This is a genomic window from Streptomyces sp. CRN 30 (genome assembly GCF_034105845.1).
Genome location: NZ_JAVRHI010000495.1, coordinates 1 through 43,734, shown reverse-complemented (window position 1 = coordinate 43,734; position 43,734 = coordinate 1). Strand labels below are relative to the sequence as shown.

Annotated in this window: 43 protein-coding genes; 13 read left to right on the top strand and 30 right to left on the bottom strand. The window is 72.6% G+C overall.

Annotated elements, in window-relative coordinates; all coding sequences use genetic code 11:
- The 6 genes from cbiE to UW392_RS56660 form a co-directional block, all read right to left on the bottom strand.
- The coding region (gene cbiE / locus UW392_RS56685) for a precorrin-6y C5,15-methyltransferase (decarboxylating) subunit CbiE (RefSeq protein ID WP_320783324.1) at nt 1-725 on the bottom strand (725 nt) is incomplete at its 3' end.
- A 70-nt stretch (nt 726-795) separates the two neighbouring features.
- The gene (locus UW392_RS56680) at nt 796-1,434 is read right to left on the bottom strand and encodes a GNAT family N-acetyltransferase (protein ID WP_320783323.1); all 639 of its coding nucleotides are present in this window, start codon (nt 1,432-1,434) and stop codon (nt 796-798) included.
- A gap of 157 nt (nt 1,435-1,591) precedes the next feature.
- A complete protein-coding gene (locus UW392_RS56675; protein WP_320783322.1) occupies nt 1,592-2,419 on the bottom strand; it encodes a MetQ/NlpA family ABC transporter substrate-binding protein in 828 nt (275 codons plus the stop codon).
- Between the two features lie 76 nt (nt 2,420-2,495).
- Entirely contained in the window at nt 2,496-3,233 is a 738-nt protein-coding gene (locus tag UW392_RS56670) for a methionine ABC transporter permease (protein ID WP_320783321.1), read from the bottom strand.
- Entirely contained in the window at nt 3,230-4,267 is a 1,038-nt protein-coding gene (locus UW392_RS56665; RefSeq protein ID WP_320783320.1) for a methionine ABC transporter ATP-binding protein, read from the bottom strand. Before UW392_RS56665 ends, UW392_RS56670 begins: the two co-directional genes overlap by 4 nt.
- 374 nt (nt 4,268-4,641) lie before the next feature.
- On the bottom strand, nt 4,642-5,292 hold the full coding sequence (locus UW392_RS56660) for an HAD family hydrolase (protein ID WP_320783319.1): 651 nt from the start codon (nt 5,290-5,292) through the stop codon (nt 4,642-4,644).
- Between the two features lie 70 nt (nt 5,293-5,362).
- Here UW392_RS56660 and UW392_RS56655 point away from each other — a divergent pair, with 70 nt between their 5' ends.
- Together UW392_RS56655 and UW392_RS56650 are read left to right on the top strand one after the other, a co-directional pair.
- The gene (locus UW392_RS56655) at nt 5,363-5,722 is read left to right on the top strand and encodes a hypothetical protein (protein ID WP_320783318.1); all 360 of its coding nucleotides are present in this window, start codon (nt 5,363-5,365) and stop codon (nt 5,720-5,722) included.
- Nucleotides 5,703-6,149: a hypothetical protein gene (locus UW392_RS56650; RefSeq protein WP_320783317.1), complete on the top strand. Its 447-nt coding sequence runs from the start codon at nt 5,703-5,705 to the stop codon at nt 6,147-6,149. The genes UW392_RS56655 and UW392_RS56650 overlap by 20 nt, the downstream gene beginning before the upstream one ends.
- A gap of 61 nt (nt 6,150-6,210) precedes the next feature.
- On the opposite strand, the gene UW392_RS56645 is transcribed toward UW392_RS56650, so the two are convergent.
- The 3 genes from UW392_RS56645 to UW392_RS56635 form a co-directional block, all read right to left on the bottom strand.
- Entirely contained in the window at nt 6,211-6,708 is a 498-nt protein-coding gene (locus UW392_RS56645) for a GNAT family N-acetyltransferase (RefSeq protein WP_320783316.1), read from the bottom strand.
- Between the two features lie 57 nt (nt 6,709-6,765).
- The gene (locus tag UW392_RS56640) at nt 6,766-7,260 is read right to left on the bottom strand and encodes a sigma-70 family RNA polymerase sigma factor (RefSeq protein ID WP_320783315.1); all 495 of its coding nucleotides are present in this window, start codon (nt 7,258-7,260) and stop codon (nt 6,766-6,768) included.
- Between the two features lie 74 nt (nt 7,261-7,334).
- Nucleotides 7,335-8,525, bottom strand: a complete 1,191-nt coding sequence (locus UW392_RS56635) for a glycerophosphodiester phosphodiesterase (protein WP_320783314.1) — start codon at nt 8,523-8,525, stop codon at nt 7,335-7,337.
- A 406-nt stretch (nt 8,526-8,931) separates the two neighbouring features.
- Between UW392_RS56635 and UW392_RS56630 the strand changes: the two genes are divergently transcribed.
- Nucleotides 8,932-9,624, top strand: a complete 693-nt coding sequence (locus UW392_RS56630) for a lysophospholipid acyltransferase family protein (protein WP_414497578.1) — start codon at nt 8,932-8,934, stop codon at nt 9,622-9,624.
- Between the two features lie 83 nt (nt 9,625-9,707).
- On the opposite strand, the gene UW392_RS56625 is transcribed toward UW392_RS56630, so the two are convergent.
- The 4 genes from UW392_RS56625 to argH form a co-directional block, all read right to left on the bottom strand.
- Complete coding sequence (locus tag UW392_RS56625; RefSeq protein WP_320783313.1) at nt 9,708-11,240, bottom strand: MFS transporter; 1,533 nt, start codon at nt 11,238-11,240, stop codon at nt 9,708-9,710.
- Complete coding sequence (locus tag UW392_RS56620; protein ID WP_320783312.1) at nt 11,237-11,788, bottom strand: helix-turn-helix domain-containing protein; 552 nt, start codon at nt 11,786-11,788, stop codon at nt 11,237-11,239. The genes UW392_RS56625 and UW392_RS56620 overlap by 4 nt, the downstream gene beginning before the upstream one ends.
- 90 nt (nt 11,789-11,878) lie before the next feature.
- Nucleotides 11,879-12,829, bottom strand: coding sequence for an aldo/keto reductase (locus UW392_RS56615; RefSeq protein ID WP_320783311.1), 951 nt, complete (start codon nt 12,827-12,829; stop codon nt 11,879-11,881).
- A gap of 98 nt (nt 12,830-12,927) precedes the next feature.
- Entirely contained in the window at nt 12,928-14,355 is a 1,428-nt protein-coding gene (gene argH, locus UW392_RS56610; protein ID WP_320783310.1) for an argininosuccinate lyase, read from the bottom strand.
- Nucleotides 14,356-14,587: 232 nt separating this feature from the next.
- On the opposite strand from argH, the gene UW392_RS56605 reads away from it, so the two are divergent.
- From UW392_RS56605 to UW392_RS56585, 5 genes are all read left to right on the top strand, one after another.
- A complete protein-coding gene (locus UW392_RS56605) occupies nt 14,588-15,175 on the top strand; it encodes a pyridoxamine 5'-phosphate oxidase family protein (RefSeq protein ID WP_320783309.1) in 588 nt (195 codons plus the stop codon).
- 3 nt (nt 15,176-15,178) lie between these two features.
- The gene (locus UW392_RS56600) at nt 15,179-15,886 is read left to right on the top strand and encodes a L,D-transpeptidase family protein (protein ID WP_320783308.1); all 708 of its coding nucleotides are present in this window, start codon (nt 15,179-15,181) and stop codon (nt 15,884-15,886) included.
- Between the two features lie 69 nt (nt 15,887-15,955).
- Nucleotides 15,956-17,338: a ferredoxin reductase family protein gene (locus UW392_RS56595; RefSeq protein ID WP_320783307.1), complete on the top strand. Its 1,383-nt coding sequence runs from the start codon at nt 15,956-15,958 to the stop codon at nt 17,336-17,338.
- Nucleotides 17,339-17,364: 26 nt separating this feature from the next.
- Nucleotides 17,365-18,126: an FMN-binding protein gene (locus tag UW392_RS56590; protein ID WP_320783306.1), complete on the top strand. Its 762-nt coding sequence runs from the start codon at nt 17,365-17,367 to the stop codon at nt 18,124-18,126.
- Between the two features lie 55 nt (nt 18,127-18,181).
- Nucleotides 18,182-18,919, top strand: coding sequence for an FAD:protein FMN transferase (locus UW392_RS56585; protein WP_414497577.1), 738 nt, complete (start codon nt 18,182-18,184; stop codon nt 18,917-18,919).
- Nucleotides 18,920-19,117: 198 nt separating this feature from the next.
- Here UW392_RS56585 and UW392_RS56580 read toward each other — a convergent pair whose 3' ends face one another.
- From UW392_RS56580 to UW392_RS56555, 6 genes are all read right to left on the bottom strand, one after another.
- The gene (locus tag UW392_RS56580; RefSeq protein WP_320783304.1) at nt 19,118-19,669 is read right to left on the bottom strand and encodes an arginine repressor; all 552 of its coding nucleotides are present in this window, start codon (nt 19,667-19,669) and stop codon (nt 19,118-19,120) included.
- Between the two features lie 7 nt (nt 19,670-19,676).
- Nucleotides 19,677-20,876 carry an acetylornithine transaminase gene (locus UW392_RS56575; RefSeq protein ID WP_320783303.1) on the bottom strand — a complete coding sequence of 400 codons (1,200 nt, stop codon included), beginning with the start codon at nt 20,874-20,876 and terminating at the stop codon, nt 19,677-19,679.
- A complete protein-coding gene (gene argB, locus UW392_RS56570) occupies nt 20,873-21,793 on the bottom strand; it encodes an acetylglutamate kinase (RefSeq protein WP_320783302.1) in 921 nt (306 codons plus the stop codon). Before argB ends, UW392_RS56575 begins: the two co-directional genes overlap by 4 nt.
- Nucleotides 21,790-22,947 carry a bifunctional glutamate N-acetyltransferase/amino-acid acetyltransferase ArgJ gene (gene argJ, locus UW392_RS56565; RefSeq protein WP_320783301.1) on the bottom strand — a complete coding sequence of 386 codons (1,158 nt, stop codon included), beginning with the start codon at nt 22,945-22,947 and terminating at the stop codon, nt 21,790-21,792. Before argJ ends, argB begins: the two co-directional genes overlap by 4 nt.
- Nucleotides 22,944-23,972, bottom strand: a complete 1,029-nt coding sequence (argC, locus tag UW392_RS56560; RefSeq protein WP_320783300.1) for an N-acetyl-gamma-glutamyl-phosphate reductase — start codon at nt 23,970-23,972, stop codon at nt 22,944-22,946. Before argC ends, argJ begins: the two co-directional genes overlap by 4 nt.
- Before the next feature lie 235 nt (nt 23,973-24,207).
- The gene (locus UW392_RS56555) at nt 24,208-26,688 is read right to left on the bottom strand and encodes an alpha-L-arabinofuranosidase C-terminal domain-containing protein (RefSeq protein WP_320783299.1); all 2,481 of its coding nucleotides are present in this window, start codon (nt 26,686-26,688) and stop codon (nt 24,208-24,210) included.
- 131 nt (nt 26,689-26,819) lie between these two features.
- Between UW392_RS56555 and UW392_RS56550 the strand changes: the two genes are divergently transcribed.
- Nucleotides 26,820-27,263: a DUF6314 family protein gene (locus tag UW392_RS56550; RefSeq protein WP_320783326.1), complete on the top strand. Its 444-nt coding sequence runs from the start codon at nt 26,820-26,822 to the stop codon at nt 27,261-27,263.
- Nucleotides 27,264-27,269: 6 nt separating this feature from the next.
- On the opposite strand, the gene UW392_RS56545 is transcribed toward UW392_RS56550, so the two are convergent.
- Nucleotides 27,270-27,839, bottom strand: coding sequence for a histidine phosphatase family protein (locus UW392_RS56545; RefSeq protein WP_320783298.1), 570 nt, complete (start codon nt 27,837-27,839; stop codon nt 27,270-27,272).
- 434 nt (nt 27,840-28,273) lie between these two features.
- Nucleotides 28,274-29,734: a PLP-dependent aminotransferase family protein gene (locus tag UW392_RS56540; RefSeq protein WP_320783297.1), complete on the bottom strand. Its 1,461-nt coding sequence runs from the start codon at nt 29,732-29,734 to the stop codon at nt 28,274-28,276.
- On the opposite strand from UW392_RS56540, the gene UW392_RS56535 reads away from it, so the two are divergent.
- Nucleotides 29,733-30,659: a DMT family transporter gene (locus UW392_RS56535; protein WP_320783296.1), complete on the top strand. Its 927-nt coding sequence runs from the start codon at nt 29,733-29,735 to the stop codon at nt 30,657-30,659. The genes UW392_RS56540 and UW392_RS56535 overlap by 2 nt on opposite strands.
- A 95-nt stretch (nt 30,660-30,754) precedes the next feature.
- Nucleotides 30,755-30,949 carry a DUF1918 domain-containing protein gene (locus UW392_RS56530; RefSeq protein ID WP_320783295.1) on the top strand — a complete coding sequence of 65 codons (195 nt, stop codon included), beginning with the start codon at nt 30,755-30,757 and terminating at the stop codon, nt 30,947-30,949.
- A 12-nt stretch (nt 30,950-30,961) separates the two neighbouring features.
- On the opposite strand, the gene UW392_RS56525 is transcribed toward UW392_RS56530, so the two are convergent.
- A complete protein-coding gene (locus tag UW392_RS56525; RefSeq protein ID WP_320783325.1) occupies nt 30,962-32,224 on the bottom strand; it encodes a glycoside hydrolase family 10 protein in 1,263 nt (420 codons plus the stop codon).
- A gap of 180 nt (nt 32,225-32,404) precedes the next feature.
- Between UW392_RS56525 and UW392_RS56520 the strand changes: the two genes are divergently transcribed.
- Entirely contained in the window at nt 32,405-33,277 is an 873-nt protein-coding gene (locus tag UW392_RS56520; protein WP_320783294.1) for a 3-hydroxybutyryl-CoA dehydrogenase, read from the top strand.
- 196 nt (nt 33,278-33,473) lie between these two features.
- Nucleotides 33,474-33,731, top strand: coding sequence for a hypothetical protein (locus tag UW392_RS56515; RefSeq protein WP_320783293.1), 258 nt, complete (start codon nt 33,474-33,476; stop codon nt 33,729-33,731).
- A 26-nt stretch (nt 33,732-33,757) separates the two neighbouring features.
- Here UW392_RS56515 and UW392_RS56510 read toward each other — a convergent pair whose 3' ends face one another.
- The 8 genes from UW392_RS56510 to rplT all read right to left on the bottom strand — a co-directional run.
- Nucleotides 33,758-34,303 carry an NUDIX hydrolase gene (locus UW392_RS56510; protein WP_320783292.1) on the bottom strand — a complete coding sequence of 182 codons (546 nt, stop codon included), beginning with the start codon at nt 34,301-34,303 and terminating at the stop codon, nt 33,758-33,760.
- Between the two features lie 144 nt (nt 34,304-34,447).
- Nucleotides 34,448-35,788, bottom strand: a complete 1,341-nt coding sequence (locus tag UW392_RS56505; protein WP_320783291.1) for a transcriptional regulator — start codon at nt 35,786-35,788, stop codon at nt 34,448-34,450.
- A 265-nt stretch (nt 35,789-36,053) separates the two neighbouring features.
- On the bottom strand, nt 36,054-37,151 hold the full coding sequence (locus tag UW392_RS56500) for a PP2C family protein-serine/threonine phosphatase (RefSeq protein WP_320783290.1): 1,098 nt from the start codon (nt 37,149-37,151) through the stop codon (nt 36,054-36,056).
- 211 nt (nt 37,152-37,362) lie between these two features.
- A complete protein-coding gene (gene pheT / locus UW392_RS56495; RefSeq protein ID WP_320783289.1) occupies nt 37,363-39,885 on the bottom strand; it encodes a phenylalanine--tRNA ligase subunit beta in 2,523 nt (840 codons plus the stop codon).
- The gene (pheS, locus tag UW392_RS56490; RefSeq protein WP_320783288.1) at nt 39,885-41,006 is read right to left on the bottom strand and encodes a phenylalanine--tRNA ligase subunit alpha; all 1,122 of its coding nucleotides are present in this window, start codon (nt 41,004-41,006) and stop codon (nt 39,885-39,887) included. The genes pheT and pheS overlap by 1 nt, the downstream gene beginning before the upstream one ends.
- Nucleotides 41,007-41,168: 162 nt before the next feature.
- Nucleotides 41,169-42,317: an ATP-binding protein gene (locus UW392_RS56485; protein ID WP_320783287.1), complete on the bottom strand. Its 1,149-nt coding sequence runs from the start codon at nt 42,315-42,317 to the stop codon at nt 41,169-41,171.
- A 50-nt stretch (nt 42,318-42,367) separates the two neighbouring features.
- Nucleotides 42,368-43,213 (bottom strand): RNA methyltransferase, encoded by an 846-nt coding sequence (locus UW392_RS56480; protein WP_320783286.1) that lies wholly within the window; start codon nt 43,211-43,213, stop codon nt 42,368-42,370.
- A gap of 160 nt (nt 43,214-43,373) precedes the next feature.
- On the bottom strand, nt 43,374-43,734 hold a 361-nt coding region (gene rplT, locus UW392_RS56475; protein WP_320783285.1), incomplete at its 5' end, for a 50S ribosomal protein L20.

Genomic DNA, 43,734 nt, shown 5'->3' with positions numbered 1-43,734 from the left:
AGCAGGTCGGTCTCCCCTTCGCCGAGCGGGCCGCCGTACGCCTCGCCCGGCAGCGACCAGCCGCGGGGGCCGGCGGCCGGGTCGCGGCCGGCGATCCAGCCCGCGCCCTCCCCGGCGGCGGACGGGCCGCCGACGACGATGACGACGTTGGGGTCGCGCCAGGTGTGGTCGGCGGCCTTGTCGGAGGTGACGACGGTGACGCGTTCGCGGTCGGTGCCGAGTTCCTCGCAGATGACGAAGGTGCGGTGCACGCCCTCCAGCAGCAGGCCGAGTTCGGCGGGTCCGGCGCCGGGCGAGGTGAGGACGGCGACCTTGGCGTGGGCGCGGCACACGTTGACCGCGCGCCGCAGGGTGCGGGGGTGGGCGACGACCACCTGGGCGTCGTCCCAGGGCATTCCGGCGCGGGCGAAGGCGGAGGCGACGGAGGAGACCGCGGGGACGACCTCGACCTCCAGGCCGAACTCGGGGTCGCGCAGGGTGCGTACGACGCCGAAGAAGCCGGGGTCGCCGTCGGCGAGGACGACCGCCGTGCCGCGGTGGGCGGCGATACGGCGGGCGGCGAGGGCGACGCTGCCGAGGCGGACGCGCTCGGCGCCGGCGGGTACCTCGTCGAGCGCCAGGTGGTGGGCGGCGCCGGCCACGAGGGTGGCGGCGCCGAGGGCGGAGCGTGCCGCGGCGGTCAGCGGCGAACCGTCCCAGCCGATCACGGTGACGCGGTCGGCCATCGTCCTCAGTCTCCAGGTTTTCGCAGGTCGTGCGGTGGTCAGCGGATGAGCGTACCCGGTGTGCCGGGGCTCAGCTCCAGTCGGTGAAGGAGGCGAAGCCGCCGGTGTCGGCGAGGTGCTCGGCGGCGCCGTCGAGGTCCTCGGGGAGCAGGCTCCACACGATGAAGTCGGTGCGGGTGTCGGTCCAGGTGCCGTCGTCGGCCCTGACGTGCGCTATGCAGGCGTTGCGCAGGACGCCCTCGCTGATGCTGCCGATCTTCTGGGCGACCTGCTGGGAGGCGGTGTTGTCGGCGGCGGTGCGCAGTTCGACGCGTTCGAGCTTCTGGTCGCCGAAGAGCCACTGGGCGGTGGCCAGCGCGGCCTCGGAGGCGTAGCCCTCGCCGCGGGCCCAGGGCGCGACTATGTAGGACAGCTCGGTGGAGCGGACCCGCCAGTTGGTCTTGGTGAGCTGGATGACGCCGACCAGGCGCTGGGTGAGGAACTCGGTGACGGCGAGGTCGAGTCCGCGGCCGGCCGCGCGTTCGGCGGGGGCGTGCTCGGTGATCCAGGTGCGGGCGGCGTCCTCGTCGAAGGGCTGGGGGACGTCGGTCCAGGCGGCGACCTGTTCGTCGTTCATCATGGCGGCGAGGGCGGGGACGTCGTCCTCGTCGAGGGGACGCAGCACCAACCGCTCCGTGCTGATGGAGATGTTGGGGAAGGTGCTCGTCATGCGCCGCTCCGTAACCTTCGTGGACGTCGATCCCTGCTGAACTGCCCAGCATGCAGCATGCGGGCACCGGACCGCACCACGGGGTCCGCTCCCAGCGTCATGGAGCGGACCCCGTGCGTGACGGACGGCCGGATCAGCGCCCGGACGGACGGCCGGATCAGAACGAGGCGAGCACGGAGCCGTCGTACTTGTCCTCGATGAACTTCTTGACCTCGTCGGAGGTGAGGAGCTTCGCGAGCTTCTTCACCCGCGGGTCGTCCTCGTTGCCCTCCTTCACGGCGAGGAGGTTGCTGTTCGGGTTGGACTTGGCGGACTCCAGGACCAGCGCGTCCTCGGCGGGCTTGAGGTCGGCCTCGATGGCGTAGTTGCCGTTGACCACGGCGGCGTCCACGTCGTCCAGGGAGCGCGGGGTCTGGGCCGCCTCCAGCTCCTTGAACTTCAGCTTCTTGGGGTTCTCGGTGATGTCCGAGGGGGTCGCCGAGGTTCCGACGCCGTCCTTGAGCGTGATGATGTCGTGGGCGGCGAGCAGCTGGAGGGCGCGGCCTTCGTTGACCGTGTCGTTCGGCACGGCGACCGTCGCGCCGCTCTTCAGCTCCTCTGCCTTGTCGACCTTGTTGGAGTACAGGCCGAGCGGCTCCAGGTGCACGTCGACGACGGACACGATGTGCGTGCCGTTCTTCTTGTTGAAGTCGTCGAGGTAGGGCTGGGTCTGGAAGTAGTTGGCGCCGACCGAGCCGTCCTCGGTCGCCGTGTTCGGCGTGACGTAGTCGGTGAACTCCTTGACCTCCAGGTCCAGGCCCGCCTTCTCAGCCAGGTTGTCCTTGACGTAGTCGAGGATCTCGGCGTGCGGGGTGGGGCTGGCTGCGACGATCAGCGGACCGTCGGTGTCGGAGGCGGAGTCGTCACCGGAGCCGCAGGCGCTGAGCCCGAGGGTGAGGGCTCCGGCGGCGAGGACGGCGGTGGTGATCCTGGCGGTGTTACGCACGAAAAGTGCCTTTCCATCTGGGTGTAGCGACCCCGTGCGGGTGGTACGGGGGGCGTCGGTGGGCGTGTGCCCGGGTTCAGGCGACCTTGCTGACGTCGGCCGAGGCGGGCTCCTTGGCCTTGAGCAGCCTGAGCCTCGGTCCGGGTCCGGAGCGGCCGCCGCGCCGGTGCAGGGCGCGGGCGGCGTAGTCGCCGGCGAACTGGATGACGGAGATGGCCACGGCGAGCACCGCGACGGTGATCCACATCAGGCCGGTCTCGAAGCGCTGGTAGCCGTAGCGGACGGCGAGGTCGCCGAGGCCGCCGCCGCCGACGGTGCCGGCCATGGCGGAGTAGCCGATGAGCGCGATGACCGTCGTGGTGGTGGAGGCGATGAGGGACGGCAGGGCCTCGGGGACGAGTACCTTGCGGACGATCGTCCAGGTGTTGCCGCCCATCGACTGGACGGCCTCGACCAGTCCGCCGTCGACCTCGCGGACGGCCGTCTCGACCAGGCGCGCGAAGAACGGGATGCCGCCGATGGCCAGCGGCACGATGGCGGCCTCGGAGCCGATGGTGGTGCCGGTGATCCAGCGGGTGAAGCTCATCAGGGCGACCATCAGGATGATGAACGGCATCGAGCGGGCGATGTTCACGACCTGCCCGAGGACCTTGTTCACCAGGGTGTTCTGGAGCAGGCCGCCCCGGTCGGTGAGGACGAGGAGGACACCGATCGGCAGTCCGGCGACGACGGCGATCACCGTCGACCAGCCGACCATGACCAGTGTCTCCTGACACGCCTGCTCCAGCAGGGGCTGCATCTCGGACCAGGTCACAGGGCACCTTCCTTCACCAGCGGGGGCTGGTCGTCGCCGACCACGTCGATCTGGAGGCCCTGTTCGCGCAGGAAGCCGACGGGCACCACGTTGTCCTCGTAGCGGCCGGGCAGTTCGATGCGCATCCGGCCGACCTGGAGGCCGCCGACGGTGTCGATGGCGGCGCCCAGGATCGAGATGTCGATGTTGTAGGTGCGCGACAGCTGGGAGATGACGGGCTGGGTGGCGGCCTCGCCGTGGAAGGTGACGTCGACCACGGTGCGGTCCTCGGCGGAGCGCTCGCCGCCGACGGGGAAGAGCGCGGCGGCCAGTTCGGAGTCCGGGGTGGCGAGCAGTTCGCTGACGGTGCCGGACTCGACGACGCGCCCGGACCGCATCAGGGCGGCCGAGTCGCAGACGCTCTTGACGACGTCCATCTCGTGGGTGATGAGCAGGACGGTCAGGCCGAGCTGCTGGTTCAGGTCGCGCAGCAGCTGGAGGATGGAGCGGGTGGTCTCCGGGTCGAGGGCGCTGGTGGCCTCGTCGGAGAGGAGCACCTTGGGGTCGCCGGCCAGGGCGCGGGCGATGCCGACGCGCTGCTTCTGGCCGCCGGAGAGCTGGGCCGGGTAGGACTTGGCCTTGTCGGCGAGGCCGACCAGGTCGAGCAGTTCCAGCGCCTTGCGGGAACGTTCCTTCCCGGAGGTGCCGAGGATCTCCAGGGGCAGCTCGACGTTGTCCTGCACGGTCCGGGTGGAGAGCAGGTTGAAGTGCTGGAAGACCATGCCGATGCGGCTGCGCGCCTGCCGCAGCTCCTTGCCCGCGCGGGGGCCGCGCCCGGCCAGCGCCGTGAGGTCCTGACCGGCGACGGTGACCGTGCCGGACGTGGGGCGCTCCAGGAGGTTGACGCAGCGGATGAGCGAGGACTTGCCGGCGCCGGACTGGCCGATGACGCCGTACACCTCGCCTTCGCGGACGTGCAGGTCGACCCCGTCCAGGGCGGTGACCTCGCGACCGCGTGAGCGGTAGACCTTTGTCAGGCCGGAGGTGGTGATCACGTGGGTTTCCGTCACTGTCGAGTGCGCGGGCGCGGATGGGCCCGCGCACGGGTGCATGCGGTCGGGACGCGGCACGGTTCCCGCCGTGGCGGTGGTCCGGGGAAACACGTGGGCGCGGGGCTCGGCCGCCGACGGTGGCGGTCCGGAGCCGGCTCTCGCTTCGGGGCGCGAGGCGCGGGTGGTGCGGGGGCCCTCTAGCAGGCGCGCATTCGACACATACAACGAGCACCGGGCGTCATGGTCGCCTCGGTCGCAGGAGTGCGGTCGCTCGTCGTGGTCATGCGATCAGTAAAGCAGACGTATACGTTCGACCAGGACACCGCTGTCCAGCATGCGGACAGCGGCGGAACGCCCGTGGACACGCCCGGCCCCGGTCACCCCCGTACGGCGATCTCCAGGCCCCCTTCGGTGACCTGGACGGACAGGGCAGCGAGGTTGTCGACGACCAGGTCGGCGTCGAGTTCGTCGGCGCGGTGGGTTGTGGTCAACGCCACGGTGGTCATGCCGGCGGCCCGGCCGGAGCGGAGTCCGGCGGGGGCGTCCTCGAAGACCACGCAGGCCGCGGGGTCGACGCCGAGGGCGCGGGCGCCGAGCAGGTAGGGCTCGGGATCGGGCTTGCCGCGCGTGATGTCGTCGGCGGCTATCAGCGTCTTGGGCAGCACGCCGACGGCGGCGAGCCGGGCCTCGGCGAGACGCCGGGTGGCGGAGGTGACGACCGCCCAGCGGTCGGCGGGGAGCGCGCCGAGGAGGTCGAGGGTGCCGGGGAGCAGGTGCACGCCCCCGTTGGGGACGTCCTCGACCTCCAGGTCCTCGATCCGGGCGACGGCCGCGGGCACCACGTCGGCGGGCAGCAGGTCGGCGGCGACCTCGGCGGCGGTCCGGCCGTGCAGTTCCACCCGCGCGAACGCCTCGGCGGTGATCCCGTACTCCCCGGCCCACCGCGTCCAGCAGCGGTGCACGGACTCCAGGGAGGAGACGAGGGTTCCGTCGTTGTCGAACAGGAGGGCTTGCGCGCGGATCTTCATACCGTCGACCCTACGGCGCCCGCCGGGGTCGGCCGCGTCGGGCCGTTTCCGCCGTAATAAGGTCACTGCCATGCTTGACGTCCTGACGCTGGTGACCGGCGTCGCCGCGCTGCTGCTCGCCGCCTGGTGCGGCTGGGCCGCGTACCGTGACCAGCCGACGAAGGACTGGCACTTCATCGGCATGGCCGTGGTGTCGGTGCTGGCCCTCGTCCAGCTGGTGATCGGCTTCGTGCGGCTGGGACAGGGCGACGACCCCGAGCAGGGCACGGTGATCTTCGTGTCCTATCTGCTGGGCGCCTTCGCGTGCGTCCCGGCCGCGGGGTTCATGTCGCTGGCCGAGCGGACCCGCTGGGGCTCGGTGACGGTGGCCGCCGGCGGTGTGGTCCTGGCCGTCCTGGAGGTGCGGCTCTATGACATCTGGGGAGGCTGAGGTGGCAGCGACCGAGAAGCCGGGGCGCACGCGCCTGATCGGCGGTCCCGGCATCCTGCTGGTCTGGCTCTACGGCGTGATGGTCGTCGGCGCCGTGTCGCGCTCGGTGTACCAGATCGCGACGGAGTTCGACCGGGCACCGCTGGCGTACACGCTCTCCGCGGTGGCCGGCGTCGTCTACGGCTTCATCACGTACACGCTGGTGCGCGGCGGGGAGACGGCACGCCGGGCGGCGCGGATCTGCTGCGCGGCCGAGCTGGCCGGGGTCCTGGTCGTGGGCACCTGGACGATGGTCGAGCCGTCCGCGTTCCCGGACGCGACCGTGTGGTCGGAGTACGGGATGGGATACCTCTTCATCCCCGTGCTGCTGCCGGTCTCCGCGCTGTGGTGGCTGCGCCGGTCCGGCCTGCGGGACAGCACCGCCTGAGCCCGGCGAGCGGATGCCGCCTGAGCCCGGCGGCATCCGGTCCGCGCCGTCCGCCTCCGGGTCAGGCCGTCGCCACGTAGGCGCCGGACCGCTTCTCCAGGACGATCATCGGGACGCCGTCGGCGCCCTGCGAGGTGCCGACCGTCTCGTAGCCGACCCGCTGGTAGAGCCGCAGGTTGCTCTCGCTGCGGTGGCCGGTGTGGAGCCGGAAGCGGGTCGCGCCGCGCTGCTCGGCGAGGGCCGCCTCGGCCGCCTTGAGGAGGCGGGCGCCGATGCCGTGGCCCTGGAGCCGCGGGTGGACGCAGAGCTTGCCGATGGCCGCGGAGCCGTCGTCGGTGACCCGGCCACGCACCGAGCCGACCACCTCGTCGCCGAGGCGCGCGACGAAGACGGTGTCCTTGACGACCTCCTCGCGCACGGAGTCGAGGGTCTGGACGAGCGGGTCGATGCGGTAGTTGCCGTAGAGCGCCGCCTCGCTCTGGAAGCAGAGGTACTGCAGCCGGAAGATCTGCTCGGCATCCTGCTCGGTCGCCGCCGAGATGGTCACGCTCATGCCCATGTGCGCATGCCTCCCGCTCACCTGATCGCCTGTTGTCCCTCACTCCTATCCCCGTCCTCACTCGCCCGCAACCTCCGGTGCCAGCAATCGGCGCAGACATCCCAGGCATCTGGAACGTTCCGGGCCAAGACTGCCCTGTGAGATACCCAACTCCCCCGCGATCTCGCGGTAGGTCAGGTCCTTCGGGGACAGCAGCGCCTCCATGAGACGGGGGCAGCGGCCCGGCAGCCGGTGCACGGCGTCGCGCAGGGCCCGGCCGCGGGCGGCGGCGAGGGCGTACTGCTCCGGACCGCGGGCGGCGGAGTCGGTGGGCTCGGTTCCGTACGGGCGTTCGGCGCGGGCCGTACGGCGGGTGCGGCGGGACTCGCTGCGGACGGCGCCGCGCACCCAGCGGTGGGGGTCGCTGGGCGGGTCGTCGGCCTCCAGGCGCTCCAGGAGCCGCAGCCAGACCGCCTGCTCCAGGTCACCGGGGTCGCCGCCGGACGCATATGCCTCGGCCGTGGCCTCGGCGGTGAGCAGCGGTCCCAGGATGGTGAGCAGGTTGTGCGTCATATGCGCAGATACGACCGGCGCCCGGACGGCGGTTGCCCGGGCGGCCAGATGTCACCCCAACCGGGGTGCGGTGCTCAGCTGTTGACGAAGTCCTCGCGGGCCAGCAGGCCGGTGTCCGGCTGGTCGGTGAAGATGCCGTCGATACCGGTGGCGAAGTAGGCCCGGTAGGCGCCGAAGACGTCGCCGTAGGCGTCCGCGTCGGTGCCCTCGCGGAACTCGGCGGGCAGGAAGGGATTCTCGTTGCGCAGCGTGTAGGGGTGCAGGATCAGTCCGGCCCGGTGCGCGTCGCGGACCAGCGTGGTGGGCTCGGTGAGCCGGCCGGCCGCGTCGCGCGGGATGACCAGGCCGAGGTCGGGACCGATGCCGTCGGCGTACGTGGCGATCTCCCGCAGCCCCTCGGGCGTGATGAGGTCGGCCACCGTGCGCGGGTCGCCGCTCCGCACGAAGTCCCAGGGGCGGCTGCCGGCGCCGGACAGCAGCACGGCGAGCGGGTTGCCGACCAGCTTGTTCATCCGCTGGATGCTGGTGGGCTCGAAGGACTGGACGATGACCGGCGAGTTCTTCTTGTCCTTGCCGTGCCCCCGCAGCAGCTTGGCGAGGCGCTCCTCGGTGGGCAGGCCCTGCTCGCGGAAGTAGGTGGGGTGCTTCAGCTCGGGGTAGATCCAGACCTGCTCGCCGCGGCTGCGGGTCTGCTCGTCCTGCCAGCGCAGCACCTCCTCGAAGGTCGGGATCTCCCAGCGCCCGTCGTAGAGGGTGTTGTGCGGGCGGTTGGCCGGGATGCGTTCGACGGCGCGGAGCGTCTTCAGCTCGGCGAGGGTGAAGTCCTCGGTGAACCAGCCGGTGGTGGCGGTGCCGTCCAGCGACTTGGTGCGCTTGCGGTCGGCGAACTCGGGGTGGTCGGCGACGTCCGTGGTACCGCCGATCTCGGGCTCGTGCCGGCAGACGAGGTGCCCGTCCTTGGTGGGGACGAGGTCACCGGCCTCGACGATGTGCGCGCCCATGTCGAGGGCGAGTTGGTACGAGCCGAGGGTGTGCTCCGGCCGGTAGCCGCTGGCGCCGCGGTGGCCGACGATCGTCGGCACGGGCAGGCTCTTCACACCGCCGCCGCTCTTGCCGCCGCCCTTGCCGCCGCCCTTGCCACTGCCGGTGGCCGCCGCCGTGCCGGACAGACCCAGTACCGCTCCGCCCGCGCCGAGCACCGCGGCGCCCAGGAGCGCCCGCCGCCCGGTGCCGCCCGCCCGCTCGTCCGGCTCCTGTGTTCCCATGAGCGTCTCCTGCCGTCGCGCCGTCAGATGCGGGCCGATCGTAGGGGCGCGTACATGACCAGAGGGAGACCTCGTGCGGAACACGGGGGTGACACGGGATGTCGTATGAGGCGCAGCCCTGCGTGGCCCACGGGCTGACGGTCCGTCGGCTTCGGCGGCGCCGGGGCGGGTACCCGGGCGCCGGACCGGTCTCCGGTCGGTGCGGGCGGACGGCACCGGCGGTGGAGGGGCGAGGTACGTCACACGTTCCGGGCGGGTTACCGGCGGGCTACGGCCCGCCACAGCAGGTGAACGCGCGTCAACACTGCGTAAGACCCTGGTGAACCCGACGTGCGCGCCCCCCGGCGCCGCGAGTAATGTCCTCACCTGCACAGACTGGTACCGCATTCCCGACACCACAGCCACACTGACACCGGAGGGCCCGTTGTCCCGCTTCGCGCTCATCAAGGCAGTGCTCGGTCCGATCATGCGCCTGATGTTCCGCCCACGGGTGGAAGGTGCGGAGAACATCCCGGGCGACGGCCCGGTGATCCTGGCCGGCAATCACCTGACCTTCATCGACTCGATCATCCTTCCCGTCGTCAACAAGCGGCAGGTCTGCTTCATCGGCAAGGACGAGTACGTCACCGGCAAGGGCCTGAAGGGCCGGCTGATGGCCTGGTTCTTCACCGGCGTCGGCATGATCCCGGTGGATCGCGACGGCGCCAACGGCGGTGTGGCGGCGCTGATGACCGGACGCCGGGTGCTGGAGGAGGGCCGGGTGTTCGGCATCTACCCGGAGGGCACCCGCTCCCCCGACGGCCGCCTCTACCGCGGCCGCACCGGCATCGCGCGGCTCACGCTGATGACCGGCGCGCCGGTCGTGCCGTTCGCGATGATCGGCACGGACAAGCTCCAGCCCGGCGGCCGGGGCCTCCCGCGGCCCGGCCGGGTCACGGTCCGCTTCGGCGAGCCGATGGAGTTCTCGCGGTACGAGGGGATGGACCGCGACCGCTACGTCCTGCGGGCGGTGACCGACTCGGTGATGACCGAGGTCATGCAGCTGTCCGGCCAGGAGTACGTGGACATGTACGCGACGAAGGCCCGCAAGGCCGCGTAGCGCGGCCCCCTCGACAGACGCCGACGGCGGACCGTTCCGAGAACGGTCCGCCGTCGGCGTCTGTGTGTGTGGGGGGGCCGGCGTCACTCGTGGGCCGGTGTGTCCTCCAGGCGCTGGCCGCGCAGCAGGAACCAGGCCGCCACCGCCGCGGCGAGGAGGACCGCCGCGCCGATGCCCGAGGCGAGGGCCAGTCCGTCGACGAAGGACTGGCGGGCGGCGTCCAGCAGGCTCGCGGCCGTGTCGGCCGGCAGGTGGGCGGCGGACTCCACGGCGCCGCCCAGTGACTCGTGCGCCGCGTCCGGGGTTCCGGCGGGGCCGGTGAAGTCGCGGTAGACGCCGGTCACGATGGAGCCGAGGAGCGCGATGCCGAGCGCGGCACCGAGTTCGTACGCCGTCTCGGAGACCGCGGAGGCGGTGCCCGCCTGGTCGTGGGGGACGCTGGAGAGGATCACGTCGGCGGTGACGGTGAAGGAGAACCCGGCGCCCAGGCCGACGACCAGCAGGGCCGTGCCGAGCAGCGGATAGCCGGTGTGCTGGCCGATGACGGTCAGCGCGGCGAGCGCGAGGCCCACGGCGGCCAGCCCGCCGGCGACCACGGCCCGTACCGAGAACCGCCGGGCGACGCGGCCCGCGATCAGACCGGCCACGACCGCGCCCACCGCGGCGGGCAGTTCGGCCAGGCCCGCCTCGAACGGCCGCCTGCCCTGCACCAGTTGTAGGTACTGGGAGAGGAAGAACACCAGCCCGGACAGGCCCAGCACGGTCAGCAGGTCGGCCAGGACCGCGCCGCTGAACCCCCGGCTGCGGAACAGCCGCATGTCCAGGAGCGGCACCGGCATCGCGAGCTGGCGGCGGACGAACACGTACAGGGCGGCGGCGCCCACGGTCCCGGCGGCCGCCGGGGCCCAGGCGAAGCCGTGCGCGGCGACCTCCTTGATCGCGTAGACGACACCGATGATGCCGACCAGGGACAGGACGACGCTGGCGGGGTCGAACGGGCCGGGGTTCGGGTTCTTCGACTCAGGCAGCAGCTTCACGCCGACGACGACCAGGACCGCCATCACCGGCAGGTTGATCAGGAAGACCGAGCCCCACCAGAAGTGCTCCAGCAGGAAGCCGCCGAGGATCGGGCCGACCGCGGTGCCGGCGGAGGCGGTGGCGCCCCAGATGCCGACGGCGAGACTGCGCTCGCGCGGGTCGTGGAAGAGGTTGCGGATCAGGGCGAGCGTGGCGGGCATCAGGGTGGCGCCGGCGACGCCCAGCAGCGCGCGGGCGAGGATCATCACCTCCGGCGTGTGCGCGTAGGCGTTGAGCACGGACAGCGCGCCGAACGCGGCGGCGCCGAGCAGCAGGATGCGCTTGCGGCCGATGCGGTCGCCGAGGCTGCCCATGGTGACGAGCAGTCCGGCGATGACGAAGGAGTAGACGTCACCGATCCAGAGCAGCTGGGTGCCGGAGGGGGCGAGGTCCTCGCTGATGTAGGGGGTGGCGAGACCGAGGACGGTGGCGTCGACGGCCACGAGCAGGACGGCCAGGACCAGGACGGAGAGCGCCAGCCACCGGCCGGGGCGCCGCAGCGTCCCGTCCGCGTCGGCCGGCCGCAGGGTGCTGCTCATGCTCGCTCTCTCCGTACGGCGCCGCCGAGCAGCAGCTCGGCGACCATGTGGGTGAAGTCGTTGCGGGCCACGCGGCCCTCGGTGACGGCCCAGGCGCCGGAGGCCAGCAGGCCGTAGAGCGCCTCGGTGAGCCAGGCGGGGGTCAGGTCGATACGGAACTCGCCTTGATCCTGACCCCGGCGGAACAGCGCCGCCAGCCGGGTGTCGATGCGCTGCCAGCCCTCGTTCACCGTGTCGCCCTCGAAGAGCTGGTTCTCGGTGTAGAGGAAGGCGAGCAGACCGGCGGCCGGTTCCACCGTCCGGATCAGCCGCCGTACGGCGTCGGTGGCGGGCCCCTCGTCCGGGCGGGCCGCGTCCAGCGCCGCCTCGCACTCGGCTATGCCCAGCTCCTCCAGCGCGCGCACCAGGGCGTCGCGTCCGGCGAAGTGGCGGTGGAGGGTGGCCCGGCTGATCCCGGCGGCCCGTGCGACCTCGTCCATGGTCGCGGTGGCTCTGCGCGTCAGCAGGGCCGCCGCCGTGCGCAGTACGTGGTCTCGGTCTACAGCCATGAGACAACAATAACCCGTATGAGACATTGATGTCTCATACGGGATGCCGAGCGCTCAGTGTCGGCGAACCGGCCGGAGCCGGCGCCGTGCTCAGTGCCAGGGCAGCTGCCCCCGCCGGGTCCAGTACGCGCGCGGGTCCTCGGTGAGCGCGGCGAGGCGGGCCGCCTGCTCGTCGTCGAGGCCGAGCGTCGCGGCGCGCAGGTTGGAGCCGAGCTGGTCGGAGGTGGCGGCGCCGGAGAGCACGGGGCCCGCCCAGGGCTGCCGCAGGACCAGCGCGAGGGCGACGGCGTCGGGGGTGGCGCCGGTCTCCTCGGCCACGGCCCGCAGCGCCTCCGGCGCGTCCGGACCGGCGAGGCGGCCGTTGGCCATGCCCTCCTTGACGATGACCGAGAGCCCGGCGGCGTGCGCCTCGGCGAGCGCGGGCCCGGCGGAGGTCTCCAGCGCGTTGTACGTCGACTGGACGGTACGGAAGAGGGGCGCGCCGTCGACGGTGACGGCGAGCGCGGCGCGGATCGCGTCGGCCTGGGCGGGGCCGCTGGTGGAGAAGCCGACGGCGACGCCGGTCGCGGCCAGTTCCGCGAGCCGGGCGTGCAGGTCCTTGTCGGTGAGGGCCGGGCTGTCGGGGGTCACCGAGTGGATCTGGTACAGGTCGAGCCGGTCGCCGAGCAGGGCGTCGGTCTCGGCGCGCTGCCGTTCGTAGGTGGCGAGGGAGTGGTCCTTGACCTCGTGCTTCTCGGCGTCGACGGACCAGTCGGCGGTGTACGTGTAGCCCCACTTGCTGCCGACGGTCACGTCGTCGGCGTCGGGGCGGGCGGCGAGCCAGCCGGCGAGGAACTCCTCGGCGCGGCCGTAGGAGCGGGCGGCGTCGAAGTAGCGGACGCCGGCCGCGTACGCGGCGTCGAGGAGTTCGTGGCTACGGGTGCGGAGCCTCTCCACGCTGCGGTTCTCGCCGAGGTCGGTGTCCCGGCCGAGGTTGATGTAGCCGGGGCGGCCTACCGCGGCCAGGCCGAGACCGAGGGATTTCTTGAGAGGGAGGGGCATCGCGGGTCCGTTCCGGTCGGCTTCGCTGGAGGTCGGCCCAACGTAACCCGCGATGCCGGTCGCCCCTGCGGGGGCACTGCTTCTTGCCCGCGGGGGCGCTACTTCTTGGCGTCGGACCAGACGTGCTGCTGCTCCACGTCCTTCTTCACCTCCGCCAGCTGGATCGCCACCGCGCTCGGGGCCGTGCCGCCCCTGCCGTTGCGGGAGGCGAGGGCGCCCTGGACGTCGAGGACCGTGCGGACCTCCGGGGTCAGGTGCGGGGAGATCTTGGCGAACTGCTCGTCGGTCAGCTCGTCCAGCTCCTTGCCCTCGGCCTCGGCGGCCTTGACGCACTCGCCGGCGACCTCGTGGGCGACCCGGAACGGCACGCCCTGGCGGACCAGCCACTCGGCGATGTCGGTGGCGAGCGAGAAGCCGGCCGGGGCCAGTTCCTCCATGCGCTCGCGGTGCACGGTGAGGGTGGCCATCATGCCGGTGAAGGCCGGGAGCAGGATCTCCAGCTGGTCGATGGAGTCGAAGACCGGCTCCTTGTCCTCCTGGAGGTCGCGGTTGTACGCGAGCGGCAGGGCCTTGAGCGTGGCCATCAGGCCGGTCAGGTTGCCGATGAGGCGGCCGGACTTGCCACGGGCCAGCTCGGCGATGTCCGGGTTCTTCTTCTGCGGCATGATCGAGGAGCCGGTGGAGAAGGCGTCGTGCAGGGTGACGAAGGAGAACTCCTTCGTGTTCCAGATGATGATCTCCTCGGCGATCCGGGAGACGTTGACGCCGATCATCGCGGTGATGAAGGCGAACTCGGCCACGAAGTCGCGGGAGGCCGTGCCGTCGATGGAGTTGGCGGCGCTGCCGTGCTCGAAGCCGAGGTCCGCGGCGACGGCCTCGGGGTCCAGGCCGAGCGAGGAACCGGCCAGGGCGCCCGAGCCGTAGGGCGACACGGCCGTGCGCTCGTCCCACTGGCGCAGCCGCTCGGCGTCCCGGGAGAGCGCCTGGGCGTGGGCGAGGACGTGGTGGGCGAAGAGCACCGGCTGGGCGTGCTGGAGGTGGGTGCGGCCGGGCATCGCCGTGTCCGGGTGGGCCTCGGCGAGGCCGACGAGCGCGTCCTGGAGGTCGGCGATCAGGCCGCCGACGGTCCGGGCGTGGTCGCGCAGGTACATCCGGAAGAGGGTCGCGACCTGGTCGTTGCGGGACCGGCCGGCCCGCAGCTTGCCGCCGAGGTCCGGGCCGAGCCGCTCCAGCAGGCCGCGCTCCAGGGCGGTGTGCACGTCCTCGTCGGCGATCGTGCCGGTGAAGTCACCGGACGCCACGTCCGCTTCGAGGCGGTCGAGGCCGTCGATCATGTGGGTCAGCTCGTCCTCGGTGAGCAGGCCCGCCTTGCGCAGCACGCGCGCGTGGGCGCGCGAACCGGCGATGTCGTAGGGCGCGAGGCGCCAGTCGAAGTGGACGGAGGCGGACAGCTTGGCCAGGGCCTCGGCGGGACCGTCCGCGAAACGGCCGCCCCAGAGCCGTACGTCACCGCTGTTGCTGCTCACTGGTCGCTCCTCGAAGCCGTCGATGTGCACCCCCTCCCACCATCGGAAGGTATGCATGAGTATGCAGGCGACCGCATGATTCGTCAATTTCAAGGGCGCGTGAACGATCGCACGCGCCCTCGCGTACCCCTGGGTGCCGTGGTCGTCCCGTCTCGCGCCGGCCGGGACGGCCACGGCGCGTGCTGGGAAAATACCCGGACAGACGGAGCCGCGGCAGCCATAATCGTTAGACATGGGAAAGACTTACGAGCGCATAGACGGCAGGCTCCGCACCTTCATCGAGTCGCAGCCCCTCTTCTTCACCGCCACCGCGCCCCTCGGCGCCGACGGCACGGTCAACCTCTCCCCCAAGGGCCTCACGGGTTCGTTCACGGTGCTCGACGAGCGCACCGTGGCCTACCTGGACTTCGCCGGCTCCAACGCCGAGACCATCGCCCACCTCCGGGAGAACGGCCGGATCACGCTGATGTGGTGCGCCTTCCAGGGCCCGCCGAACATCGTCCGCGTGCACGGCCGCGGCGAGCCCGTCTTCCGCGACGACCCCCGCTTCCCGGAGCTGGTCGCCCGCTTCCCGGACATCGACACCGCCTCGCACGGCCTGCGCGCGGTCATCGTCGTGACGGCGGAACTGATCCGCGACACCTGCGGCTACGCCGTGCCCTTCATGGCGTACGAGGAGGACCGCGAACTGCACGGCAAGCGGTTCGCCCGCGAGGACGACGCCTCCCTCGACGCGTACTTCACCAAGAAGGAGCACATCGCGGCCAGCCTGGACGGCCTTCCCGGGCTGCCTCTCCCGCTGCCGCCCTCTACGGTCTGAACCATGCGCCCCGGTGTCGTCGCCCTCGTCCTCGCCTCCGCCCTGCTGCCGGCCTTCGCCGCGCCGGTGCCGCAGGCTCCGCCCGGCCCGCTGCCCGCGCGGATGGCGGACACCGGCGACGGCACCCAGCTGATCACCGCGGTCGCCCCCGACACCTCCTCCACCACCGGCACCGTCACCTGGTGGGACCGCACGGACGGCGGCTGGGCCGAGGCCGGTTCCGCACCCGCCCGCTTCGGCGCGAACGGCCTGGCGGACGGCGAGACCCGCAGACAGGGCACGGACACCACCCCGACCGGCCTGTACGACCTCCCCTACGCCTTCGGGATCGAGGCGGCCCCCGCCGGGACCCGCTCCCGCTACCGCGCGGTGCGCGAGGACTCCTGGTGGTGCCAGGACAACGGCTCCCGCTCCTACAACCGCTGGACGGAGCCCCTCGCGGCCGACTGCGCCGCCGCCGAGGCCGAACACCTCGTCACCTACGGGACGCAGTACGCCCACGCCCTGGTCATCGGCTTCAACTACGACCGCCCGGTGCGCGGCCGCGGCGCGGGCATCTTCCTGCACGTCAACGGGGACGGCGCGACGGCCGGGTGCGTGTCGGTGCCGAGGGAGGCGATGCGGGCGCTGCTGACGTGGGCGGACCCGGCCGGGCGGCCGCACATCGCGATCGGCACCGCGGACGGGGACACGGCCGTCACCCGGTACTGAACCTACTGAACACTCGGCGGTCGCGGCACGTACCTCTGGGCCAAGGGTCTTGTCACCCACGGAGGAACCGTGACCACCACGCTCGCCGGCGGACGTGCCGCCCGCCGTCAGACGATGCGCCGCATCCGGCCGCGCCGCTCTCCTGCCGTCCCCCTGCTGCTCGCCGTGTGGGCGGGCGCGGCGGGCGTGTTGTGGCTGTGGTGGCGCAACACGCCCGCCATCTCCGACGACACCGGCCGGATCATGGGCGCGGGCCGGATCACCGGACTGCTCGCCGGATACCTGATGGCCCTGGTGGTGCTCCAGATGGCCCGGGTGCCCGCGCTGGAGCGCCGGGTCGGCTCCGACCGGGTCGCCCGCTGGCACGCCATGACCGGCCGCTACACGCTCTGCCTGGTCCTCGCGCACCTCTTCCTGATCATGTGGGGGTACGCGCTCCAGTCCGGCCGCGGCCTCGGGGACATCGTCGCGCAGACCGTCGACGCCGTGTACCAGCTCCCTGACATGGGCAAGGCCGCGATCGGCACCGGTCTGCTGCTCCTGATCGGGCTGCTGTCGGTCGGGCCGGTCCGGCGCCGCCTCCCCTACGACCTCTGGTACCACGTGCACCTGCTGACGTACGCGGCGGTGTTCCTGACCTTCTGGCACCAGCTGACCGCCGGGAACGACTTCGCCGTCGAGCCCGTCGCGCGGACCCTCTGGTACGCGCTGTACGGCTCGGTGACTGCGCTGGTCCTCTGGTACCGGATCGTCGCGCCGCTGCGCCTCAACCTGCGCCACCGGATGCGGGTGGCGGCGGTGATCGAGGAGACGCCCGGCATCGTGTCGGTGCTGATCTCCGGCCGGAAGCTGCACCGGATGGGCGCGGAGGCCGGGCAGTTCCTCCGCTGGCGGTTCATGGCGCCGGGGATGCGGTTCAGCTCGCACCCGTACTCGCTGTCGGCGGCGCCCCGTCCGGACACGCTGCGGATCACCGTGAAGGCGATCGGCGACCACAGTGCCCGGCTGCGGGAGCTGACGCCCGGTACGCGCGTGTGGGCGGAGGGCCCGTACGGGGCGCTGACCGCGCAGCGGCGCAGCCGCGGCAAGGTGCTGCTGGTCGCGGGCGGCGTCGGCATCACGCCGATGCGGGCGCTGTTCGAGACGCTGCCCGGCGCGTCCGGTGACATCACGCTGCTCTACCGCGCCAACAGCACACAGGACCTGGCGCTCTGGGACGAGCTGGCCGCGATCGCCGAGGAACGCGGCGCCCGGCTGATGTACGCCGTGAACAGTCCCGGCGGCGAGCGGCCTGACATCTCGGCGGAGTCGCTGACCCGCAAGATCCCGGACGTCGAGCGGCACGACGTGTTCCTGTGCGGGCCGCCCGGCTTCGCGCACTCCGTCTACGAGGCGCTGCGCGGCGCCGGGGTGCCCGCCCGCCGTATCCACCACGAGTCGTTCGAGATGTGAGCGAGAGTTCAGGAGCTGAGCGGAAGATGAAGAGGAGCCATCCCCTGCGGCGGGCCGTGCTCGTGGGCGCCGCGACCGTGTCCGGTGTCGTCCTGCTGCTGTCGCTGAAACCGGCCTCCGACCCTGGTTCGGCCGCCGCCGCGGGCGGTACGGCCCCGCCCGCGGCGGCCGGGTCGCCGCAGGGCGGTCAGGAGGCGGCGGGCGCCGGGACCGGCGACGCCGGTACGGTCCTCGGTGACGTGGTCAGCACCCAGTACGGGCCCGTGCAGGTCCGGCTGACGATGAGCGGCGGGAAGATCACGAAGGCGGAGGCGGTGCGGGCGCCGGAGGGCGGGCGCAGCGACCAGGTCACCGCCGACGCCGTACCGCGGCTCAACCAGGCCGCCGTCACCGCCGGGACCGCCGACATCGACGCCGTCTCCGGCGCCACCTACACCAGCGCCGGCTACAAGAAGTCTCTCCAGTCCGCGATCGACAAGGGCTCGGCGGCGGCGTCCGAACCGGCCGAGGAGCAGGCCCGTACCGTCACCGGTGAGGCCGTGCAGACCCAGTACGGGCCGGTGCAGGTGCGGGTCACCGTCGCGGGCGGAAAGGTCACGAAGGCCGAGGCGGTGCAGGCGCCGGAGGGCGGGCGCAGCAGCCAGGTCACCGCCGACGCCGTACCGCGGCTCAACCAGGCCGCCGTCACCGCCGGGACCGCCGACATCGACGCCGTCTCCGGCGCCACCTACACCAGCGCCGGGTACGAACAGTCCCTCCAGTCCGCGCTGGACCAGGCCGGTGGCTGACCCGGTGGCGGAGTCCGCCGAGGCGCCCGCCGCGGTGCGGCACGTGGAGGAGGCGATGGGCACGGTCTTCTCCTTCGACGTACGCGGCGGGGAACCCGGCGAGGTGCGGGCGGCGCTCGCGGAGGCGGTCGCCTCGCTGCACCGGGCCGACGAGGTGTTCAGTACGTTCCGCGCCGACAGCCACGTCTCGCGGCTGGCCCGGCACGAGCTGACCGTGGCGGAGTGTCCGCCCGAGGTCGGCGAGGTGCTGGCGCTGGCGGCCGAGGCGGAACGGGTGAGCGAGGGCTGGTTCAGCACCACGTACCGGGGTTCCCTCGATCCCACCGGCATCGTCAAGGGCTGGGCGGTGGAGCGCGCGGCGCGGCGGCTCGCGGCGGCCGGTGCGCGCGGGGTCAGCGTCAACGGCGGCGGGGACGTGCAGGTGATCGGCGTGCCAGGGGTCGGGCGGCCGTGGCGCGTCGGTGTCTCGGACCCCCTGCGTCCGGGCGGCCTGGCGGCCGTCGTCTCCGCCGCGGGGTCGGCCGAACTGGCGGTGGCGACGTCCGGGTCCGCGGAGCGGGGCGCGCATGTCCTCGACCCGCGCACGGGTCACTCCGCGGTGACCGACCTCGTCGCCGTGACGGTCGTCGCCCCCAGCCTCACCTGGGCCGACTGCTGGGCGACGGCGGCCTTCGCGATGGGCTCCCGCGCCGCCCTGCGCTGGCTGGAGTCCGTCCCCGACGCGGAGGCCCTCCTGATCACAGCGGGCGACGAGGTGAGATGCACGGGAGGCTTGGCAGCCCACCTGGGCTGAGGAAAGGCGGGCCACGCAGCCCGGCAGTTCGGGGTGCCGGGCTGCGCCCCGTAAGGGGCACGGGGCTGTATCGATAAGCGGCTCCGCCGCACGGGCGCGACCGATATGCGCCCCGTAAGGGGCCCGGGGCTGTATCGATGTGCGGCTCCGCCGCGCGGGCGCGACCAGCCACGACGCACCCGCACCCGACGAACTGCCTCAGTGCCCGTTCTGGTTCTGAGCCAGCCTCAGCAGATGATCGGCGAGCGCCTGACCCCCCGTCGGCTGACGACTGATCAGCATCACCGTGTCGTCCCCGGCGATCGTCCCGAGAATGTCGTGCAGCTCCGCCTGATCGATCGCCGAGGCGAGGAACTGCGCCGCCCCCGGCGGAGTCCGCAGCACCACGAGATTCGCGGAAGCCTCCGCGGAGATCAGCAGCTCCGCCGAGAGCCGCCGCATCCGCTCCTCCTTGGCCGACCCGCCCAGCGGCGCCCGGGGCGTCCGGAAACCCCCTTCGCTGGGCACCGCGTAGATCAGGTCCCCGTCGGTGTTCCTGATCTTCACCGCGTTCAGCTCGTCGAGGTCCCGGGAGAGCGTCGCCTGGGTGACGGTCAGCCCGTCGTCGGCGAGCAGCTTCGCGAGCTGGCTCTGCGACCGCACCGGTTGCCGGTTGAGGATGTCCACGATCCGGCGGTGGCGGGCGGTGCGGGTCTGCGGCACGGCGGGCCCGTTGGCCCCGGTGCCCTCGTGGTCCTGCGCCTGGCTCATCGTCGTCTCATTCTCCGGCTCGTCCGTCCCCGCCACTTGCGTCGTCCAGGATCCCGGGCAACGCCCCGAGGAACGCGTCCACCGCGTCGTCGCCGAGGGTCAGCGGCGGCATCAGCCGTACGACGTCGGGTGCCGGCGCGTTCACGAGGATCCCGGCGTCCTGGGCCGCCTGCTGCACCTGGGGTGCGAGCGGCCCGGTGAGCACGATACCGAGGAGCAGGCCCGCACCCCGGACGTGAGCGACCAGCGGGTGGCCGAGCGCCTCGATGCCGCCGCGCAGCCGCTCGCCCTGCCGCTTGACGTTCTCCAGCAGTCCGTCGTCGGCGATGGTGTCGAGGACGGCGAGTCCGGCGGCGCAGGCGACGGGGTTGCCGCCGAAGGTCGTGCCGTGGTGGCCGGGGCCGAGGAGGTCGGCGGCGCGGCCGAAGGCGACCGTCGCGCCGAGCGGCAGCCCGCCGCCGAGTCCCTTGGCGAGGGTGACGACGTCCGGCAGGACGCCCTCGTGGGCCTGGTACTCGAACCAGTGCCCGGTGCGGCCGACGCCGGTCTGCACCTCGTCCAGGACGAGCAGCGCGCCGTGCGCGGCGGTGATCGCGCGGGCCGCCTTGAGGTAGCCGGCCGGCGGCACGACGACACCGCTCTCGCCCTGGATCGGCTCGATGATCACCAGGGCGGTCTCGTCGGTGACGGCGGCGGCCAGCGCCTGCGCGTCACCGAAGGGGACGTGGGTGACGTCGCCGGGCAGCGGCAGGAACGGGTCCCGCTTGCCGGGCTGGCCGGTGAGGGCGAGGGCGCCCATGGTGCGGCCGTGGAAGCCGCCCTGGGTGGCGACCATGTGGGTCCGCCCGGTGAGCCGGCCGATCTTGAAGGCGCCCTCGTTGGCCTCGGCGCCGGAGTTGCAGAAGTAGACCTTGCCGTCCCGGCCGAAGTGCTGGAGCAGCCGTTCGGCGAGCGCGACGGGCGGCTCGGCGATGAAGAGGTTGGAGACGTGGCCGAGGGAGCCGATCTGCCGGCTGACGGCCTCGACGACCGCCGGGTGGGCGTGGCCAAGGGCGTTGACCGCGATGCCGCCGACGAAGTCGAGGTACTCCTTGCCGTCGGCGTCCCACAGCCGCTCGCCCGCGCCGCGCACCAGGGGCAGCCGGGGGGTGCCGTAGTTGTTCATGAGCGCGCCCTGCCACCGGGCGGTCAGCTCCTCGTTGCTCACTGCTCCCCCTCTTCCTTCTCTTCCTTCTCGTCCGGCACGACCATGGTGCCGATACCTTCGTCGGTGAAGATCTCCAGCAGGATCGAGTGCTGGACCCGGCCGTCGATGACGCGGGCGGTGGTGACGCCGTTGCGGACGGCGTGCAGGCAGCCCTCCATCTTGGGCACCATGCCGCTGGACAGCTCCGGGAGGAGTTTCTCCAGCTGGGTGGCGGTGAGGCGGCTGATCACCTCGTCGGAGTGCGGCCAGTCCTCGTAGAGGCCCTCGACGTCGGTGAGGACCATGAGAGTCTCGGCGCCGAGCGCCGCAGCGAGTGCCGCAGCCGCCGTATCAGCATTGACGTTGTAGACATGGTGATCGTCCTCGGAGCGGGCGATCGACGAGACGACCGGGATGCGGCCGTCGGCGAGCAGCGCCTCGATCGCGCCGGTGTCGATGTCGGTGATCTCGCCGACCCGGCCGATGTCGATCAGCTCGCCGTCGATCCGGGGCTGGTGCTTGGTGGCGGTCATGGTGTGCGCGTCCTCGCCGGTGATGCCGACGGCGAGCGGGCCGTGCCGGTTGAGCAGCCCGACCAGCTCGCGCTGGACCTGCCCGGCCAGGACCATCCGTACGACGTCCATGGCGTCCTCGGTGGTGACGCGCAGGCCCGCCTTGAACTCGCTGACGATGCCGTGCCGGTCGAGGGCGGCGCTGATCTGCGGGCCGCCGCCGTGCACGACGACGGGCTTGAGGCCGGCGTGCCGCAGGAAGACGACGTCCTGGGCGAAGGCCGACTTCAGCTCGTCGTTCACCATGGCGTTGCCGCCGAACTTGATGACGACGGTCTTGCCGGCGTGCCGCACGAGCCAGGGCAGTGCCTCGATCAGGGTCTGGGCCTTGGGGAGGGCGGTGTGCTTCCGCGTGGGGGTGCTCATGACGAGTAGGCGCTGTTCTCGTGGACGTAGTCGGCGGTGAGGTCGTTGGTCCAGATGGTGGCGGTCTCGGTGCCGGCTGCCAGGTCGGCGACGATGTGCACCTCGCGGTAGCGCATGTCGACCTGGTCGCGGTCCTCGCCGACACCGCCTTCCTTGCAGACCCAGACGCCGTTGATGGCGACGTTGAGCCGGTCGGGCTCGAAGGCGGCCTTCGTGGTGCCGATGGCGGACAGGACGCGGCCCCAGTTGGGGTCCTCGCCGTGGATGGCGCACTTGAGGAGGTTGTTGCGGGCGATGGAGCGGCCCACCTCGACGGCGTCGTCCTCGCTCGCGGCGTTGACGATCTCGACCTTGATGTCCTTGCTGGCGCCCTCGGCGTCCCGGATGAGCTGCTGTCCGAGGTCGTCGCAGACGGTCCGTACGGCCTCGGCGAACGCGGCGTACTCGGGGGTGACCCCGGAGGCGCCCGAGGCGAGGAGCAGCAAGGTGTCGTTGGTGGACATGCAGCCGTCGGAGTCGACGCGGTCGAAGGTGACGCGGGTGGCGTCGCGCAGCGCCCGGTCCAGTACCTCGGCCTCCAGGTCGGCGTCGGTGGTGAGGACGACGAGCATGGTGGCGAGGCCGGGGGCGAGCATGCCCGCGCCCTTGGCCATGCCGCCGACGGTCCAGCCGGCCTCGCTCGTGACGACGGACGTCTTGTGCACGGTGTCGGTGGTCTTGATGGCGATGGCGGCCTTCTCGCCGCCGTGCTCGCTCAGCTTGCCCGCGGCCGTCTCGATGCCCGGCAGCAGCTTGTCCATGGGGAGGAGCACGCCGATGAGTCCGGTCGAGCAGACGGCGACCTCGCCCGCGCCGATGGAGCCGAGGACCTCGGCGACCTTCTCGGCGGTGGCGTGGGTGTCCTGGAAGCCCTTGGGTCCGGTGCAGGCGTTGGCGCCGCCGGAGTTCAGGACGACGGCTGCCACCTCGCCGCTCTTGAGGACCTGCTCGGACCAGAGGACCGGCGCGGCCTTGACGCGGTTGGAGGTGAAGACGCCCGCGGCGGCGCGGCGGGGTCCGGTGTTGACCACGAGGGCCAGGTCGGGGTTGCCGTTCTGCTTGATCCCGGCGGCGATGCCCGCCGCCGTGAATCCCTTGGCTGCCGTCACACTCACGGCGCGACTCCGATCGTGGTCAGTCCCGTGGTCTCGTCGAGACCCAGGGCGATGTTCATGCTCTGGACGGCACCGCCCGCGGTGCCCTTGGCCAGGTTGTCGATGGCGCTGATGGCGATGATCCGGCCCGCGGCGGCGTCGTGCGCGACCTGCACCGCCACGGCGTTCGAACCGTAGACGGACGCCGTCGCGGGCCACTGCCCCTCGGGCAGCAGGTGGACGAAGGGCTCGTCGGCGTACGCCTTCTCGTAGGCGGCGCGGAGGGACTCGGCGCTCACCCCGGCCTTCGCCTTCGCGCTGCACGTGGCGAGGATGCCGCGGGGCATCGGCGCGAGCGTCGGCGTGAAGGAGACGGAGACCCGCTCCCCCGCCGCCGCGCTGAGGTTCTGGATCATCTCGGGGGTGTGCCGGTGGACACCGCCGACGCCGTACGGGGTCATGGAGCCCATGACCTCGCTGCCCAGCAGGTGCGGCTTGGCCGCCTTGCCCGCGCCGGAGGTGCCGGAGGAGGCGACGATCACGGCCTCGGGCTCGGCGAGCGCGGCGGCGTACGCCGGGAAGAGGGCGAGGGAGACGGCGGTCGGGTAGCAACCGGGCACCGCGACGCGCTTGGACCCCTCCAGCGCACCGCGGCCACCCGGCAGTTCGGGAAGGCCGTAGGGCCAGGTCCCGGCGTGCGGGGAACCGTAGAAGGTCTCCCAGTCGCCGGCGTCCGCCAGCCGGAAGTCGGCGCCCATGTCGATCACGAGGACGTCCGGTCCGAGCTGGTCGGCGACGGCGGCGGACTGCCCGTGCGGCAGCGCGAGGAAGACGACGTCGTGCCCGGCGAGCACCTCGGGCGTCGTCGCCTCCAGCACCCGGCCGGCCAGCGGCGGCAGGTGCGGCTGGAGCGCGCCCAGCCGCTGCCCGGCGTTGCTGTTGCCGGTGAGGGCACCGATCTCGATCTCGGGGTGGGTCAGGAGCAGACGCAGCAGCTCTCCGCCCGCGTATCCACTCGCCCCGGCCACCGCCGCACGTACCACCATGGAATATGCCTCCTCCTAGGAGGCATGACTATACGTTGCCATGCACGTTTATGCAATCCCTCATCGGTGCCGCAGGGCACACTCGGCCCAGACAGTCCTGCCCGGCCCCACCCGGTCGCGAACGCCCCAGCGGACGGAGCAGATGGAGCGCCCGTCCTTGTCCGGGATTCGAAAGACGGTCAGCGCCAGGCGCTGACCGTCTCCCTCGACGCCTGGTCGGCGTCTGTGACGTTGGCTACCGCTTGATCCGCAGGAACGTCACCGAGTTCGCCGGGAACGTGTACGAGAACTCCGCCGCCACCCCGGAGAAGGTCGACGTCACCGGGGTCACCGGGGCGTCCGTCTCGGTGTTCACCTCGTCCTGGCCGGCGGCCAGAGTGGTGACCTTCGCCCGGGAGGCGACCTTCGCGCCGCCGAGGTCGATCGCCGTGCGGGCGGCCGTGTCCTGCGCGTTGACGACCTTGACGATCAGGTCGCCGGTGCGCTCGTCCTCGGTGACGACCTGCCGGAACGGCTCGGCCGGCTTGTCGTCGGTGAAGCTGCCCCACTCCTCGCCGTCGAGGTAGAGGGTGACCTGGCGGCCCCGGACCTTGACGTCGATGTCGTAGGCGCGGCCGGTCTCGACCGACCCGGCCTTGGAGATCAGCGTCGACTTGCCGCCGTCCACGGCCTGCTCGACGGCGGACTGGGTGTTGTTCCAGCCGCCCAGGTTCCACCAGTAGTAGTTGCCGGTGTCCTTGACGCCGAAGGCGACGAGGAAGCCCTCCTTGCCGGCCTTCTTGGTGGCCTCCACATGCAGGTCGTAGTTCTGCCAGGCGGGGTCGCCGGCGGTGACCAGGGTGTTCTCGGCGGCCTCGTCGCTCTGTACGTACTGGCCGTCCTGAACGCTCCAGCTGCCGCTGCCGGACCCGGTCCACTGCCCCGCGCCGGCGGAGAAGTCGTCGCTCAGCAGCGTCTCCCCGTCGGCGGAGGTGACCTTCACGTCGTCGTACGCCGCGCTGGTCGCCCACGTCGACAGGCCGACGGCGCCGGTGATGGGGCCACTGACGCCGGGGGTGGTGGTGGCCGTGGACGGGACGACGCGGTCACCCGTGTTGTTCATGAAAAGCTTCTGGACCTCGTAGTTGGTCGAGTTCCAGGAGGCCCGGTTGTTGAACCAGATGAGGTCCGGGCGCCACTGCACGTAGTCCTCGTTGGCGAGCAGCGGCGCGTACGAGGCGAGCTTGACGACGTCCGCGTTGCGCTCGAGGCCGGTCATGTAGGCGGCCTCGGACAGGGCGTTCTTCCAGGCGTTGCCCTGGGAGGCGTACTCGCCGAGGAAGACCTTGGGACCGTTTCTGTCATAGCTGTCGTAGCGGTCGTTGTTCTGGAGGAACCACTGCGGGCTGTTGTAGTAGTGCTCGTCGACCAGGTCGACGCCGGCCTCGCGGTTGAGCTTCCACAGGGTGTCGAAGGTGGTGCCGGTGTCGTCCGGGCCGGAGTTGGAGACGACGGTGATGTCCGGGTACTTCTCCTCGATCGCGGCGCGGAACTTCTCGAAGCGGGTGAAGTACGCCTCGGGGAGGTTCTCCTCGTTGCCGACGGCGAGGTGGGTCAGGCCGAAGGGCTTGCGGTGGCCCATCTCGGCGCGGAGCCTGCCCCAGGTGGAGGTGGCGGGGCCGTTGGCGAACTCGATGAGGTCCAGGGTGTCCTGGATGTGCCGCTTCAGCAGCGCCTCGTCGTCGGTGGCCTTGTTCTGGCCGCAGCCGGTGACCAGGGCGGGGACGACGGGCAGCGGCATGGCGCCGATGTCCTCGGCGAAGCGGAAGTACTCGTAGTAGCCGAGGCCGTAGCTCTGGTTGTAGCCCCAGAAGTTGGCGTTGGTGGCGCGCTCCTCGACCGGCCCGACGGTGTCCTTCCACTGGTAGGACCGCTTGCGCTGGTAGCCGCTCGCCTCGCTGTAGTCCTCCATGGAGCCGGTGTTGACCAGGCAGCCGCCGGGGAAGCGGACGAAGCCGGGGTCCAGCGCCTCGATCTTCTCGGCGAGGTCCTTGCGCAAGCCGTTGGACTGGCCCTTGTAGGTGTCGCGCGGGAAGAGGGAGACCATGTCGAGGGCGGTGGCGGCGGAGGAGGCGACCGCGAGCCGGCCGCGGTTGCTGGTGCGGGTGGCGGTGAAGGTCGCCGTGTACTTGCGCCAGCCGCCCTCCACGGCGACCTGGCGCGCGGTGGCGAGGGTGCCGGCCGCGTCCTTCAGGCCGACGGTGAGGGTGGTGCCGGACCCGGCGCGGGCCCAGACGGAGAAGTCGTACCGCTTGCCCTGCTCGACGCGGATGCCGGTGTTGTATCCGGCGTTGGTGACGGACGAACCCGCGCCCAGCGCCAGGTAGGTGCGGTTGCGCTCGTTGAGCCGGCCGGTGTCGTCGACGGCCTCCGCGGTGCCGTCGACCGTCCACGAGGTCAGCGGGGTGTACGAGGCGTTGTCGGCGGTGGAGTACTCGAAGGACCGGTTCTGCACCAGCTCGGCGTAGAGACCGCCGTCGGCCGCGCGGTTGATGTCCTCGAAGAAGACGCCGTACATGGTGTCGTCGATGGCCGCGCCCCGGGCGTCCGGGTCGACGGTGATGGCGTAGTCCGCGACCGCCTCGGCGTGCGCGGGGGCGGGGAGCAGGGCGGTGGCGGTCAGGAGGGCCGTCGCGGTCAGACCGAGTCTGAGACGGTGGCGGTGCGTGCGTGACATGGATACTCCGCGGCTCTGGTCGAAATATCGGACATCGATCAGCACTTCGAACGGCAAGATAGGGAGGTGACCGGAGAGCGTCAATGGGGCGTGCGGGGGCGGGCGGTCCGGCAGGGGCGGAGGGCATGACGATGGGCGAGTTCTGGCCGGTACGGGATGTACTGGCGCACCTGGCCGGGAGCTGGCGGGTGGCGCGGACGGTGCGGGACCTCGCGAGCGGGGACGAGGGGCGGTTCGAGGGCACGACGGTCTTCCGGCCGCTGGACGACGAGGACGGGCTGCTGCACCTGGAGTCGGGGACGTTCACCTGGCAGGGCGTGGCCCGGCGCGCCGAGCGGACGCTGCGGTTCCTGCCGGGCGGCTCGCCGGGCACGGCGGACGTGCGGTTCGCGGACGGCCGGTTCTTCCACGACCTCGACCTGGCCTCGGGCCGGTACGTCGCCGACCACCCCTGCGCCGCCGATCTGTACCGCGGCGAGTTCACGGTGCGCGACGCGGACCACTGGCGCACGGTGTGGCGCGTGGGCGGTCCGGCCAAGGACCTGCTGCTCACCACCGACTACGTACGGGAGTAGCGCGGGTCAGCCGTCGAAGCGCAGCGCCCAGCGGCCCGCGCCGCCGGTGACGGCCGCCGTCGCCAGGGGGCGTACGTCGATGCTCCAGTACGTCGCGGGCGGCGCGCCCAGTACGTACACCAGCGCGGCGCGGATCACGGCCGGTTCGGCGACGGCGACGACGCGGTCGCCGTCCTCGGCGGGGCGGGTGTCGAGCCAGTCGCCGACGCGGCCGATGAACGCGAGCAGCGATTCACCGCCGTGCGGGGTGGCGCGCGGGTCGGCCAGCCAGAGGTCCACCGCCTGCGGCTCGCTGGCCATCGCCTCGCCCAGCGTCAGTCCGCGCCAGCGCCCCATGTCGCAGTCGCGCAGGGCGGGCTGCACGAGCGGGGCGTAGCCGAGGCCCTCGCCGGTGGCCCGCGCGCGGGGCGCGGGTGAGCAGTAGCGGAGTTCGGCCACCGCGAGCGGCAGCAGCCAGGGGGAGGCCCGCCGGACCCGTTCCCAGCCCTCCCGGTCCAGCGGCCGGTCGTCCTCGAACCGCTCCGCGGGCGCCGGCGAGTTGCGGGCGGCCGCGACGAACGTGACGCGCAGCGACATGCCGCGATCGTGAGCCGCGGTGGTACGCGGGTCAAGGGTGTTACCAGGTGTCACCGAAAGTGGCGCACGGAACACCGAGGGCGACTCGCGGCGGTCACGGCCCGGAGGCCCGGATTCCCACCGGCCGCCCGGCGACCCCGGCGCCTCTCGTTTCGTCCGGCCGCCCCGGCGCCCCAAGCTCCGTCCGGCCGCCCGGCGACCCCCGGGCTCTCACGCTCCGTCCAGCCGCCCCGGCGCCCCAGATCGCCTCCGGCGGCCCCGGCACCCACCCGGCCGCCATGACGCCTCACGCTCCGTCCGGCCATCCGGCGGCCCCGGCGCCTCACGCTCCGTCCGGCCGACCGGCGACCCCGGCCCCTCACGCTCCGTCCGGCCGCCCCGGCCCCCCAAATCGCCTCCGGCGGCCCCGGCACCCACCCGGCCGCCATGACGCCTCACACTCCGTCCGGTCGGCCGGCCACCTCTTCGCGGGCCGCGCGCAGGCGTCGTACGCCCTCGGTGACCTCGCTCGTGCCGGCCACCGCGGCGAAGCTCAGGCGGAGGTGGCCGGCCGGGGGCTCGGCGCTGAAGTAGGGGCGGCCGGGCGTGAGGGCGACTCCCTGGCGCAGGGCGGCGGCGGCCAGCGCGGACTCGCCGGTGTCGTCGGGCAGGCGCAGCCAGAGGTGGTAGCCGCCGGACGGGACGTGCGGCAGGACCAGTTCGGGCAGGTGGGCGAGGAGCGCGGAGGTCATCGCGTCCCGGCGGGTGCGCAGTTCGGCGGAGATCGTCCGCAGGTGACGCGGCCACGCGGGCGAGCCGACCAGTTCCAGCGCGGCCTCCTGGAGCGGTCGCGGTACGAAGAAGCTGTCTACGACCTGGATGGCGCGCAGCCGCCGCAGTACCGGGCCGCGGGCGACGAGGGCGCTCACCCGGAAGCTCGGTGAGGCCGCCTTGGTCAGCGAGCAGACGTGGACGACGACGCCGTCCGGGTCGTCGGCGACGAGCGGACGCGGCAGCGGCCCGGCGTCCTCGTGCACCAGCCGCCGTACGAAGTCGTCCTCGACGACGAACGCGCCCGCCGCCCGCGCGATCCGCAGCACCTCACCGCGCCGCTCGGCGGAGAGCACCGCGCCGGTCGGGTTCTGGAACAGCGGCTGGCAGACGAGGACCCGGGCGCCGGTGGCGCGGAAGGCGTCGGCGAGCAGGGCGGGGCGCACCCCGTCCGGGTCCACCGGGACGGGCACGGGCCGCAGTCCGGAGGAGCGGGCGATGGCCAGCATGCCGGGGTAGGTCGGCGACTCGACGAGAACGGGCGCGCCGGGCGGGGCGAGCGCGCGCAACGCCGTGGTCAGCGCGGACTGGCCGCCGGCGGTGATCAGCACCTCGGCGGCGGTCACGGTCCCGCCGGGTCCGCCGATGGCGCGCGCGAACCACTCGCGCAGCTCCGGCAGGCCCTCCATCGGCGGCCGTCCCCACGCGCCGGGCCGCCGGCCGGCCCGGGAGAGGGCCGCCGCGAGGGCCCGCTCCGGCTGGAGCGAGGGGTGCAGGTAGCCGCCGTTGAACTCGATGACGCCGGGCGGCGGTGCGGCAAGCGACACAAGGACCCCGGAGGCGTCCACCGAACGCGGTACGAGGTCGGCGGCGCCGTCCGCGCTGAGGGCGACCTCCTGCCAGGAGGTGTCCCCGCCGGGCGCGGCCGGGAGACGGACCTCGGCGCGGAACGCCCCGGCGCCGGGGCGGGTGACGACCAGCCCCTCGGCGGCGAGCTGCGCCAGCGCCCGGGAGACGGTCACCGGGCTCACCCGGAACCGGTCGACGAGGGCCCGGCTCGACGGGAGCTTTCCACCTGGGGAGTAGCGGTCCAGCTCCTGCCGCAGCCTGCTCGCCAGGTCATCGACGCTGCTACGCTCATGCATGAGAGCACAGAGTAGCGCTACCGAAATATCGGCGATAGCGGTCGGCAAGCCGGACGGGACCGCCGCAGGAGCCGCCGCCGGGACCGTGCAGGCCGCGCTCGGCGTCGTCGCCTTCTCGCTCACCTTCCCCGCCACCGCCTGGGGCCTGGAAGGCTTCGGGACCTGGTCCCTGGTCGCCGTGCGCAGCGTCCTCGCCGCCGTCATCGCGGGCGGCTGCCTGCTGGCGCTGCGGGTGCCGCTGCCGGAGCGGCCGCACCGGTCCGGGCTCGCGGTGGTCGGCGCGGGCGTCGTCCTCGGTTTCCCGCTGCTGACCACGCTGGCGCTGCGGACCTCCACCACCGCGCACGCCGCCGTGGTGGTCGGGCTGCTGCCGCTGACGACGGCCCTGTTCTCCGCGCTGCGGGTCGGGACCCGTCCCTCGCGGACCTTCTGGACGGCGGCGCTGGCGGGCGCGGCGGCCGTGGTCGCCTTCACCGTGCAGCAGAGCGGCGGGGCGCTGACGGCGGCGGACGCCTACCTCTTCGCGGCGCTGCTGGTGTGCGCGGCCGGGTACACCGAGGGCGGCCGGCTGGCGCGGGTCATGCCGGGCTGGCAGGTGATCGGCTGGGCGCTGGTGCTGTGCCTGCCGCTGACGGTGCCCGCGACGGCCGTGGCGCTGTCCCTCGAGCCGGTGGAGCTGACCGCGCACAGCGTGACGGGGCTGCTGTGGGTGGCGGTCGGCTCGCAGTTCCTCGGCCTGGTCGTCTGGTACCGGGGCATGGCCGCGATCGGCATCCCCAAGGCCAGCCAGCTGCAACTGGCGCAGCCGCTGCTGACCCTGGTGTGGTCGGTGCTGCTGCTGGGCGAGCAACTGCCGGTGGCCGCCCCGCTGACGGCAGCGGCGGTACTGGTCTGCATCGCCGTCACCCAGCGGTCGCGGGGCTGAGCGGCGTCCGCCGACCCATGTCCGGCGGGCCCCCGCCGCCGTAGACTCGGCTCCGCACGGACCGCTGCTCCCGCGACGGTGAGGAGGCCCCGTCCATGCAAGCAACCGTGGGTGACCAGCTCGTCCAGCACGGCCGGGTGGTCGGACAGCACGACAGGGTCGCCGAGATCGTGGAAGTGCTGGGCCGGGCGGGCGCTCCCCCGTACCGCGTCCGCTTCCAGGACGGACACGAGGCCGTCTGCTCGCCCGGCCCGGACACCGAGATACGGCACCGGGACAACCGGCTGTAGCGGGGCCCGCGCTCAGCGCGGGACGCCGACCCGCGTCGGGTAGTGATCGGCCTTCACCCGTGTCATCGCGCCGTTCGGGTCCGCCTCGACGTCCCGCGCGCCGAAGAAGACGTGGCCGCGCACCTCGGGGTGGTCCTTCGCCAGCGCCAGGTGCCGGGACAGCTCGTCGGGCTCCTGCCAGGCCTCGGGCTGCGTCTCGTCGCCGGCCTTGTAGAGCGCCTCGCCGATGTACAGCTCGGTGCGGCTGTCCCGGGCCACCGCCGCCCACCAGGGCAGCAGCTCGGCGTAGTCGGCGGCCTCCAGGCCGATGTTCCAGTACAGCTGCGGCACGATGTAGTCGAGCCAGCCCTCGGCGACCCACTTGCGGGTGTCCGCGTGCAGGTCGTCGTAGGTCTGCACGCCCGCGCGGGTCTGCGAGCCGCGCGGGTCGGTGGCGGCGTTGCGCCACACGCCGAAGGGGCTGACGCCGAAGCGCGCGGCGGGCCGGGTCCTCTTGACGCGGGCCGCCATCTCCTTGATCAGCCGGTCGATGTTGTCGCGCCGCCAGTCGGCCTTCGACTCGAAGCCGCTGCCGAAGGTGGAGTAGGCGGCGCCGTCGTCGAAGCTCTGCCCGGCCACCGGGTACGGGTAGAAGTAGTCGTCGAAGTGGACGCCGTCCACCTCGTATCTGCGCACCGCGTCCGCCATCGCGTCCTGTACGAACGCGCGGACCTCGGGCAGCCCGGGGTTGTAGTACAGCTTCCCGCCGTACGGAACGACCCAGTCGGGGTTCTTTCGGGCGGGGTGGGAGGCGGCGAGGCGGGACGGGTCGGTGTGGGAGGCGACCCGGTAGGGGTTGAACCAGGCGTGCAGCTCCAGCCCGCGCGCGTGGGCCTCCGCGACGGCCGTGCCCAGTGGGTCCCAGCCGGGGTCCCGGCCCTGGACTCCGGACAGGCACTCCGACCACGGCTCGTACGCCGACGGCCACAGCGCGTCCGCGGCGGGGCGCACCTGGAAGAAGACCGCGTTGAGGCGGTACTCCACCGCCGTGTCGAGGTAGGCGATCAGGTCCTTGCGCTGATCGCTGCCGGACAGCCCCGGCCGGGACGGCCAGTCGCGGTTGGCCACGGTGGCCAGCCACATGCCCCGCATGCCGGTCGTCGCAGCGCCGCCGGACGCGCCGGACGCGCCCCGGGCCGGGACGTCCCGGTGCCCCGGCGCCGACGAGGCCCGCGGCGCCATCGTGAGCGCCGACACAGCGGCCACCGCGAAGGCCCGGCGGGAGAGCCGGTTCACGGGAAGACTCATGGAAGACCCCAAAACGCTGTGGATCCGCTCGGCCGCGGATCGCCTCCGGGGCACAGCATGCACGACCCGGCGGACCGATCGGCGTCACGTCGGGGGTAACGTGCACGATCGGAGCAGACGCCGGTACCCCGGCGCGCTGCGGCAGCACAGGACAGCGAAAGGGACGATGTGACCGTCTTCTCGGGAGATATCGCGCGCGTCGGCGTGGTCGGCTGCGGGCAGATGGGTGCGGGCATCGCCGAGGTGTGCGCCCGCGCCGGTCTGGAGGTGATGGTCGCCGAGACCACCGGAGAGGCCCTGGAGATAGGCCGTACCCGGCTCTTCAACTCGCTGGCCAAGGCCGCCGAGCGCGGGAAGCTCACCGAGGACGAGCGGGAGGCCACCCAGGCCCGCCTGGGCTTCACCACGGACCTCGGCGAGTTCGCCGACCGTGACCTGGTGATCGAGGCCGTCGTCGAGAACGAGCAGGTCAAGACCGAGATCTTCCAGGTCCTCGACCAGGTCGTCACCCGCCCCGACGCGATCCTCGCCTCGAACACCTCCTCCATCCCGCTGGTGAAGCTGGCGGTCGCCACCTCGCGGCCCGACCACGTCATCGGCATCCACTTCTTCAACCCGGCGCCGGTGCAGCGGCTCGTCGAGCTGATCCCGGCGCTGACCACGTCGGAGGGCACGCTCAGCCGGGCGCAGCTCTTCACGGAGAAGGTGCTCGGCAAGCACTCGATCCGCGCGCAGGACCGCTCCGGTTTCGTGGTCAACGCGCTGCTGATCCCGTACCTGCTCTCCGCGGTCCGGATGTTCGAGTCGGGCATCGCCAGCCGCGAGGACATCGACAACGGCATGGAGCTGGGCTGTGCCCACCCGATGGGCCCGCTGAAGCTGGCGGACCTGATCGGGCTCGACACGGTCGCCTCGGTCGCCTTCTCGATGTACGACGAGTACAAGGAGCCGCTGTACGCCGCTCCCCCGCTGCTCCAGCGCATGGTCGACGCCGGACGGCTCGGCCGGAAGAGCGGCTCGGGCTTCTACACCTACGCCTGACACCGCACCGCGGACCGGCACGGGCCCGGCACCCTCTCGGGGTGCCGGGCCCGCCGCGTTCACACACCGTGTGCGCGCCGGGCACGCATATGCCCGCCGCACACGCTCCCCCCATCTCCGGCGGGCGAGTTGACTCAAGATGCGCAGGCCGAGCGATGCGCCTCGGCCCCGTCCGATTACGGAAAGGAGCGGACTCGTGACCGCCGATCCCGAGCAGCCCGTCGTCACAGGAGAAGTGGCGGACCTACGGCGCCGTCTCGACGTGGCGTACGCCCGCGTCGAAGGCGGCCTGACGCTGCTCAACCACCGCACGGAGGAGACCGCCAAGACGGTGGACGAACTGAGTACCCGCCTCGTCTCCCTGGAACACTCGCGATGGCCGCTGCCGTCGATCGCGGCCCTCACGGCCACAGGGGCGCTCATCGTGGCGGTCTGGCAGGCGATGGGCCGCTAGCCCGCGGGACGGACGTCGGGGGCGGGTCAGGGAATGGCGTCCTGTCCGAGCCTGAGGTGGTGCAGCAGGAGTAACGCGGCCGCCATGTTGGCGGCCGGCACCTCCCCGCGGGCGACCATGTCGGGAACGAGTTTCAGGGGGACCCATTCCCGGCGGTCGGACTCGAAGTCGTCCACGGGGTGCCCGACGTACTCGCCGTCGTCGGCCCAGTAGATGTGGTGCCGGGCGTCGGTGAGGCCGTTGGACGGCTCCACGCTCATGAGGTGCTGGAGGGGTCCGGGCCGCCAGCCGGTCTCCTCCTCCAGTTCGCGGGCGGCCGCGACGGCGAGGTCCTCGCCGTCCTCGACGACGCCGGCCGCGAGCTCCCAGCCCCAGCTGTCGGTGATGAAGCGGTGCCGCCACAGCAGCAGTACCTCGTTGGCCTCGTTGACCACCGTCGCCACGGCGACGGGGCGCATCCGTATGAGGAAGTGGTCGAGGTGCCGCCCGTCGGGCAGTTCGACGTCCGCCAGATTGACGCTGAACCAGCGGTTTGAGTACACAATCTGTTCGTACTGTTTCACCCACTGCACGGTTATGCCACCTTTCGTTGAGTAGGTGGCAATATGGCAGCCGGTGCTGCCCGGCAGCAGGCGCACGGCAGCCGTGCGCGGCGCAGTGACGGGCGCGGACCTCCCTTCAGGGGAGCGCGCGAGGCAGCACCTGGGGCACAGGGGTCACAGCGGAACGCGCAACGCGCCGTCGATGAGTTCGGCCGCCTCGGTGGTGCCCGCGCAGCCGCTGCGCACGAGGTGCTCGCGCACCGCGCGGAGTCTGTCGCGCAGGCGCTGGGACTCCATCCCCCGGGCCTGCTCGGTCATCTGGACCGCCGTCACCACGGCCTTGTCGGCGTTGCCCTGGCGCAGCTCGATCGTGCTGAGCATGGCGAGGCGGTGCACCCGCCCCCGGTCGTGGGCGGGGGTGTCGACCGCCGCCGCGGCGTGCGCGGCCGCCGCGGCCACCTCGCCGAGGCTGAGCAGCGCCTCCGCCACCTGGACGTTGACCAGGCCCGGCTGCACATAGCCCGTCTCGTCGGGTTCGTAGCCGCGCCGGATGCGGTCGGCGGCCTGCTCCGCCCGCCGGATGCAGGACAGGGCGCTGGTGCCGTCGCCGAGGTGGGCGTACGCCTTGGCCTGCATCGCGTACAGGTCGGAGGCGAGCGCCGGGGTGATGTGCCGTCCCGCGGCGCGCAGCGCGGCCTCGGCGAACGCGACGGCCTGCCGGTACTCCCGCATGTACAGCGCCTGGTTGACCAGGAGCGCGATGATGTAGGCGCCCAGCCCCCGGTCGCCGCTGGCCTTGGCGAGCCGCAGCGCCTGGTGGAAGTAGCGCTGGGCGAGGCCGTGCGCGTCGGAGTCGTACGCGCAGATGCCGGCGACGGCGACCAGACCGCCGGTCGCGCGGTGCAACTGGCGGCCGGTCGCGTCGGTGTAGCCGCCGCGCAGCAGCGGGGCGGCCTCGGCGTTGAGGAAGCCGATGATCCGGGTGCGCGTGGCCACGCCGCCGGCCTTGCGGTACATCTGCTCGTAGTGGGTGCGGGCGCAGCGCAGCATCTCCAGGTCGGCCGCGGTGACCCGGTGCCGGCCGCCCCGGGAGACGTCGACGTCCTCGGGCGGGTTCTCCCACTCCCACACGGGCATCACGGCCGGGGTGCCGGTGAGCGCGGGCGCGCCGAGGATGTGCGGGCGCTGCTGCTGGTCGCAGCGCCACAGCGCGGTGGCCCGCTCGACGAACCCGGAGAGCGAGCCGGTGTGCGCGGCGGCCGGCTCGCCCGGCACGCCGAGGCCGATGTCGTCGAGGGTGACCGACCGCTGGAGCCGGCCCGCGAGCACCTCGCAGATGAGGTCGGGCACCTGGCCGCGCGGGCGCTGGCCCTTCAGCCAGCGGGCGACGGCTGTGTGTTCGTAGCGGAGGGCGAGGCCGCGGCCCCGGCCCGCCTGGTTGACGTGTGCGGCGAGACCCGCGTGTGAGATTCCCGCCTCGTCCAGGATCGCGTCGAGCAGAGTGTTGGGCTGCATGGGAGGCCCCCCGGGGCTCGGTGCCGTAGAGAGTAGTGGGTGTGTCTTCACACGGGGTGTGAACGGAGTGCGTGAATCCGTACCGTGTGCACGCTGTTGCGGAGAGTTCCCGGCCGCTTGACTGAACTGCCTCGCAAGAGGCCGGTCGGGCCGCCGGCTCCCCCTCGTACAGTGCGGCGGCCCGTTGCTGCGCCGTCCGTCCGGCCGTCTGCCCGACATTCCGTGGCGGGCGGGCGGCGCCGCCGGGCACCTTCCGGCGCGGGGTTCATGTGGGTACTTGGTCGAGTGCGGCGCCGTCGTGGTCGGTCGCGCCCCGCTGCGAAGCAGCTGATGTCGCCGGCCCCGCGCCCCTGGCGGCACTGTCGCTGCTCAGCATCAAGAGGGCCACGTCGTCCGTGGGAACGCCCTGGGTGTGGTGCAGGAGAGCTGTGAGAATCCGGCCGAGGATCACCTGGGGGCACAGAGGGCGGGGGGCCGTCGCCTCCGTCACGGTCGCGTGGAAGGGGAAGAAGCGGCCCCGGGGGTCGCGGGCGTCCTCGGCTCCGTCGGTGTGCAGGAGCAGGGCCTCGCCCGGGAGGAGGTGGCCGTGGTGCTCCACGGGGAGTTTCTCGGGGAGCGGTAAGAGGCCGAGCGGCGGCAGGGGGTCCGTGCGGGCCAGGGGCTCGACCCCGGTGTCGGTGATCCGGTGGGGCCAGGGATGCCCGCAGTTCAGCGCGCGCAGCTCGCCGTCGGCGCCGATCTCCAGCAGCAGTACGGTGACGAACTCCTCGCCCGCCGTGCCGTCCCGGGCGCGTCCGGCCAGGTGCCGGGCGAGGGCGCGTTCCAGCCGGCGCAGTACGTCGGCGAGGTCCGTCCCGTCGTGCACCACCTCGCGGAAGCTGCCGAGGACGGCGGCGGCCGTGCCCACGGCGGCGAGGCCGTGTCCGCGCGCGTCGCCCATCACGACGCGCACCCCGTGCTCGGTGCCGACCGCCTCGTACAGGTCGCCGCCGATCGCGGCGTCGGGGTCGGCGGAGAGCTGCGCCGCGGCGACGCGCAGCCCGGCGACGCGCGGGGGCGGCGGGCGCAGCAGCGCGCTCTGGGCGACGCCGGCGACGGTACGGGCCCGGCGCAGTTCGCGCAGCAGCGTCCGCCGGACGTGGAACACCAGACCGGTGCCGACGACGAAGAAGACCGCGCTGCTGGCGATCCGGGCACCCAGGCCGTTCTGCTGGGCGAGCGGACACGCCAGTTTGTAGGTGATGGCGGTGGCGCCCCAGGCAGTTGCGCCCCAGGCGGTGGGCAGGCCCAGCGTGAGCACACGGCGCAGCGGGCTCCTGCGCGGTCGGGCGGACGGACCGGTGAAGGTCCCGATGCGGATCATGCCGTTGGTCCCCCAGTCAGGCCCAGACAGCGCGGACCGGCCCCGAAGGACCGGTCCGATTCTGTCGGCCACCTGACCCGATAGGACCAGATCACCCGAAACACTCACTCAGATGAGTGACGGGCCCCGGAAGGGGCGCGGGGAACGGCGCGGGCGATCACAGACCACCCGCGGTCGCTCGCCCGAAGACATCCGCCCCGCCCCTTGGGCGCTAACCCCGAAGCACCGCCCCGGTCCGCTCCCCCGCGAGGGCGACCGCCGCGTCCCGCGCGGCCGACGCCTCGTCGACCGTCAGCGTCCGGTCCGCCGCGCGGAACCGCAGCGCGTACGCCAGCGACCGCCGCCCCTCCCCCAGCTGCTCCGCGTTGTCGTACACGTCGAACAGCCGGATGGACTCCAGCAGTTCACCGGCGCCCTCGCGCAGCGCGGCCTCGACCTCGACGGCCGGGACGAACGCGTCGACGACCAGCGCGACGTCCTGCGTGGCGACCGGGAACGTGGAGATGGACGGCGCCTGCGGCGTGTCGTCGCCGGCCTGCCGCAGGGCGTCGAGGTCCAGCTCCGCCGCGCAGGTACGGGCGGGCAGGCCGAGCGCCTTCACCACGCGCGGGTGCAGTTCACCCGCGTGTCCGATGACCCGCTCGGTGCCGTCGGTGCTGTCGGCACGCACCGCCAGCTCTGCGCAGCGGCCGGGGTGCCACGGCCCGTACTGGCCCTTGCGGACGATCAGTTCGGCACCGGCCTCGCGGGCGACGGTCCGGGCGGCCTCGACCGCGTCGGCCCAGTCCGCGGGGCGGCCCTTGCCCCACCAGCCGGCCTGCTCGCGGGCGCCCGCGAGGACCACGGCGACGTGCCGGGGCTGGTCGGGCAGCGCGGCGTTCAGCGCGGCGATGTCCTCGTCGCTGGGCCGCCGGTCGACGGGGAGCCGTACGGCGGTCCGCTGGTCCTCGCGCGGCCGGAAGACCAGGCCGGTTTCGAACAGCGCCAGGTCGTGGCTGCCGCGGCCGTCGTTGCGGCGGAGCGCGCCGAGCAGGCCCGGCAGCAGCGAGGTCCGCAGCGCGGGCTCCTCGTCGCTGAGCGGGTTGACCAGCTTCACGACGCGGCGGGCCGGGTCGTCGGCGTCGAGGCCGAGCTGGTCGAAGACCTTCTCGCTGACGAACGGGTAGTTCAGCGCCTCGACGTAACCGGCCCCGGCCAGCGCCCGGCCGACCCGGCGGTGCAGCCGCTGCCGGGCGGTCAGGCCGCGCCCGGAGGGCGTCCCCGGCAGCGTGGAGGGCAGGTTCTCGTAGCCCTCAAGGCGGATGACCTCTTCGGCGAGATCGTTGGGGTCGGTGAGGTCGGGCCGCCACGACGGCACGGTCACCAGCAGCTCGTCCTGGCCGTACACATCGCAGCCGACCTGCTGGAGGCGGCGTACGACGGTCTCGCGGCCGTAGGAGACGCCCGCGACCTTGTCGGGGTGGTCGGCCGGGACGGTGATGGTGTGCGGGGCGTGCGGCGCGCTGATCTCGGTGACGCCGGCCTCGGCGGTACCGCCCGCGAGCAGCACGAGGAGGTCGACGGTGCGCTGCGCGGCAGCGGCGGCGGCCTGCGGGTCGACGCCGCGCTCGAAGCGGCGGGATGCCTCGGAGGACAGCTTGTGGCGGCGGGCGGTGCGCGCGATGGAGACCGCGTCGAAGTGCGCGGCCTCGATGACCACGTCGCTCGTGGCGTTCTCGGTGTCCGCGTGGTCGGCGATCTCGGTGTTGGCGCCGCCCATGACGCCCGCGAGGCCGATGGGGCCGCGGTCGTCGGTGATGACCAGGTCCTCGGCGGTCAGGGTGCGCTCGACGCCGTCGAGGGTCTTGAGCTTCTCGCCGGCCTCCGCGCGGCGGACGCCGATGGTGCCCTGGACCAGGGAGCGGTCGTAGGCGTGCAGGGGCTGGCCCAGCTCCATCATCACGTAGTTGGTGACGTCGACGGCGAGGGAGACCGGGCGCATGCCGACCTTCTGGAGCCGGCGCTGGAGCCAGATCGGGGAGCGCGCCTCGGGGCTGAGGCCGGTCACCGTACGGGCGGTGAAGCGGTCGCAGCCGGCCGGGTCGGCGATCTTCACCGGGTGGCCGTAGGCGTTCGGGCCGGGAACGTCGAGGAGGGCCGGGTCGCGCAGCGGCAGGCCGTAGGCGATGGCGGTCTCGCGGGCGACGCCGCGGATGGAGAGGCAGTCGCCGCGGTTGGCGGTGACGGCGATGTCCAGGACCTCGTCGACGAGCTGGAGCAGCTCGATCGCGTCCTTGCCGACCTCGGTCTCGGGCGGCAGCACGATGATGCCGTGGCTGCCGTCGTCGCCCATGCCCAGCTCGTCGCCGGAGCAGATCATGCCGTGCGAGACCTTGCCGTAGGTCTTGCGGGCGGCGATCGAGAAGCCGCCGGGCAGGGTGGCGCCGGGGAGGACCACGACGACCTTGTCGCCGACGGAGAAGTTCCGGGCGCCGCAGACGATCTCCTGCGGCTCACCCGTGCCGTTGGCCTGACCGACATCCACGGTGCAGAAGCGGATCGGCTTCTTGAAGCCCTCCAGCTCCTCGATGGTCAGCACCTGTCCGACGACCAGGGGGCCCTTGAGGTCGGCGCCGAGGTGCTCGACGGTCTCGACCTCCAGACCCGCGGAAATGAGCTTGGCCTGCACGTCACGGCCGGTCTCGGTGGCGGGGAGGTCGACGTACTCCCGCAGCCAGGAAAGCGGGACCCGCATCAGATCTCCATCCCGAACGGCCGGGTGAACCGGATGTCACCCTCGACCATGTCTCGCATGTCTTCGACGTTGTGGCGGAACATCGCCAGGCGCTCGATACCGAAGCCGAAGGCGAAGCCGCTGTACTTCTCCGGGTCGACACCGCAGGCGGTGAGCACCCGCGGGTTGACCATGCCGCAGCCGCCCAGCTCGATCCAGCCCTCGCTGGAGCAGGTGCGGCAGGGCCGGTCGGGGTTGCCGACGGAGGCGCCCTTGCACACGTAGCAGAGCATGTCCATCTCGGCGCTCGGCTCGGTGAAGGGGAAGAAGTTGGGGCGCAGCCGGGTCTTCATGCCGGCGCCGAACAGCGACTGCACCATGTGGTCGAGGGTGCCCTTGAGGTCGGCCATGGTCAGGCCCTCGTCGACGGCGAGCAGCTCGACCTGGTGGAAGACCGGGGTGTGCGTGGCGTCCAGCTCGTCGGTGCGGTACACGCGGCCGGGACAGATCACGTAGACCGGCAGCTCACGGCCGAGCAGGGAACGGATCTGCACGGGCGAGGTGTGGGTGCGCAGCACGGTGCCGGACTCGGTGCCGCCCTGCGGACCGGCGACGAAGAAGGTGTCGGCCTCGCCGCGGGCCGGGTGGTCCGGGCCGATGTTCAGGGCGTCGAAGTTGAACCACTCGGCCTCGACCTCGGGACCCTCGGCGACCTCGTACCCCATGGCCACGAAGATGTCCTCGATGCGCTCCGAGAGCGTGGTGAGGGGGTGGCGGGCGCCGGCCGGCACGCGGTCGTAGGCGAGGGTGACGTCGACCGACTCCTCGACCAGCACCCGGGCGTCGCGCTCGTCCTCCAGTTCGGCCTGGCGGGCGGCGAGACCCTTGTTCACCGCGCCGCGGGCCTGGCCGACGAGCTTTCCGGCGGCGGCCTTGGCCTGCGGGGGCAGCGCGCCGATCTCGCGGTTGGCGAGCGCCAGCGGCGACGTGCCGCCGGTGTGGGCGACCTTCGCCTCCTGGAGGGTGTCGAGGGAGTCCGCGGCGGCGAAGGCGGCGAGCGCCTCGTCCCGCATGCGCTCGATCTCTTCCGGTTTCAAGGCCTCGACCTCGACAGGGTCGTACGACTTATTGGGTGCGGACATCTCTTCCCGTGCTTCCGATCGGCTGGCTGACGTCCCCGTCACCGACTCGTCACCGTCTGGCTCGTCACCGTCTTGTGGGCCGTGTGCGGGACACAAAGGTGCCAAAGGCCGAGTCTAACGGGGTGGGGATGGGGTGCTGCGCCCGTGGGGCCCGCGGACGCCTCAGGTGAGGTACGCCGGTGCCGCCACGGGCAGCGTAAATCGGAACTCGGCACCGCCCCGCGGTCCGCGGCCGACGGTGATGGTGCCGCCGTGGGCTTCGACGATGCCCTTGACGATGTACAGCCCGAGGCCGGTGCCACCGCGCTTGCTGCCCCGCCAGAAGCGGGTGAAGACGCGGTTCATGGACTCCTCCGGGATGCCGGGCCCCTCGTCGCTCACCGTGACCGACGTGCCGCTCTCCTCCCCTTCGCGGGGGGACGGCGCGGGCGTGATGTCAATGGTGACGGTTCCCTCGCCGTGCCGCACGGCATTTTCGATGAGGTTGCTCAGGACCTGGTCGACCTTGTCGGGGTCGGCCCACAGGTCGGGCAGCGGCTGCGCGAGCCGCAGCAGGAAGCGGTCGGCGCTCTGCCCGGCGGCGACGTACGCCTGGATGTGGCGGCCGACGGCGGCGCCGATGTCGACCGGCTGGCGGCGCAGCTCCAGGCGGCCGGAGTCGATGCGGGAGATGTCGAGCAGTTCGGCGATGAGGCGGGTGACCCGGTCGGCGTCGGCGTCGACGGTCTCCAGCATCAGCCGCTTCTGGTCGTCGGTGAACCGCTCCCACTTGGCGAGCAGCGTCGCCGTGAAGCCCTTCACCGAGGTGAGGGGGGAGCGCAGCTCGTGGGCGACGGTGGCGATCAGCTCGGCGTGGCTGCGTTCGGTGCGGCGGCGGGCCTCGGTGTCGCGCAGGGTGACGACGACGCGGCGGACGGGTCCGGTGGGAAGGTCGCGGACGTACCGCGCGGAGACCAGGACCTCACGGCCGCCGGGCAGGAGCAGGTTCCGCTCGGGCTGGCGGACCCGGATGGCGAGTCCGCCGTAGGGGTCGGTCAGCTGCCACCAGCGGCGGCCTTCGAGGTCTTCCAGCGGGAGGGCCGCGTCCAGGGACCGGCCGAGGGCGTCGGCGGCGCGGCGGGCGGTGATGCGCTCGGCGACGGCGTTGAAGCGGACCACCCGGCCGTGCTCGTCGGCGACGACGAGTCCGTCGGGCAGCTCGTCGGGGTCGATGCCGGGGTCGATGCCGGTGCCGGCGGCATCACCGGACCGGGGCGCGGGCGGGCGCCCGGCCTGACGTGCTTCCGGCGCGCTGCTCGTGCCCACACCCATCCCCGTACCCCACCTCTCCGCCACGCCGGGGTCCCGAGCTGGTCACCCTACTAGCTCTCGGTGACGGAGCGGCACCCTCCGGCGGCGCGCTGTGCACGCGCCGACGCGTAGAGACATACGGCGGCGGCGGTCGCGAGGTTCAGACTCTCGGCTTTTCCGTGGATCGGTACTCGGACGACGGCGTCCGTGAGGGCGCGGGTCTCCTCGGGCAGGCCCCACGCCTCGTTGCCGAAGACCCACGCGGTGGGTCCGCCCATGGTCCCGGCGTCCAGCTCGGCGTCGAGGTCGTGCTCGCCCGCGCCGTCCGCGGCCAGGACCCGGACGCCGGTCTCCCGCAGCGCGGAGACGGCCTGCTCGACGGGGACGCCCACGGCGACGGGCAGGTGGAAGAGCGAGCCGACGGAGGCGCGGACGGCCTTGGGGTTGTACAGGTCGACGGAGGCGTCGGTGAGGACGACGGCGTCCGCCCCGGCGGCGTCGGCGCAGCGCAGCACGGTGCCGGCGTTGCCGGGGTCGCGGACGTGGGCGAGGACGGCGACCAGCCGGGGCCGGGCGGCGAGGACGCGCTCGAAGGGCGTGTCGAGGAACCGGCAGACGCCGACCAGGCCCTGCGGGGTGACGGTGGTGGAGATGTCCTCGATGACCTGCTCGTCGGCGAGGTGGACGCGGGCCCCGGCGGCCCGTGCCTCGCCGATGATGTCGGCGTACCGCTCGGCGGCCTCGACGGTGGCGAACGCCTCGACGAGGGCGTCCGGGTGTGCCGCCGCCTCCCGCACGGCCTGCGGCCCCTCGGCCAGGAACAGCCGCTCCTTGCCCCGGAAGTTCCGCTTGGCGAGCCGCCGGGCGGCCAGCACACGGGCGGAACGGGGGGAGATCAGCTCGGGGGGAGCAACCATTCGACTTACCTTCGCGAGATGCCCCTGAAAGGGGCGCGGAGACTGCGCGACCAGCCACGGCGAGCCCGCGGCCGCACGATGACCGAGCGACAGATGAAGGACCCGCAAGCTCACCAGCCTGCGGGCCCCTCACTCACGTCAGCCTGAGAACAGCGCTGCGTCACGCAGCCTTCGGCGCGTTCACGTCCGCCGGCAGCGCCTTCTGGGCGACCTCGACGAGCGCGGCGAACGCACCGGCGTCGTTGACGGCCAGCTCGGCCAGGATCTTGCGGTCCACCTCGACGTTGGCGGCCTTCAGACCCTGGATGAAGCGGTTGTACGTGATGCCGTTGGCGCGGGCAGCGGCGTTGATGCGCTGGATCCACAGCTGGCGGAAGTCACCCTTGCGCTTCTTGCGGTCGTTGTAGTTGTAGACCAGCGAGTGGGTGACCTGCTCCTTGGCCTTGCGGTACAGGCGCGAACGCTGACCGCGGTAGCCGGAGGCCTGCTCGAGGATCGCCCGGCGCTTCTTGTGGGCGTTG

Coding starts and splice junctions, on each gene's coding strand:
- UW392_RS56530 (WP_320783295.1), top strand. CDS start 30,755: ATGCAAGCAACCGTGGGTGACCAGCTCGTCCAGCACGGCCGGGTGGTC.
- UW392_RS56645 (WP_320783316.1), bottom strand. CDS start 6,708: ATGGGCATGAGCGTGACCATCTCGGCGGCGACCGAGCAGGATGCCGAG.
- pheS (WP_320783288.1), bottom strand. CDS start 41,006: ATGTCCGCACCCAATAAGTCGTACGACCCTGTCGAGGTCGAGGCCTTG.
- UW392_RS56640 (WP_320783315.1), bottom strand. CDS start 7,260: ATGACGCACAACCTGCTCACCATCCTGGGACCGCTGCTCACCGCCGAG.
- UW392_RS56550 (WP_320783326.1), top strand. CDS start 26,820: ATGGGCGAGTTCTGGCCGGTACGGGATGTACTGGCGCACCTGGCCGGG.
- argB (WP_320783302.1), bottom strand. CDS start 21,793: ATGAGCACCCCCACGCGGAAGCACACCGCCCTCCCCAAGGCCCAGACC.
- UW392_RS56600 (WP_320783308.1), top strand. CDS start 15,179: ATGCGCCCCGGTGTCGTCGCCCTCGTCCTCGCCTCCGCCCTGCTGCCG.
- UW392_RS56615 (WP_320783311.1), bottom strand. CDS start 12,829: ATGCCCCTCCCTCTCAAGAAATCCCTCGGTCTCGGCCTGGCCGCGGTA.
- UW392_RS56500 (WP_320783290.1), bottom strand. CDS start 37,151: ATGATCCGCATCGGGACCTTCACCGGTCCGTCCGCCCGACCGCGCAGG.
- UW392_RS56580 (WP_320783304.1), bottom strand. CDS start 19,669: ATGAGCCAGGCGCAGGACCACGAGGGCACCGGGGCCAACGGGCCCGCC.
- UW392_RS56540 (WP_320783297.1), bottom strand. CDS start 29,734: ATGCATGAGCGTAGCAGCGTCGATGACCTGGCGAGCAGGCTGCGGCAG.
- UW392_RS56635 (WP_320783314.1), bottom strand. CDS start 8,525: ATGGGAACACAGGAGCCGGACGAGCGGGCGGGCGGCACCGGGCGGCGG.
- UW392_RS56620 (WP_320783312.1), bottom strand. CDS start 11,788: ATGGCTGTAGACCGAGACCACGTACTGCGCACGGCGGCGGCCCTGCTG.
- UW392_RS56555 (WP_320783299.1), bottom strand. CDS start 26,688: ATGTCACGCACGCACCGCCACCGTCTCAGACTCGGTCTGACCGCGACG.
- UW392_RS56505 (WP_320783291.1), bottom strand. CDS start 35,788: ATGCAGCCCAACACTCTGCTCGACGCGATCCTGGACGAGGCGGGAATC.
- UW392_RS56590 (WP_320783306.1), top strand. CDS start 17,365: ATGAAGAGGAGCCATCCCCTGCGGCGGGCCGTGCTCGTGGGCGCCGCG.
- UW392_RS56585 (WP_414497577.1), top strand. CDS start 18,182: ATGGGCACGGTCTTCTCCTTCGACGTACGCGGCGGGGAACCCGGCGAG.
- UW392_RS56605 (WP_320783309.1), top strand. CDS start 14,588: ATGGGAAAGACTTACGAGCGCATAGACGGCAGGCTCCGCACCTTCATC.
- argC (WP_320783300.1), bottom strand. CDS start 23,972: ATGGTGGTACGTGCGGCGGTGGCCGGGGCGAGTGGATACGCGGGCGGA.
- UW392_RS56650 (WP_320783317.1), top strand. CDS start 5,703: ATGACATCTGGGGAGGCTGAGGTGGCAGCGACCGAGAAGCCGGGGCGC.
- UW392_RS56535 (WP_320783296.1), top strand. CDS start 29,733: ATGAGAGCACAGAGTAGCGCTACCGAAATATCGGCGATAGCGGTCGGC.
- UW392_RS56655 (WP_320783318.1), top strand. CDS start 5,363: ATGCTTGACGTCCTGACGCTGGTGACCGGCGTCGCCGCGCTGCTGCTC.
- UW392_RS56480 (WP_320783286.1), bottom strand. CDS start 43,213: ATGGTTGCTCCCCCCGAGCTGATCTCCCCCCGTTCCGCCCGTGTGCTG.
- UW392_RS56680 (WP_320783323.1), bottom strand. CDS start 1,434: ATGACGAGCACCTTCCCCAACATCTCCATCAGCACGGAGCGGTTGGTG.
- pheT (WP_320783289.1), bottom strand. CDS start 39,885: ATGCGGGTCCCGCTTTCCTGGCTGCGGGAGTACGTCGACCTCCCCGCC.
- UW392_RS56660 (WP_320783319.1), bottom strand. CDS start 5,292: ATGAAGATCCGCGCGCAAGCCCTCCTGTTCGACAACGACGGAACCCTC.
- UW392_RS56485 (WP_320783287.1), bottom strand. CDS start 42,317: ATGGGTGTGGGCACGAGCAGCGCGCCGGAAGCACGTCAGGCCGGGCGC.
- UW392_RS56625 (WP_320783313.1), bottom strand. CDS start 11,240: ATGAGCAGCACCCTGCGGCCGGCCGACGCGGACGGGACGCTGCGGCGC.
- UW392_RS56545 (WP_320783298.1), bottom strand. CDS start 27,839: ATGTCGCTGCGCGTCACGTTCGTCGCGGCCGCCCGCAACTCGCCGGCG.